40 protein-coding genes and 1 riboswitch are annotated in these 43585 nt (G+C 67.2%); of the genes, 15 read left to right on the forward strand and 25 right to left on the reverse strand.

The genetic code is table 11. The features are described 5' to 3' along the window. Window positions 1-67 precede the first annotated feature (67 nt). Window positions 68-1330 carry an MFS transporter gene (locus LQV16_RS11745; protein ID WP_229994068.1) on the forward strand — a complete coding sequence of 421 codons (1263 nt, stop codon included), beginning with the start codon at window positions 68-70 and terminating at the stop codon, window positions 1328-1330. A 111-nt stretch (window positions 1331-1441) separates the two neighbouring features. On the opposite strand, the gene LQV16_RS11750 is transcribed toward LQV16_RS11745, so the two are convergent. Together LQV16_RS11750 and LQV16_RS11755 are read right to left on the reverse strand one after the other, a co-directional pair. Then, entirely contained in the window at window positions 1442-2731 is a 1290-nt protein-coding gene (locus tag LQV16_RS11750; protein ID WP_229994069.1) for an MFS transporter, read from the reverse strand. Between the two features lie 23 nt (window positions 2732-2754). Further along, entirely contained in the window at window positions 2755-4020 is a 1266-nt protein-coding gene (locus LQV16_RS11755; protein WP_229994070.1) for a M20 family metallopeptidase, read from the reverse strand. A 212-nt stretch (window positions 4021-4232) separates the two neighbouring features. On the opposite strand from LQV16_RS11755, the gene LQV16_RS11760 reads away from it, so the two are divergent. Together LQV16_RS11760 and LQV16_RS11765 are read left to right on the forward strand one after the other, a co-directional pair. Continuing rightward, window positions 4233-5264: an Lrp/AsnC family transcriptional regulator gene (locus tag LQV16_RS11760; RefSeq protein ID WP_229994105.1), complete on the forward strand. Its 1032-nt coding sequence runs from the start codon at window positions 4233-4235 to the stop codon at window positions 5262-5264. A gap of 302 nt (window positions 5265-5566) precedes the next feature. Beyond that, a complete protein-coding gene (locus LQV16_RS11765; RefSeq protein WP_229994106.1) occupies window positions 5567-6922 on the forward strand; it encodes an MFS transporter in 1356 nt (451 codons plus the stop codon). Window positions 6923-7025: 103 nt separating this feature from the next. Here LQV16_RS11765 and cycA read toward each other — a convergent pair whose 3' ends face one another. The 4 genes from cycA to LQV16_RS11785 all read right to left on the reverse strand — a co-directional run bounded on the left by cycA (window position 7026) and on the right by LQV16_RS11785 (window position 11209). Beyond that, complete coding sequence (gene cycA, locus LQV16_RS11770) at window positions 7026-8531, reverse strand: D-serine/D-alanine/glycine transporter (protein ID WP_229994071.1); 1506 nt, start codon at window positions 8529-8531, stop codon at window positions 7026-7028. 497 nt (window positions 8532-9028) lie between these two features. Next, window positions 9029-9235: a CsbD family protein gene (locus LQV16_RS11775; protein WP_229994072.1), complete on the reverse strand. Its 207-nt coding sequence runs from the start codon at window positions 9233-9235 to the stop codon at window positions 9029-9031. Between the two features lie 202 nt (window positions 9236-9437). Next, a complete protein-coding gene (locus LQV16_RS11780; protein WP_229994073.1) occupies window positions 9438-10151 on the reverse strand; it encodes a class I SAM-dependent methyltransferase in 714 nt (237 codons plus the stop codon). Window positions 10152-10168: 17 nt separating this feature from the next. Then, entirely contained in the window at window positions 10169-11209 is a 1041-nt protein-coding gene (locus LQV16_RS11785) for an SAM-dependent methyltransferase (protein WP_229994074.1), read from the reverse strand. Window positions 11210-11407: 198 nt separating this feature from the next. Between LQV16_RS11785 and LQV16_RS11790 the strand changes: the two genes are divergently transcribed. Both LQV16_RS11790 and LQV16_RS11795 read left to right on the forward strand, forming a co-directional pair. After that, window positions 11408-11725, forward strand: coding sequence for a hypothetical protein (locus LQV16_RS11790; protein WP_229994075.1), 318 nt, complete (start codon window positions 11408-11410; stop codon window positions 11723-11725). Between the two features lie 343 nt (window positions 11726-12068). Further along, window positions 12069-13973 (forward strand): DEAD/DEAH box helicase, encoded by a 1905-nt coding sequence (locus tag LQV16_RS11795; protein WP_229994076.1) that lies wholly within the window; start codon window positions 12069-12071, stop codon window positions 13971-13973. 123 nt (window positions 13974-14096) lie between these two features. On the opposite strand, the gene LQV16_RS11800 is transcribed toward LQV16_RS11795, so the two are convergent. The 5 genes from LQV16_RS11800 to LQV16_RS11820 all read right to left on the reverse strand — a co-directional run bounded on the left by LQV16_RS11800 (window position 14097) and on the right by LQV16_RS11820 (window position 17696). After that, window positions 14097-14747, reverse strand: a complete 651-nt coding sequence (locus tag LQV16_RS11800; RefSeq protein WP_229994077.1) for an MBL fold metallo-hydrolase — start codon at window positions 14745-14747, stop codon at window positions 14097-14099. A gap of 21 nt (window positions 14748-14768) precedes the next feature. Next, window positions 14769-15779, reverse strand: coding sequence for an aldo/keto reductase (locus LQV16_RS11805; RefSeq protein WP_229994078.1), 1011 nt, complete (start codon window positions 15777-15779; stop codon window positions 14769-14771). A gap of 178 nt (window positions 15780-15957) precedes the next feature. Further along, on the reverse strand, window positions 15958-16380 hold the full coding sequence (locus tag LQV16_RS11810) for a multidrug efflux SMR transporter (RefSeq protein ID WP_229994107.1): 423 nt from the start codon (window positions 16378-16380) through the stop codon (window positions 15958-15960). After that, window positions 16380-16703, reverse strand: coding sequence for an SMR family transporter (locus LQV16_RS11815; protein ID WP_229994079.1), 324 nt, complete (start codon window positions 16701-16703; stop codon window positions 16380-16382). Before LQV16_RS11815 ends, LQV16_RS11810 begins: the two co-directional genes overlap by 1 nt. Window positions 16704-16712: 9 nt before the next feature. Then, window positions 16713-16780: riboswitch (guanidine-III (ykkC-III) riboswitch) on the reverse strand. Window positions 16781-16955: 175 nt separating this feature from the next. Continuing rightward, a complete protein-coding gene (locus LQV16_RS11820) occupies window positions 16956-17696 on the reverse strand; it encodes a GntR family transcriptional regulator (RefSeq protein ID WP_229994080.1) in 741 nt (246 codons plus the stop codon). A gap of 244 nt (window positions 17697-17940) precedes the next feature. Between LQV16_RS11820 and LQV16_RS11825 the strand changes: the two genes are divergently transcribed. From LQV16_RS11825 to LQV16_RS11840, 4 genes are all read left to right on the forward strand, one after another. Continuing rightward, window positions 17941-19056: an ABC transporter ATP-binding protein gene (locus LQV16_RS11825; protein WP_229994081.1), complete on the forward strand. Its 1116-nt coding sequence runs from the start codon at window positions 17941-17943 to the stop codon at window positions 19054-19056. 5 nt (window positions 19057-19061) lie between these two features. Then, window positions 19062-20249, forward strand: a complete 1188-nt coding sequence (locus LQV16_RS11830) for an ABC transporter substrate-binding protein (protein ID WP_229994082.1) — start codon at window positions 19062-19064, stop codon at window positions 20247-20249. A gap of 70 nt (window positions 20250-20319) precedes the next feature. Then, window positions 20320-21249, forward strand: a complete 930-nt coding sequence (locus LQV16_RS11835) for an ABC transporter permease (protein WP_229994083.1) — start codon at window positions 20320-20322, stop codon at window positions 21247-21249. Window positions 21250-21262: 13 nt separating this feature from the next. Then, window positions 21263-22090: an ABC transporter permease gene (locus tag LQV16_RS11840; RefSeq protein WP_229994084.1), complete on the forward strand. Its 828-nt coding sequence runs from the start codon at window positions 21263-21265 to the stop codon at window positions 22088-22090. On the opposite strand, the gene LQV16_RS11845 is transcribed toward LQV16_RS11840, so the two are convergent. After that, complete coding sequence (locus LQV16_RS11845) at window positions 22087-22779, reverse strand: HutD family protein (protein WP_229994085.1); 693 nt, start codon at window positions 22777-22779, stop codon at window positions 22087-22089. The two genes, LQV16_RS11840 and LQV16_RS11845, sit on opposite strands and share 4 nt — an antisense overlap. Window positions 22780-22949: 170 nt before the next feature. Here LQV16_RS11845 and LQV16_RS11850 point away from each other — a divergent pair, with 170 nt between their 5' ends. After that, on the forward strand, window positions 22950-23552 hold the full coding sequence (locus LQV16_RS11850; RefSeq protein ID WP_229994086.1) for a phosphoribosylanthranilate isomerase: 603 nt from the start codon (window positions 22950-22952) through the stop codon (window positions 23550-23552). Between the two features lie 32 nt (window positions 23553-23584). On the opposite strand, the gene LQV16_RS11855 is transcribed toward LQV16_RS11850, so the two are convergent. From LQV16_RS11855 to LQV16_RS11890, 8 genes are all read right to left on the reverse strand, one after another. Continuing rightward, a complete protein-coding gene (locus tag LQV16_RS11855; protein WP_229994087.1) occupies window positions 23585-24313 on the reverse strand; it encodes a LamG domain-containing protein in 729 nt (242 codons plus the stop codon). A gap of 71 nt (window positions 24314-24384) precedes the next feature. Continuing rightward, window positions 24385-24564 carry a hypothetical protein gene (locus LQV16_RS11860; RefSeq protein ID WP_229994088.1) on the reverse strand — a complete coding sequence of 60 codons (180 nt, stop codon included), beginning with the start codon at window positions 24562-24564 and terminating at the stop codon, window positions 24385-24387. Beyond that, window positions 24561-24938, reverse strand: coding sequence for a hypothetical protein (locus LQV16_RS11865; RefSeq protein WP_229994089.1), 378 nt, complete (start codon window positions 24936-24938; stop codon window positions 24561-24563). The genes LQV16_RS11860 and LQV16_RS11865 overlap by 4 nt, the downstream gene beginning before the upstream one ends. Next, entirely contained in the window at window positions 24928-26823 is a 1896-nt protein-coding gene (locus tag LQV16_RS11870) for a hypothetical protein (protein ID WP_229994090.1), read from the reverse strand. Before LQV16_RS11870 ends, LQV16_RS11865 begins: the two co-directional genes overlap by 11 nt. An 8-nt stretch (window positions 26824-26831) precedes the next feature. Then, complete coding sequence (locus LQV16_RS11875) at window positions 26832-28922, reverse strand: glycosyltransferase (protein ID WP_229994091.1); 2091 nt, start codon at window positions 28920-28922, stop codon at window positions 26832-26834. A gap of 11 nt (window positions 28923-28933) precedes the next feature. Beyond that, entirely contained in the window at window positions 28934-30034 is a 1101-nt protein-coding gene (locus LQV16_RS11880) for a hypothetical protein (RefSeq protein ID WP_229994092.1), read from the reverse strand. Between the two features lie 99 nt (window positions 30035-30133). Then, window positions 30134-31132 carry a glycosyltransferase gene (locus LQV16_RS11885; protein WP_229994093.1) on the reverse strand — a complete coding sequence of 333 codons (999 nt, stop codon included), beginning with the start codon at window positions 31130-31132 and terminating at the stop codon, window positions 30134-30136. Between the two features lies 1 nt (window position 31133). Continuing rightward, entirely contained in the window at window positions 31134-31985 is an 852-nt protein-coding gene (locus LQV16_RS11890; RefSeq protein WP_229994094.1) for a glycosyltransferase family 2 protein, read from the reverse strand. A 593-nt stretch (window positions 31986-32578) separates the two neighbouring features. On the opposite strand from LQV16_RS11890, the gene LQV16_RS11895 reads away from it, so the two are divergent. After that, window positions 32579-33304 (forward strand): glycoside hydrolase family 16 protein, encoded by a 726-nt coding sequence (locus tag LQV16_RS11895; RefSeq protein ID WP_229994095.1) that lies wholly within the window; start codon window positions 32579-32581, stop codon window positions 33302-33304. A gap of 58 nt (window positions 33305-33362) precedes the next feature. Here the strand turns inward: LQV16_RS11895 and LQV16_RS11900 are convergent, their stop codons facing one another. After that, window positions 33363-34499, reverse strand: coding sequence for a metallophosphoesterase (locus LQV16_RS11900; RefSeq protein WP_229994096.1), 1137 nt, complete (start codon window positions 34497-34499; stop codon window positions 33363-33365). A 323-nt stretch (window positions 34500-34822) separates the two neighbouring features. On the opposite strand from LQV16_RS11900, the gene LQV16_RS11905 reads away from it, so the two are divergent. The 3 genes from LQV16_RS11905 (at window position 34823) to LQV16_RS11915 (ending at window position 36474) form a co-directional block, all read left to right on the forward strand. Further along, window positions 34823-35374, forward strand: coding sequence for a YceI family protein (locus LQV16_RS11905; protein ID WP_229994097.1), 552 nt, complete (start codon window positions 34823-34825; stop codon window positions 35372-35374). A 143-nt stretch (window positions 35375-35517) separates the two neighbouring features. Continuing rightward, complete coding sequence (locus LQV16_RS11910) at window positions 35518-35931, forward strand: YccF domain-containing protein (RefSeq protein WP_229994098.1); 414 nt, start codon at window positions 35518-35520, stop codon at window positions 35929-35931. A gap of 69 nt (window positions 35932-36000) precedes the next feature. Continuing rightward, a complete protein-coding gene (locus tag LQV16_RS11915) occupies window positions 36001-36474 on the forward strand; it encodes an SRPBCC domain-containing protein (protein ID WP_229994099.1) in 474 nt (157 codons plus the stop codon). A 58-nt stretch (window positions 36475-36532) separates the two neighbouring features. Here LQV16_RS11915 and LQV16_RS11920 read toward each other — a convergent pair whose 3' ends face one another. The 3 genes from LQV16_RS11920 to LQV16_RS11930 all read right to left on the reverse strand — a co-directional run bounded on the left by LQV16_RS11920 (window position 36533) and on the right by LQV16_RS11930 (window position 39588). Beyond that, complete coding sequence (locus tag LQV16_RS11920) at window positions 36533-37402, reverse strand: DUF4031 domain-containing protein (RefSeq protein ID WP_229994100.1); 870 nt, start codon at window positions 37400-37402, stop codon at window positions 36533-36535. Between the two features lie 92 nt (window positions 37403-37494). Beyond that, complete coding sequence (locus tag LQV16_RS11925; RefSeq protein ID WP_229994101.1) at window positions 37495-38832, reverse strand: FAD-binding oxidoreductase; 1338 nt, start codon at window positions 38830-38832, stop codon at window positions 37495-37497. Between the two features lie 264 nt (window positions 38833-39096). Next, window positions 39097-39588 (reverse strand): carboxymuconolactone decarboxylase family protein, encoded by a 492-nt coding sequence (locus tag LQV16_RS11930; protein WP_229994102.1) that lies wholly within the window; start codon window positions 39586-39588, stop codon window positions 39097-39099. An 818-nt stretch (window positions 39589-40406) separates the two neighbouring features. Here LQV16_RS11930 and clpB point away from each other — a divergent pair. Next, a complete protein-coding gene (gene clpB, locus LQV16_RS11935) occupies window positions 40407-43064 on the forward strand; it encodes an ATP-dependent chaperone ClpB (RefSeq protein WP_229994103.1) in 2658 nt (885 codons plus the stop codon). 140 nt (window positions 43065-43204) lie between these two features. Here the strand turns inward: clpB and LQV16_RS11940 are convergent. Further along, on the reverse strand, window positions 43205-43585 hold a 381-nt coding region (locus LQV16_RS11940), incomplete at its 5' end, for a septum formation family protein (RefSeq protein ID WP_229994104.1).

Genomic DNA, 43585 nt, shown 5'->3' on the forward strand with positions numbered 1-43585 from the left:
CCCCCGGGGGGACCCCGCGACCTCCCGGCGAAGGGGCGGCGGGACGGGGCCTGCAAGAATTGGGCGGGTGACCTCAGCTGGGAAAACTGACGAGCAGGACCTTTCGGCCAGCGTTGCTGTCCGGGATGAAACACCCGGAGCGCCCCGCGCCCCCGGCCGCCGCATGCTCGCGTACATGGGCCTCTGCCTTGTCCTGATCGGGCTGAATCTCCGCACCGTGTTTTCGAGCTTCGCGGCGGTACTGCCCGAGGTGACGGCCGACGCCGGGCTTCCGGCCTGGGCGGTCGTGCTGCTGACCACTGTGCCGGTGACGCTGCTGGGTGTGTTCGCCCCGCTGGCCCCGTGGCTGGCGCGCCGGTTCGGCGCCGAGCGTGTGCTGCTGGGTGCCATGGCTGTGCTCACGGCCGGGCTGCTGCTGCGGCCCGTGGAGCTGCCCGCGGCCGGCCATCTGCCGGCCCTGCTCGCCGGAACCGCCGCGTGCGGCGCCGCGATTTCGCTGTGCAACGTGCTGCTTCCCGGGGTCGTCAAGCGTGACTTCCCGCACCGCCTGGGCCTCATGGGCGGCCTGTACACCACGGCCATCTGCGCCTCGGCCGCCCTTGGTGCGGGTTTCACGTTCCCGGTTTTCCGCGCAACAGGGCAGTGGACGGCCGCGCTCTGGTTCTGGGCGCTGCCGGCCGGCGTCGTCCTTCTCTTGTTCCTGCCGCCGGCGCTCCGGGCAGGTCCCGGCGGGCCGCCGCGGCCAGCCGGAGGCGTCAGCGTCTGGCGCTCCGCCGTGGCCTGGAACGTGACTGCGTTCATGGTCCTGCAGGCCATGATGTCCTTCAGTGTCTTTGCCTGGCTGGCCCCGATCCTGCGCGAACGCGGCGTGGACGGCGGCACGGCCGGCCTGATCGTCTCGGCCTCGATTGTGCTGCAGATGCTGGGCTCGCTGTTCGCGCCTGCGCTGGCCACGCGGTTCCGGGACCAGCGCGGCATCAACACGGCCGTGGCGCTCATGACCGGGGGAGGGTTCGCTTTGAGCATCTTCGGCCCCCTGGACTTGATCTGGCTGTGGACCGGGCTGCTCGGCCTGGGCCAGGGGAGCCTGACCGCCGCGGCGCTGACCCTGATCATGGTCCGCACCCGCGACGGGCACACCGCGTCCCAGCTCTCCGGGATGATGCAGGGCGTGGGCTACGGGCTTGGCTCCAGCGGCACCCTCCTGGTGGGCCAACTCCACCAGTCCACCGGGTCCTTCGCCGTAGCGGGCGTGCTGTTCTTACTGGTGGGCTCGCTCGCCGCCGTGTTCGGGTACAGGGCCGGGCGCGACCGTTTTGTCGGCGGTTGACCGCCCTGCTGCCCCCCCAACTGACCCCAAAAACACGTTGAGCTATCAGTTGTTGCTGTCCTGAGCCTTCCAGAACAGCAACAACCGATAGCTCAACCTGGCGGGACAGGATCAGAGGGTGAGGTCCTTGCCCTTCGTTTCCGGGATGGTGAAGACGAACATCGCGGAGATGGCGAGGAGAATCACGGCGTACACGTTGAACAGCTGGGGCATCTGCACGGTGGTGCCGAGCCACTGCTGGAGATAGGGCGCGGTTCCGCCGAACACCGCTACGCAGATGGAGTAGGGGACGCCGACGCCCACCGTGCGGATGCTCGTGGGGAACAGTTCGGCGTACACGGCCGGGACGATCGCCGCGCTGGCGGCGATGAAGATCAGCATGACGGACATGCTGACGGCCAGCTGCCAGGCGGAATCCTTCAGCAGGGCGGTCATCGGAAAGTGCATGACGCCTGCGCCGATTGCACCGGCCCACAGCACTTTCTTGCGTCCGATCCGGTCGGACAGCCTGCCCCAGAACGGCAGCGCCGCGATGAATACGATGTTGCCGATCACCCCGGCCCACAGGGCCTCGCCGCGGTCAATCTTCAGGGCGGTGGTGGCGTAGCTGGGGGCCACGACGCCCCAGATGTAGTAGATGACGGTCAGGCCGACGGTCAGGCCGATCACCTGGAGGGCCTGCTTGCGGTGGCGGACGATCTGCGGCCAGATCGGGGCGCGCTTTTCCGCAGTGGCTTCGCCCTCAAAGACGTCCGTTTCATGCAGCCGTGACCGCATGATCAGCGCGTAGAGACCCATGGCCGCGCCGATCAGGAACGGGATGCGCCAGCCCCACGCGTTCATGACCTCGGTGCTCAGGGTCATGTTCAGCACGGCACCCAGCAGGGTTCCGAACAGGATTCCCACAGTGCCGGACGTGTAGATCAGGGTGGCCCAGAAGCCGCGGTGTTCCTTCGGCGCCATTTCGGACAGGTACGTCTGCGACGACGGCAGCTCGCCGCCATGCGCCAGGCCCTGGATCAGGCGTGCCACCAGGAGCGTGAGCGATGCCCATACGCCGACGGCCGCGAACGTCGGCGCGATGCCGATCATCAGGCTGCCCACCGACGCGAGCCCCACGGCCAGGGTCATGGATGCCTTGCGGCCGATCCGGTCACCGATCCACCCGAACAGGAAGCCGCCGAAAGGGCGGGCAACGAAGCCGACGGCGAAAATTGCCAGCGTGGACAGCACCGCGGACGCAGGATCCGACTTGCTGAAAAGCTGGCTGGCGATGAACGGCGTGAACGTGGCGTAGATGGCCCAGTCGTACCATTCGACAGCGTTGCCGATGCCGGTGCCGATGATCGTCTTACGGGTGGACGTCCGGGTCGCCAGCGGCGTGCTCGCGGTTGTAGTCATGGTCTTCTCCCTCAGGGGGTGGGCTAGGAAAGGGTGGAGGAAGCGGCGGTGTTGGCCGCGGCGGGAGCATCGGCCGCCGCAAGTGCGGCCAGCCTCGAAATGGCGAGTTCCGCATAGAGCGCGGCGCCGTCGGCCAGCACGCCGTCGTCGAACGTGGCGTACGGGGAGTGGTTGAACGCGGATGCGGCGTGGTCGGCGTCCCGGGGGACGGCGCTCAGCCCGATGAACGTGCCGGGGACCTCGGCGAGAACCCTGGAGAAGTCTTCGGAGCCGCTCAGTGGAGTGGCCCAGCGGGCGAGCCGGGAATCGCCGAACAGGCCCTCGATGACGTTTTCCGCGGTGTGCGTTTCGTCCTCGTCCGTGATGGTGAGCGGGTATTCCTGCTGGTAGTCGACGTCGACGTCGAGGCCGTGCGCCGCCGCGATTCCCTTCAGCAGGCGCGGCACGGCGTCCATCATTTTCTGCCGGGATTCCTCGGAGAAGGTCCTGATGGTGGCCTCGATGCGCGCGGTTTCCGGGATGATGTTGCGCTTGGTGCCGGCCTGGAGGACCCCCACGGAGAGGACTACGGGATCGAACATGTTGAACTGGCGGGTGACCATGACCTGGAGGGCGGTGACCATTTCGGCAGCCGCCGTCACGGGGTCCTTGGCAGAGTGCGGGGCAGACCCGTGGCCGCCGGCGCCGAGCACGGTGACCATCAGGCCGTCGGAAGAGCTGAGCATGACGCCGGGCTTGGTGCAGAACGTCCCGTGCGGTTCCAGGGCGGAAAACACGTGCATGCCGTAGGCGGCGTCCACACGCCGGCCGGCGGCATCCAGCACGCCTTCGCGGATCATGTGGCTGGCACCGTCGAAGCCCTCCTCGCCGGGCTGGAACATCAGGACGACGTCGCCGGCCAGCCGGTGCCGGCGTTCGGCCAGGAGCGTGGCGGCCCCTGCCAGCATGGAAGTATGCAGGTCGTGGCCGCAGGCGTGCATGGCGCCGTCGATCCGGGACGTGTAGTCCACGCCTGTTTTCTCCTGGACGGGCAGGCCGTCCATGTCCGCCCGCAGCAGCACGGCCGGGCGGGAGCCGGCGCCGGTTCCGGACGCCTGGCCGCGAAGTACCGCGGTGACCGACGTCGTGTCCTGGCCCAGGGTGATCTCAAAGGGAAGCCCGTCCAGGGCTTTGAGCACCTTTTCCTGGGTGCGGGGCAGCGTCAGGCCGATCTCGGGTTCCCGGTGCAGTTCATGGCGGAGCCGGGCAAGGTCCGCCTGCATTTCCCGGGCATCTGCGGTGATCGGCACGTGTTCTCCTTGTTTGTCGAAATCTTGTTTGTCGAAGTCGCTGGGTTGTGGCACTGGCTTGGGATTTAGATTGTGATTTGGCTTGGTTCGCGTCCGGTGAGGACGTCCTGCGTCTATTCTCAAGTGACATGGTTCACATGCGGTTCAAGGCCAGAAAAAATGCAAAAAAGTGCCGCCACCGCAGGTTTCGTGCACGAATAAAGGGAAGAATGATGGAACTCAGCGAGGACGACCTCGCCCTGATCAACGTCCTGCAGATTGCCCCGCGCCTGAGCTGGGCGGATGCAGCCCAGGTGCTGGGCGTTCACGCCACCACGCTCGCCGCCCGCTGGGAGCGGCTGCTGGCATCTGGCGTTTCCTGGGTCACGGCCCACCTGATCGGCGACCCTCAGCAGATGTGCCTGGCATTCGTCGCCGTGGACTGTGAAATGCACCGGCGCGAGGAAGTCACCGCCAGGCTCGCCGAGATGCCGGAAATCGTCACGGTGGAGGAGGCGGCCAGCAACCGGGATCTCATGCTGACCGTCATTACGCCCTCCCTGGACGATTTCAGCCTGAAGGTCATCTCGCGGCTGAAGGAGATCGACGGCCTCCTCAAATATCAGACCGCCCTGTGCACCAGGTTGCACGCGAGCGGCGGCTCCTGGCGGCTCAATGTGTTGAGCCGCGCACAGCAGGCTGCCGTGCGGGCATTGGCCGGCCACGAGGCCACCGGGGTTGCCCGGGCTGCCGCCCGGGAAGCGCTGCCGGACAGCCACCTGGCGCTCCTGCCGTTCCTGGCCAGGGACGGACGGGCCACGGCGGCGGACATTGCCCGCGGGCTGGGCAGGCACCCCGCCACCGTCCAGCGCCAGCTCAACCGCGTGCTCGCCAGCGGCATCCTGTCCTTCCGGTGCGAGGTGGCCCAGAAGTTCTCGGCCTTCCCCGTGACCTGCCAATGGTTCGTCAATGTCCCCGCGGGGCGGCACGAGGCAGCCGCAGCCGAGCTGAGGACCATGCGGAACGTACGGCTCAGCGCCTCCACCACGGGGCCCACGAACTTCGTGATCATCATGTGGCTGCAGTCCCTGGCGGACGTCATGAACATCGAGGTGGCGCTGCAGCAGAAAGTGCCCGGGATCGTGCTCGTGGAAAGCGTCGTCATGCTGAGCACCGTCAAGCGCGTGGGCTGGATGCTGAACCCGGACTCAAGGGCAAGTGGCGCCGTCGTGGTTCCGGCCCAGGGGTCCGACGCGGCAGGCTGACCGCGGCGTACCCACCGGGGCTGACTGACAGCTGAGAACCGGGGCACGGCGTGCCGCGGTTCCAAGTTGTGGCATGCTTCCCGTAGGCGCCCTGCACCTGCTTCACTTGCTGCGTCAGGAGCCGCGCCGCCAGCCCCGTTCCCGCCCGGACTGGCCTTGACCTCAAGCCGAGTTGAGGTTTTAGGGCTGCGTCCATGTCTACCGATCAGGTCCCGCCCGTGTCCCGAACCGACCCACCATTTCAGAAATCCAGTCCGAAACCCGTCCCGGAATCGGCCGGAATTTTCCACCGCAGCTACCTGATGGTGACACTCGGCGCCTGCGCGCTGGTGTTCCTGGCGGCCTTCGAATCCCTGGCGGTGACCACCATCATGCCGCTCGTCAGCCGGGAACTGGACGGCGCGAGCCTCTACGCATTGGCCTTCGCCGGACCGCTGGCCACCGGGGTGATCGGCATGGTGGCCGCAGGAAGCTGGTCGGACCGCAAGGGGCCGGTGGCGCCGCTCCTGGCCGCGGTGGGCATGTTCGTGCTCGGCCTGCTCATCGCCGGTACCGCCGGAACCATGCCGGTCCTTGTGTCCGGGCGGCTCGTGCAGGGACTCGGCGGGGGCGGGCTCACCGTGGCCCTGTACGTTGTCATTGCCCGGGTCTACCCGCCGGTCCTGCATCCGAAAATCTTCGCCGCCTTCTCCGCGGCCTGGGTCATCCCGTCCCTCGTGGGTCCGTTCGCGGCCGGCGCCGTGGCGCAACTGGCGGGCTGGCCGTGGGTCTTTCTCGGCGTGGTCGGACTCGTGGTCCCTGCCCTGCTCCTGACGGCCCCGGCCCTTCGCGGTCTGAACGGAAGCTCCGGCGCCGCCGCCGAAGATTCCCCGGGAAGCGTGGAGACCGCAGCCGGCGGCCCGCCGGGCGGCCTTGCAAAGCTGGGGCTGGCGGCGCTGGCAGCGCTCGCCGTGCTGGGCCTGAACCTGTCCGCCGCGGTACCGGGGGCCGGCGCGGTGCTGGCGGCGGCCGCCGTCGCCGTCGCACTCCTGGCCGTCCGTCCCCTCATGCCGCGCGGAACGCTGACCGCCCGGCGCGGCCTCCCGAGCGTGATCCTCACCCGCGGGCTCGCGTCCGCCGCCTTCTTCGGCGCCGAGGTGTACCTGCCGTACCTGCTCATGGAACGCTACGCCTTCGCCCCGACGTTTGCAGGCCTCACGCTCACCGGCGGCGCCATCGCCTGGGCGGCGGCCTCGGCCATCCAGGGCAGGCTGGGGACCCGCCTGGAGCACCGGAGGGCGGTGCGGATCGGCTCGGCCCTCGTCCTTGGCGCCGTCGTCCTGGCCCTCGTGACAACGGTGCTGGCCTGGCCGGCCTCCGTCGCGATCGGGGGCTGGATCTTCGCCGGGGGCGGGATGGGCCTGATGTATCCGCGCCTTAGCGTCATGACCCTGGCCCTCTCCACCAAGGACACCGAGGGCTTCAACAGTTCGGCCATGTCCATTTCGGATTCCCTCGGCGGCGCCCTGGCCCTCGCCGGCACTGGGATCGTGTTCGCCGCATTCGCGACGGCGACTCCGTCGGCCTCGTTTGCCGGAGTCTTCGCGCTCACTGCGGTGATCGGCGTCGCCGCCGTGGCCGTCGCCCCGCGCGTGGCCGCCGTCAGGACAACCATGTAACGGGCACGGCACCATAACGGCACGGCACCGTAACGGCACGGCACGGCAAAGGAGCCCCGGCCGGATGATCCGGCCGGGGCTCCTTGTGTATCAGAAGTAAGGGTCAGGCAGCCGCGCGGGCTTCCTCCTGTGAGCGGACGGCCTTCCATTCCACAATCCGGGCCTGCTGCAACGGGGTTTTCCGGTTGAAGTGCCAGGCCGCACCCAGCAGCAGGAACCACACGGGTGTCACGAAGAGTGCCAGGCGGGTGTCATCGGCCTGCGCCAGCGCCACCAGCATGAAGACGAAGAACGCGAGCACCACGTACGGCATGAAGGCGGAGCCGGGCATCTTGAAGGCCGAAGCCTCGTGCAGTTCCGGCCGCCGGCGGCGGAAGGCGATGTAGCTGATCAGGATCATGGACCACACAAACATGGTCAGCACGGAGGCCACGGAAGTGACGATCGTGAACGCGCCGATTACGGAGTCGCCGGCATAGAGCAGGACCAGACCGGCCAGCAGGAAGATGCAGGAGAACAGCAGCGCGTTCTGCGGTACCTTGCGGATGCTGAGCTTTCCGAATGCCTTGGGCGCGTTCCCGTCCTGGGCCAGGCCGTAGACCATCCGGGACGTTGAGTAGATGCCGGAGTTGGCGCTGGAGGCGGCGGAGGTCAGGACCACAAGGTTGATGACCACTGCGGCGATCCCCAGTCCGGCCAGGGTGAACATGCCGATGAACGGGCTGCTTGCGGGGTCGATGGTGCGCCACGGATTAACAGCCATGATGACCACCAGGGCGCCCACGTAGAAGAGGAGGACGCGGACCGGGATGGAGTTGATGGCCCGCGGCAGGTTCTTCTCCGGGTCCTTGGTTTCGGCGGCGGCTGTGCCCACCAGTTCGATCCCGGCGAAGGCGAAGATGGCGATCTGGAAGCCGAGGACGAAGCCGAACATGCCGTGCGGGAACATGCCGCCGTCGTTCCACATGTTGGCGAGGTTGGCTTCGGCCCCGTTCGGGGACGTGAAATGGGTGGCGATCATGACCGCGCCGGTGATGATCAGGGCCACGATGGCGACCACTTTGATGATGGCAAACCAGAACTCCGCCTCACCGAACGCCTTCACGGTGGGGAGGTTCAGGAGGATTAATACCACGGGCGTGAGCAGCGCCGGGATCCACAGGGGCGTGCCGGGCGCGAGCTTGTCCACGTATCCGGCAATGGCGACGATGTCCGCCACCCCGGTGACTACCCAGAAGAACCAGTAGGACCAGCCGGTGAAGAAGCTGGCCCAGGGGCCGAGCAGGTCGCCGGCGAAGTCACTGAAGGATTTGTAGTTCAGGTTGGAGAGCAGGATCTCGCCCATCGCGCGCATCACGAAAAACAGCATGAAGCCGATGATCATGTAGACGAAGATGACGGACGGCCCGGCGAGCGAGATGGTCTTTCCGGAACCCATGAACAGGCCGGTGCCAATTGCGCCGCCGATGGCGAGCAACTGGATGTGGCGGTTGCCGAGGGCGCGGGCGAGGTGCGGCTCGCGGCTCCCGGCGCCGGAGTCACCGTTGGCGGAGGCGGCAGTGTCAGATTCTGAAATGGCCGGAGCGGCCGAGGTGGTGCGTTCAGACATGAGGCTTCTTCCTTGTCACAGGCGGTCGCCCCGGGCGGGGGTTCCGCAGTGCGGGCCGCACAGATCCGTCAGTGTGTGACGGAGGTAACAGTTTTGGCGGGTAAATCAAGGTTAGGGCCGGTATTTCGCGGTCCGTGTTGTCGCGACGGCCCGCGCAGGTGGCCCGGCCGGCCGGTGATCTGCCGTGGCGCTCCCGGCGGAACGGACCTCCCGGAAGGCGCCGGAGCAGGTCCGGAGTCCACATCCTTCGCGGGCTCTAGGGGAATATGCGGCGCCGGCACGGGCCGCCGCCTGCCGGCTCCGGTTTCGCGTTTCCGCAAATCAGCCGCCGTGGGCAGGTTCGACAACTGTCGATCATCTTAGCTTCAGTTGTCGTCCGCTGTCCTTTGTCACATTTTTGCGCGGCGACAACTGCGACGACGGCGGAAACGGGACGGCCCCGCCTTGGGCGGGGCCATCCCGTTGCGGGGGTCAGCTGCGGGTTTCAGTAACGCGGCTCAGCTGCGGGTTTCAGTAGCGCGGCTCAGTAGCGCGGTTAAGTAGCGCGGCTCAGCAGGGCAGTTCAGTTGCGCCCGCTTGGGCCGGGCCTGCTCATGCTGGCCATCGCGCTTGAGGTCCTCATTGCCAGTCATCGTGCCGGTACCTTCTTTGGCTGCACCGATGTGGTGGATGACCGTGAGTTTGGCCTTGCCGTCGATTCCCATGATGTTCCCTTCCCCTGATTGCTAGGTCATGCGGTGTTGCTGTACGTCCACAGGGCCAACGGGCGCGGTCAGTTCCAGCCACATTGGGGATTCGGAACAGAACCCGAAGTGGATGGCCCGGCAGTGTATCGATTTCGAGGGTGGGTTCAGCGACGGCGTCCGCGATCCCGGGGGATGCTCCCTCGACCGATTGCCCGGCAGCCTACTGGGCCGCCAGGCGGGTGGCCCGCAGCACGGCATCCGTGAGGGACACTGCCTCGCCCTCGGGCCCGATGGCGCTGCGTTGCCGGCTGTCCAGGGCCGCGACGCGCCACAGCGGCTCCTCGATCCGGAGCTCCCGGGCAAGGTCCTCGGCGGTGAAGAACTTCTCCGGCGTATGGTGCGCGCCCCACGGAGGCAGCCCGTCGGGGTGATGGCCGACGATCAGCAGCGTCCCGCCGGTCCGCACCGCGGCCGCGGCGAGCTGCAGTGCCTGTTGCCACGGCATCTGGGTGGAATGCAGGAACTGTGCCGTGACGAGGTCGAACAGCCGGTCCGGGACCCACGTGGCAAGATCCTGCTGCACCCACTCGATGGAAGCATCCTGGCCGTGTTCCCGGGCGTGGACGGCCGCACGCTCCAGGGCGACGGCGGAAACGTCCAGGCCCGTCACGGTCCAGCCGCGGGCAGCGAGCCAAATGGCGTCCGCACCTTCGCCGCACCCCAGATCCAGGGCGTCGCCGGGAGGCAGGTCCGCCACCTCCGCGACGAGTTGCGGGTTCGGATCCCCGCTCCACATCTTGGGGCGGCTGCTGTACTTTTCATCCCATATCCTGGCCGCGGTGCCGGGCGCCGCATGCTCGGCGGCGTCGTGCTCGTGGCTGGGGGTGTGGCTGTTTCCTTGCCTGTGGCTCTGGCTCTGGCTGCGTTTTGTCATGGTTTCCCCTCATCTCGTTAGTCCGACGGGTTTGGCTGGCGGTCTTCCTGCGGGCCGTGGCCGGCACCGGGCGCCACGGCGGGCGCCACGACGGCGGTGACGAACCCGGCCGGCGCGGACCGCCGTCGGGTCTCCCGGCCGAAATTCCGGTGCTCCTCCAGGACCAGCCCGAAGGACCCAACAAAGTCCGCGGCGCTTTTCCTCGCCGGGGGAGTGTTGTCGATGCCAAAGGTCAGCGGCTCGCCGACGAATCTCGCCGCAGCCCGGGCGTACCGCATGTAGGGCGAACGCGAGGCGATGGTTTCCCTGGAGAAGTAGTCAAAGGCCACGACGCTGCCCGGGCCGGTGCCGGCGATCCTGCGCAGTGTTGCCTCGACCGAGTCGCGGTCCAAATACATGGTCACCGCTTCCCACAGGAACAGTGCTGGCCTGCCGGGGTCGAAACCCGACGCCACGAGCTTGTCCATCCAGTCCTCGGTCTCGAAATCGGCGGACACGTAGGTGGCCAGGCGTGCCGACAGGCCCGCTTTCTCGAGCATCGCGAGTTTGTAGGCCTGCGTCCTTGGCAGGTCGATTTCAAAGCAGCGCACACGGTCCTTTGATGACAGCCTGAACGCCCGGGTGTCGAATCCCGCACCGAGGACCACCAGTTGGTCAACTTCGGCCAGATGCCGCTGGAGGGCAGCATCGTAGTAGCTGGTCCGTGCTGTCGACTGATGGCGCATCGGTGCCCGCCCTTGGTACGGATATCGGTAGATCCTGGGAACGAATCCCGTCAGCAGGTGTCCCACGAGCGTGGGGGCCGTCTCCAGCCGGAACCCTTCCTGGGACACATTCGGCATGACCGCCATGAGCCGGGCCGCAGGCTCATCCGCCCTCGTCCCCAGCCGGTGCTGCATGTAGCGCGTGTAGAGGGAGGCGAACAGTGTGGCCGAAACGCCCGCACGCCGGCTGTAGTTAAGCAGTCGGGGGACTGATGCGGCATAGCCGGCCGCCCCTAGGGGCAGCAGCGCCACTTGGATGACTCGAAAGAAGCCAGCGGCGAGAATTCCCGGCATCGTGCCCCGTCTCCTCTCGTCGCCTTGCCCGCCCACCATGCTCCTCCGGGACGCAATGGTGGTCAATACACGCTCTGGGCTTGCCTTAGAACGACATGAAGGCGGAGGGACACGTAGAAATCACCCCCCGGAAACGAATCCGAAACCTGTGTCGTGAATGCTGGGCACAAGACATTGAACACTGGGGAGGCAATGATCATGGACGTTGATGAAGCACGGAAAATCCGCAGCTCCGCTGAATTGAACGTAGGGGACCAGATCGAGGCTTGGCACAACGGGAAGCTCTTCCACCGGGGCGCGGTAACCCAGACCGTCACGGGCGTGGACCTGTTTTGGATCCTGGATGCCCGGACGGGATCCCGCCGGCTCATCGACGCCGAGGCGCTCGTGATCCTGCGGCCCGCCGGACCCGGCTCGGCCGAGGCGCCGTCACGGGCACCCGCCCACACTTCCGCCCGCACGCCCACCGAGACGTCCCACATGCCGCTGTTCCAAGCCCCCAGCCTGGCCGGCTAGGAGCCGAGCCGATGGCCCCGGATACGGGACCCTGCCCCGCCAGATGGTAGACTACTAAAACTTGATGTGCAGTGATGCCCACTTTGATTCGGTTGACCGACTTCGGTCCGTCAACGGGATCCCTGCCGGTTTCCTTCGGGAATCCACACGCAGGCAGTGGGATTTTTTCATGTGAGAGGCACATCCTGCGTCGATGAACGCGTTCCATTTGGTCCCGGCGGCCGCTTGCTGAAGTTTGGCAACAGCCCGGTTGATCACCTGACTTTTCTTCGGCGAACCCTTGAGCCAACCGGCATCGGGGGCCGATATCCGCACGGATACCGCCTGAAAGACTTTGAAACACATGACTACATTTGCTGCCCTCGGCACGCCCAAAGCACTTGCCGACACCCTGACCGCCCAGGGGATCGTGGAGCCCTTCCCGATCCAGGTCAAGACCCTCCCTGACACCCTGTCCGGACGCGACGTCCTGGGCCGCGGCCGCACCGGCTCCGGCAAGACCATCGCATTCGCCATCCCGCTTGTGGCACGCCTCGCCGAGCGGGAAGCCAAGCACTTCCGCAAGCCCGGCCGCCCGATGGGCCTGGTCCTGGCCCCGACCCGCGAGCTGGCCACGCAGATCAACGCGACCATCGAGCCGATGGCCAAGGCCATGGGCCTGACCACCACCGTGATCTACGGCGGCATCTCCCAGGCCCGCCAGGAAAAGGCCCTGCGCGCCGGCGTCGACATCGTCATCGCCTGCCCGGGCCGCCTGGAGGACCTGATCCGCCAGCGCATCCTGACCCTCGAAGCAGTCGAAATCACCGTGCTGGACGAGGCCGACCACATGGCCGACCTTGGCTTCCTCCCGGTGGTCAAGAAGCTCATGGACATGACCCCCACCCAGGGCCAGCGCCTGCTGTTCTCCGCCACCTTGGACAACGGTGTGGACAAGATCGTCCAGCGCTACCTGTCCAACCCGCTGACCCACTCCGTGGACGACCCGCAGGCCGCGGTGACCACCATGGAACACCACGTGCTGGTGGTCAACGACCAGACCGTCAAGAAGCAGCTGATCGTCGAGCTCGCCTCCGGTGCAGGCCGCCGCGTGCTCTTCATGCGCACCAAGCACCACGCCCGGAAGCTGGCCAAGACCCTGACCGACGCCGGCATCCCCGCCGTCGATCTCCACGGCAACCTCTCGCAGAACGCCCGTGACCGCAACCTGGCCGAGTTCTCCTCCGGCGACGTCCGCGTCCTGGTGGCCACCGACGTCGCGGCCCGCGGCGTCCACGTCGACGACGTCGAGCTGGTCATCCACGTGGATCCGCCCACGGAGCACAAGGCGTACCTGCACCGCTCAGGCCGTACTGCCCGCGCCGGTTCCGACGGCACCGTGGTCACGCTGACCCTGCCCGAGCAGCAGTCCGACGTCAAGAAGCTGATGAAGGCTGCCGGCGTCGAGGTCAACTTCGAGCGCGTCACGGCCAACTCCCCGCTGGTTGCTGAACTGGTCGGCGAAATGGCCGACAAGATCGATCCGCGTACCCGCGCCGCGCTGCTGGCCGCCAAGGCCGCGCAGCACGGCGGCGGCACCTCCACCGGTGCCAACGCCGAGCGCAAGCGCGCCCGCCGCACCACCCAGGCAGCACCCACCGCGGGTGGCCGGGGCGGCCGTGGCGGACGTGGACGCGTCGGAGCCGAGGCTCCCCGGACCGATCTGCCGCGCGCCGAGCGCCGCGCCGTCGCCTACGAAGGCAAGGCCGCTGCCCGCAACGCCGCCGACCGTGTCGCCGAGCAGAACCAGGACCGTGCCGATGCCGAGCGCGCCGAGCGCCGGAATGCGCGCGGCCGTGGCCGCGTGACCGCCTACGGGCACCACAACGATGTCCCGGCTGCCGGCGGCCGTGCCGCGGCCGGCCGCGGTTCGGACGGACGCGCCGCCGAGGGACGCAGCGACGCCCGGGGCGCTTCGGCTCCCCGCAGCGGAGCACCCCGCACGGGAGGCGCTCCCCGCACGGGCGCTTCGGCCGGCGGCCAGCGCGGCGGACGTCCGGCAACCGGGCAGCGTGCAGCTGCTGGCGCCAAGTCGGCTGGGAGCAAATCCGGAGGCAGCGCGGCTGTCTGGTCCTCCAACACCGGTGGCACCTCCGGCGGATCCTACGCCGGCGGCGGCAACGGCCGCTCCGGTGAGGGACGTCCGGCCCGCGGCGCCGGCCCGCGCCGCGCGTCGGCTCCGGCCTCGAACGAACGCCGCAGCCGCTAAGGTTCCGGGTTTCCGCCGGCCACAATAGCCGGCGCTACGCAAACGGAAGGCCGCTACGGGGATGCCTATAGCGGCCTTCCGAAAGCGCGGCGGCCGTCCGAAAGCGCGGCGCAAAGCTGAGACTTACCAGCCGCGGGCGCGCCACTCTTCCAGATGCGGGCGTTCCGCACCCAGGGTGGTTGGCTTGCCGTGGCCCGGGTGCACCACGGTGTCATCCGGATACACGTCGAACAACCGCTCGCTGACATCGGTGATCAGCTGGGCAAACCGCGCCGGGTCCTTCTGCGTGTTGCCTACTCCTCCCGGGAACAGCGAATCGCCGGAAAAGATGTGCGCAGGGCCCGCGGGGTCCTGGTACACAAGGGCGATCGAACCCGGTGTGTGGCCGCGCAGATGCACAGCCGTCACGTCGAAGCCGTCGAAGTTGCCGACGTCCCCGTGATCCAGCAGTACATCCACCGGCACCGGAAGCTCCGGGGCATCCTCTGTCCCGGCCGCCGTTTTCACACCCGTGGCTTCCACCAGGGACGGCAGCGCCCGCACGTGGTCCCAGTGCTGGTGGGTGGTGGCAATCAGCGCCAGCTTCGGCGTCGCGGAAGTATCCGCGGCGGCGTCCGTGAGCAGCGCCTGGATGGCGGCCAGATCATCGGCCGCATCGATCAGGAGCTGCGCGCCGGACGCCTTGGCCGTGAGCAGGTACACGTTGTTGTCCATCTCGCTGACCGAAATCCGGCGGATGGTGATGTCGCGTAAAGAGTGAATAAGCGAGTCCATGGGCTTCAGTCTACGGAGGGGCTATTCACGGCCCTGGGACACCCAGTTGGGATCCGCGGAGCGGGAGCCGACGACGGCGTCCGCGGCGGCGTCGAGCGTCTTCAGTTGCGCTGCGGTGAAGACGAGTGCCAGGGCGCCCAGGTTTTCGTCGATCCGGTCCGCCTTGCGCGTGCCGGGGATGGGGACCACGGGGAGCCCCAGTTTCCGGCCCTGCGCGAGCAGCCAGGCCAGTGCCACCTGGGCGGGAGTTGCAGCCCGCCCGGCAACGCTCAGTTCCGCAGCGACCGCCCGCACGGCGTCCACCACACCCTGGTTGGCGACGGCAGCGTCCGCGGCGAAACGCGGGATATTGCGGCGGAAGTCGTTGCTGCCCAGCGTCGAGGCGTCCACGGTGCCGGTGAGGAATCCCCGGCCCAGCGGCGAATAGGGCACAAAACCCACCCCGAGTTCGGCGGCGGTGGGAACCACGTTGCGTTCCACGTCGCGGCTCCAGATGGACCATTCGCTCTGGACCGCGGCGATCGGGTGGACGCTGCTGGCCTCGCGCAGCTCCTCGGCCGTCACCTCTGACAGGCCCAGATGCCGCACCTTGCCGGCCTGCACCAGCCCCGCCATGGCCTCCACGGTTTCCACTATCGGAACGCGGAGGTCACGGCGGTGCATGTAGTACAGGTCGATCGAGTCGGTGCCCAGCCGTTGCAGGCTGCGGTCCACCGCCTGTTTCACGTAGGCGGCGTCGCCGCGGATGTCGGTGTAGCCCGCCGAGGGGGTGCCCACAAGGCCGAACTTGGTGGCCAGCTGGACTTCGCCGCGGCGTTCCTTGAGCAGCCGGGCGATCAGCTCCTCGTTGCTGCCGCCGCCGTAGATGTCCGCTGTGTCGATGAAGCTGACGCCTGCGTCCACCGCGTGATGCAGGGTACGCAGGGCCTCGGCCGGGTCCACCTCGCCGTACACAGGGGTCAGGGCCATGCCGCCGAACCCCAGGGGGCTGACCGTGAGGCCGTCGCCGAGCTGGACTGTTGCTGCCGTCATCTGTTTCTCCATTCGCGCACTGAGTGGTTCCGTCCCTGCCAAGAACCCCGGGGCGCGCGCGGCTATTCCGGCTCACGCTTGTTGACCGGTCGGTTGGCCGGGCCGACGATTCTCCCCACCTTTGACCGTGGCGTGGCCAGTACGACGGCGCGTCGTGGGGACGCGCCGTCGTACTGGCTCATACGTGGGGAGATTGCGCGGGGGACGGTGACTGCTCTGCCTCTTTCGCCGCCCGTTTCTCGGCCGGCAGGAGCTTCAGGCCTGCGGCGCAGCCGACGATCCCGGCGATGAACAGCAGCTTGAGCGGGCTGGCCGGTTCGACGCCGGTGGCCATCGCCCAGCCCACCGTCAGTGCCGCGCCGATCCCCACCCAGACGGCGTAGGCGGTGCCGAGCGGGATGCGCGTTACTGCCATGCCGAGCCCAACCATGCTCAGGGTGAACGTCACCGCGAACACGAGGGTGGACAGCGGGCGGGTGAACCCGTCAGACAGGCCCAGCGCCGTGGCCCAGACCGCCTCCAGCACGGCGGAGGCGAGCAGGATGATCCACGCGAGGGCCGGAGTTGAACGGTTTTCCTGGGGGTAGTTGGCGGCCATCATCACGCCACCAGCTTCAGGCCGACGACACTCGCGGCAATCCCGCCAAGCAGCAGGATGCGGGCCGCCGTCGCGCGCTCAACTTTGGCGATCATCGCGTAGCCGGAGGTCAGGACGACGCCGACCCCCACCCACACGGCGTAGGCCGTTCCGGTGGGGATGGACTGCATGGCGACGGCGAGCCCGCCTGTGCTCGCAATGACGGAGACGAGGAAGACCAAGCCCGGGACCAGCCGGCGCCGGCCGGTGGCCTGCGACGTGCGGTGCAGGGCGGCGGCCCAGACGGCCTCCAGCGCTCCGGAAAGAATGAGAATTAACCACGACATGACGGCTCCTGTGGCCAGTCTTGTCGCGTGCCGGGTACTGAACCGTCGTCCGGAGGCCCGGAAGAAGGGGCCTTGGCCTCCAAGTCTAGCAAAACCGCGTCGCAGCCGGTCGACTTACAGGCCGACGGCGTCGCTCCAGAGCATGAATGTGCGCCCCACAGGGTAGTGCACGCACGGCTCGTCCGGCGAGATAAGGTCTCCGGGCGGTCAAAGGTAGGCAGTCAAGATCGTGGCTCAAAGGTGCGGTGTCGGTCAATAGCGTTTGGCCTGCTCGGTCAGCAGCCAGTCGGTGGTGGCCGAGATGAGGGCCTTGACCCCCGTTTCGGCGGCGCCTGGATCGTGGGCCTCAATGGCGGCTGCCACGTCCTCGAGGATTACCGTGGTGCATCCGCGGTACCCGTCGTCCGTGCAGGGCAGCAGCGTGAGGGTGCCAAGATCGGCCTGTAGCCGGATGAGCTCGCGGGCGAGCCGGGCGGAACGTGCAATGGCCGCGACTTCCAGCAGGAACTCCGAGAGGGCCAGACGCCAGCTCAGGGAGTCATCGTCGGCTGAGGGGATGAACGAGCGCAGCGTGGCGATGTCGGCGGCGTCGGAGCGCCGGGCCGCCACCCCCGCGCAGGCCGCGGCGATCGCCTGGTAGTGCAGCGCGAGGTCCCTGATCTGCAGCCGGCTCAACTCGTGCAGTTGCGCCAGTGCCCGTTCCCGGGAGGGCAGCACGTTGTCGGCGATGAAGCTTCCGCCGCTGCGGCCGCGTGCGGTCCGGATGATTCCCGAGGCACGCAGTTGGGAAAGGGCCTCCCGCGCCGTTACTGCGGACACTCCGAGAGCCGCGGCAAGCTCGGTTTCGTTCGGCAGCCGCTGGCCGCTGGTCAGCAGCCCGGTTTCCACCGCCTGTTCGATCCGGCCGCACACTTCATCGACGAGCCCGCGTGATTTGATCGGAGTGAAGACCGCAGCCAGGCTCCGGGAGGCGCCATTCGGCGACAACAACATCCGGGCCTCCCTTCCCTTCGGCGGTATCCGCCCCCGCCCCGTCCGGGGCGTCCGTGCAGCTTCCGCGGGCGGCGCCGCCGCGCGTCGCCGGGGCTGATGTCATCCTAATGCGGGCTTTGCCGGAGGGTCTATGCATAAAACCTATGAAGTAATAGCATTTGGCCAAGCAGCCCGTGTGGACTGGCTCACATTGCGCTGTGTGGCTCTCTGGTGGACGATCCGGCAACGGAGTAAGGCGCACCCCATGACCGAAACACTGGCCGCCGGCAGCTCGACCGGAACCGAAGAGGTTCCGGCGATTCGCCTGCGTAAGCTCACCAAGGTCTTCGGGGATACGGTCGCGGTAAATGGCGTGGACCTGGACATCCGCCACGGGGAGTTCTTCTCCATGCTTGGCCCGTCCGGCTCCGGCAAGACCACGGTCCTGCGCTTGATCGCCGGCTTCGAGCTGCCCACCTCCGGCAGCATTGAACTCGACGGCAAGGACGTCACGGCGATGGCACCGTTCCAGCGGGACGTCAACACCGTTTTTCAGGACTACGCCCTGTTCCCGCACATGTCGCTCGTGGACAACGTCGCCTATGGGCTGCGGGTGCGCGGCATGCCCGGAAGCCAGCGCCGGCAGCGGGCCAGGGAGGCCCTGGACCGCGTTCAGCTCGGGAAGTTCCTCGGCCGCAAACCCGCCCAGCTCTCCGGCGGCCAGCGGCAGCGGGTTGCCCTGGCCCGGGCGCTCGTGGTCGAGCCGAAGGTCCTCCTGCTGGACGAGCCACTCGGCGCCCTGGACCTCAAGCTCCGGCAACAGATGCAGGTCGAACTCAAGGAATTGCAGCGCTCGCTGGGCATCACCTTCATCTTTGTCACCCACGACCAGGAGGAAGCCCTGACCATGAGCGACAGGATCGGCGTCTTCAACAACGGCAGCATCGAACAGATCGGTACCGCGCACGAAATCTACGAGCGGCCCGGTGGCATCTTTGTGGCCACCTTCGTCGGCACCTCCAACATTTTCGACGCCGCCCAGGCCCAGGCGGTCTATGGCCGGCCAGATCCCTTTTGCATCCGTCCCGAGCGGCTGCGCGTCGCCTGGACCGGGAAACCCGAGCACCGTTCCGGCACCACCTCCCGGCCCGGGACGGTGACGTCGTTCGTCTACGTCGGGCACGCCACCCAGGTGCGGGTGCAGCTCGACGGCGGGCCCGCCGTCGTCGCCCTTGTGCCGGAAAAGCTGCCCGGCAGCGACGCGGAACTGGTAAACGGGCCTGTCACGGTCAGCTGGGACGACGACGCCGTCGTTTGGCTTCCGGCCAGCGGTTCCCACACCGATTCACCGCAGACCGATTCACCACAGATCGAAAGGTAAGGATCATGGCTCCTGGAACAAAGGCCTCCCTCGTGGTCGGGGTGGTCGCGGCGGCAACCCTCGCGCTGTCAGCCTGCGGAACGAGCGGCGGATCGGGTACCTCAGCGTCGGCGCAAGCTACCAAGACTGAGATCGGCACCGGTGAGGGCCAGCTGTCCATCCTCGGGTGGCCCGGGTATGCCGAGGACGGCAGCAACGATCCGGCGGTGGACTGGGTGCATCCGTTCGAACAAGAGACCGGGTGCAAGGTCAGTTTTAAGCCGTTCGGCACCTCGGACGAGGCCGTGACGCTCATGCGCACGGGTCAGTACGACGTCGTCTCGGCCTCCGGGGATGCCTCGCTGCGCCTGATCGCTGGCCAGGATGTGCAGCCGGTCAACATGAGCCTGCTGAAGAACTATCCGGACATCTATCCGTTCCTGAAGGACAAGGCCTGGAACACCGTCAACGGTGTGAACTACGGGATGCCCCACGGCTGGGGCGCCAACCTGCTGATGTACACCACGGACAAGGTCACCCCGGCGCCCACCTCCTGGAGCGCGGTGTTTGACGATGCTGCCCAGAACACCGGCAAGGTCACGGCCTACGATTCGCCGATCTACATCGCCGACGCCGCCGTCTACCTCATGGCGCACAAGCCGGACCTGGGCATCAAGAACCCTTATGCCCTCGACAAGGACCAGCTGGCCGCCGCCGTCGACCTGCTCAAGCAGCAGCGCGCGCACATCGGCGAGTACTGGAGCGACGTCCTCAAGGAAGTCCAGGCCTTCACGTCCGGGAGTACCGTGGTCGGCACCACCTGGCAGGTGGGGGCCAACATCGCCACGGCCGACGGCGCCAAGGTCGCAACCCTTGTCCCTGACGAGGGTGCCACCGGCTGGTCGGACACCTGGATGATCGGGTCCAAGACCAAGAACGTGAACTGCGCCTACAAATGGCTTGACTACATCGCCAGCCCCAAGCCGAATGCCCAGGTGGCCGAGTACTTTGGCGAATCCCCGGCCAACGCGAAAAGCTGCGAGCTGACCACTGACCCTAAGCACTGCGAGACGTACCACTCCGGTGATACGGCCTACGCCGAGAAGATCTGGTACTGGACCACCCCGGTCGCCCAGTGCCTCGATGGCCGCAAGGACGTCAAGTGCACCGACTATTCGGAATGGACCAAATCCTGGACGGAAATCAAGGGCTGATTCCGGACATCGGGCCGCAAGGGATCCGGAAGAAACGGCCGGCCCGAGGGTCGGCAGAAACAAAGGCGAGATGGCACAACAATTGCAGCAGCTTCCGCCCGGCTCACCGCAGAGTGCCGGGGCTGTACCCCGGGCGAAAGCCAATTCCTTCTCGGCGCTGCTGCACCGCTCGCCCAGGCTGCGGCTTGCCGGGCTGCTCACGGCCCCGGCGCTCTGGCTGGTCCTTGTCTATGTCGCGGCCCTGGCGGCACTGCTGATCACGGCGTTCTGGACCGTGGACACCTTCACCGGAGAGGTGTCCACGGAGTGGACCACTGAAAACATCGTCACGGTCCTGACGGATCCGGTGTACCAGCGGATCACTCTGCGGACAGTGTGGATTGCCGTGGCGGTCACCGTGATCGACATGATCCTTGCCCTGCCCATCGCGTTCTTCATCGCCAAGGTGGCTCCGGCCCGCTGGGAGAAACTGCTCGTGGTGGCCGTGCTGATGCCGCTGTGGGCAAGCTACCTGGTCAAGGCCTACGCCTGGCGGAATGTCCTTTCCGAGGGTGGCCTGCTGGAGTGGCTGGGGGCGCCGATCGGCCTGTCGTCGCCGGGCTACGGCGAGACCGCCGTCATCGTGACCCTGTCCTACATCTGGCTGCCGTACATGATCCTGCCGATCTACGCGGGCTTTGACCGGGTGCCCGACTCCCTGCTTGAGGCCTCCGGGGATCTTGGCGCGAAGCCGCTGACCACCATGCGCCTTGTCATGCTTCCGCTGCTGGTCCCTTCGATCATCGCGGGCACGATCTTCACGTTCTCCCTGTCCCTGGGTGACTACATCACCGCGCAGATCGTCGGCGGGACCACCCAGATGCTGGGCACCGTGGTTTACGCAAACGTCGGGGCGGCGAACAACCTGCCGTTCGCCGCCGCGGTCTCGCTGGTTCCGATCGCCATCATCATGTTCTATCTCTTCATCGTCCGGCGTACCGGCGCCCTGAACAGCCTGTAGCGAAAGGCGCCTCATGAGACTTTCCCGTAGCGCCAAAGTGGTCCTGGGCGTCATAACCGGGCTGGTGCTGTTGTTCATCTACACGCCGCTGCTGCTGGTGGTGGTGAACTCGTTCAACGCGGACCGGACGTTCGGCTGGCCGCCCAAGGGCTTCACGCTGGAATGGTGGGGCAAGGCTTTCGACTCTCCCGGCGTACGGGATGCCGTCGTGTCCTCCGTGTGGGTGGCATTGGTCTCGACCATCGTCTCGCTGGTGCTGGGAACGCTGCTGGCGATCTCACTGCAGCGCTATGAGTTCTTCGGCCGCGACGTCATCAGCCTCCTGGTGATCTTGCCCATCGCATTGCCCGGCGTTGTCACGGGCATCGCCCTGAACAACATGTTCACCACCATCCTGGGCGTCCCGCTGAGCCTGTGGACAGTGGTGATCGCCCACGCGACCTTCTGCATGGTGACCGTGTTCAACAACGCGATTGCACGGCTCCGCCGCACCAGCGCCGGCCTGGAGGAAGCGTCGTCCGATCTCGGCGCCGGCGTCTTCACCACCTTCGGCTTGGTGACCTTCCCGCAATTGCGCTCTGCCCTGCTGGCCGGCGGCCTGCTGGCCTTCGCGCTGAGCTTCGACGAAATCATCGTCACGACGTTCACGATCGGGGCCGGGGAGACCACGCTGCCGATCTGGATCCTGCAGAACCTCTTCCGCCCGAATCAGGCGCCCGTGGTCAATGTCGTGGCCGTCGTGCTGATCGTGGTCTCGATCGTCCCCATCTGGCTCGCCCAGCGCTTGTCGGGGGACTCGGTGGGAGTCAGCGAGGCCAGGGTGAAGGCGGACGGGCGCTAGTCCGAGCCGGCCTCCGCCGCCGGATCGATGGAAACGACCGCCAGGAAGCCACGGCCCAGGATTTCCGGCGTGGCGGTATCAGCGCCGACGACGGCGTCATAACGGTTCAGCTCGACGCGCTCCGGCTCAGCAGCGACGGCGCCCGTCGGCGCTGTGGGGATCGGCGCCGTGGGGACCGGCTCTGTGCCCGTGTCGGCTGCGGGCGCGGGGCGGCCCGCAGTCCCGGGGCTGACGGTCCCTTGGCCCTGCAGGAGGATGCCGAACTGGCCTTCGAACACCGGATGGGCGCGTTTCTTGGACAGCTCGATGATTGACGTGTAGCCCTTGAAGGCGCCGTTGCGGGTGATGACGTTCAGATCCCGGATGTCGCCCGTGGGCAGTGCCCCGGCCGAGGCCGCGTCGCCGGAGAACCGGAATGGCCGGTACTTCTCCAGCGGGTGCTCGGCGCCGTCTACGCTCAGGAGCAACAACTCGCCGTCAATGACCGTCAACACGCGGTCCATTCCGGCGAAAGCGGAGAAGGGGCCGGCCTTGGATACCTCGGCAATGCTGACTCGCCAGTCCCATGCGTTTTCCTGCGCGGCGGTTTGCGCGGACGAGGCCCGCGGATGGCGTGCCACTTCGCGCGTCACCCCGCCGCCGTTGCGCCAGGGGTGGGCTTTGAGCTCGGCATAGCGGATGATCTCCATGGCCCCAGCCTATCGGCCCGGCTCTGGGCCCCGGCCGCCAGCCGGCTCGGCCGGCGCCGCCGCCGATGCCGATGCCGACGGCGACGCTCCTGCCGGCGCCGACGCGAAGTCGGCGGCGGCGGTCCTGTCTTGCTAACGTCAGAGGCAGGAAGCGTGCGGAAGGAGCCTGAATGTTTGTCAAAGTGTGCGGCCTTAGCACCGCGGATGCGGTCCGCGTCGCGGCAGGTGCCGGCGCGGACGCTGTCGGCTTCGTCCTGACCCGCAGCCCCCGGGAGGTCACGCCGGAACAGGTCAGGAACCTCCTCGCCCACGTCCCGAACGGGTTGCCCGCGGTGGGCGTGTTCCGGCACGAACCGGCCGCTGACGCCGTCGCCGTCGCCCGTGAGGCGGGCCTGGTCTGGGTCCAGCTCCACGGCGACCGTTCACCGGCGGACGTCCGGACGGTGCACGACGCCGGGATGAAGCTGATCCGGGCCGTCACCATGGCTGCCCCTGCGGAAGCCTTCGACCATTGGGGTGAGGAACTGCTCCTGATCGACGCCGCTGTCCCCGGCTCCGGGGAAGCCTGGGACTACGGCTCCGTCCGGGCCAAGGCACTGGCCGGACGCAAGTGGCTGCTCGCCGGTGGCCTGGATCCCGCCAACGTGGCCCGGGCAGCGGCGGAGGCCGGGGCGTGGGGCGTCGATGTGTCTTCCGGTGTCGAGTCGGCGCGCGGCATCAAGGACCTTGCCAAAATTGGGGACTTCGTGCGGGCGGCCAAGGAGTCCGGATGAGTCCGGAACCGCCCGCCCACTATCGGAGGGAGCTAGGAGCGTTTGATGATGACGTCATCGATGTATTCGTCGCCCTTTTGCCGGTTGTGCTCGGCCCCGAGCTGAACTTTGCTCAGGCTGCTCCCCAGCATTTTGACGCTCGAGCTGCTGTATCGCTGCACGCCGTCGAACCATACCTGGATTGTTGAGGCGCTGCCGTTGGCGGTCACCCGCATGCTGACATGGTGCCAGGCGCCAAGGGAGATGCTGCTGGAGATCAGCTTCGTGTAGACAAAGGTGCCGCTCGGTGAGGTGACCCGGAGCCACAGCTGCCCGTTGCTGTTGTAGCGGTAGATGTCCGCGACGCGGGTGGAGCCGGAGAAGAAGCGGAAGTACGGGACGTCATTGCCGGAAACGCCGGCCACAGTGATGTTGAACCAGCCGTCTGCGTACGAGGTCTTGGTCCCCGAGGTGAAAGCCGGGGCGGAAAGGTTTGCGAGCGAACCGGAATCCGTGGTCACGTGGAGCTTGGCTGAATGCGTCCCGGTATGCCCCCGCGAACTGGAAATCGTTGCCGTGCCGGTGCCCGACACTTTGGGGATGAGGCCGCAAAAGCCGCCCGCTTCAAAACTCGTGGCGAGCACAATGGTGCCGGGATAGGAGTTTTTCGGCGCGGGGCTGCACGTTGCGGCGGTAGCAGCCTGGGCGGAACCGAAGACAAGGGAACCGGCTACGAGCAATCCGAGCGTCCCAACCATGCTGAGGGTTCTTAGTTTTCTCATTGAAGATACTTTCCGTGATTGGTTCGACTTGTTGTGCCCTTGTGCCGCGGCACCGGGAGGGCGGCTTTCTGTCATGCAAGCTGCGCCAGATGCACCAACTGCACGACCGCCGCGACGCCGACTATGGCCAGCAGGGCTGCGGTGATGATCACCACGGCGCGCGGCAGTGCCTTGTCCGGCTTCAACACGCGCAGCACGTCGCAACTCACGAGTGCCGTCACTGTGGCCAGCCCTGTCAGGAAAATAATCATTTCGCACGCACCAGGGCCCGCTTTGGCCTCTTGAGCTCAAGGCCCAGGAAGGCGAGCGTTACCAACGACAGGACGCAGACGCCTGCCGGCGGTGACCAGAGCCGTGCATAGATCATCGCCGTCGCCACGAGGGTGGACATCGCGAGGCTGAAAGCAATTGCGATGGCGATGCTGAGGGGCAGCGCTCCAGTGGCCTGGGCTGAGCGCGGGGGGTCGAAGCGGAGGAGCAGCACCAGCGCGGTTCCAGGCCCGGCCAGCATCAAGAGGCCGATCACCGCCAGGCGCAGGCCCTCGGGACCGACAAACGAGAGCGGTACGGCGGCTAGGGCGACGGCTGCCGTCGCATAGCTCACGTAGCTGCGTTCAGTTGCCATTGCTAACTCCTTCGATGTGAAAAATCACGCCGCCGGCGTTTTCATAAACCTTCGTCCAGCCAGGACTGGTGGCGCATGTGGCGGTAAAACGTTGAAGATCGCCGATGGGAGTCGAGCCGCGAAGTTCGGCTGCCTCCTTCTGGCTTTCGGTCACGATGAGGTACGCGCCCGCTTTGTGGGCGATCTGGTTGACCGCGTCACAGCTGAGCGGCGCGGCGTTAGGAATGGGCTCGGCAGCAACGAGCGCCCGGTAGTCATAGTCCGCGTAGTGCTGGTATCTCCACGGGGTGTTGCGAACTGCCTCAATGAGGACGGCGCCGGTGGGCGCAGTCGAGTAGAGGCGGTTCACGACGGCGATTTCGTCGTCGTTGAAGCTCTCCATGCCGTCGTTTCCGTAGCGGGAAACGACCGTGGCCGTGGCCAGTACCGCGCCCATCAGCAGCAGCCCAAGGGCTCGGCGCAGGCTCAGCCCGGCAGTGTTTTCTGACATCAGCGGCAGCACCGCCAGGCACACGGCAAACGGGAGGCTGAACAGGTACAGGCGCAGGAGCAGTTCGCCGCCATATGGCTGGAGGGGAATCAGGACCAGCGGCGCAAGCGCTGCGGCCGCGGCCGCCAGCCACGGTGCCTTCCGGCGGTAGCCCACGATGGCACCGGCAACGGCGAGGATCCAGACCAGCGCCACCTCGGCCATGCGCGTGTAGACGACGAACACGTGGGCATCGCTGCCTGAGACCCTGGTGCTCAGCGCACCGAGGCTGTTCGCGCCGATGTCACCGAGCGAGCCGAGCAGCTGGCCGAAGTGCCCCTCCAGGAATGTTGAAGCCGCAAAGAGCAGCCAGCCCATGGGCAGGACCACGGCCAGGACTGGCAAGAAGCGCAGCCGGAGACGGCCGGTCAGCAGCAGTACGGCGAGGATGGGGATCACGGCGAAGGGGCTGAGCTGATGCGAAGCCGTCATGGCCAGCAGGAGCAGCGCGCAGACCACGACGAGCACCGCCGTGTCCGCCCGGAGCGGCTCCACGGCGCCGTACCGCGGGACTGAGCTGTCCAGCTTGCTGACATTCCGGGCCAGCCACCGGGAGAACTTGGTGCGCTCCGTGGGCCAGGCCCAGCCGCCGAAGACGCTGAGCAGGCAGGCAATTAGGGTGAGCAGGAGGACGAACGAATATGCCTGCGGCGACAGATAGTCCTGCCCAATCCAGCTGGCCAGGTAGAAGATCCAGACAGCCGCCCACGCCTGGCGCGGATTTGCCGTCAACCGCCGTGCCAGGGCCAGCAGCGGGGCGAGCAGGAGGATGTTGATTCCCACCGGCGCCCACGTTGCGATGCCGAAAAGGTCCTTGGCGCCCGTTGCGCCGGAGAGCATTCCCAGCAGGTTGAAGAATCCGGGCCAGTTGAAGTACGCGTCCAGGGTCGGATCCAGCTGGCCCGATTGGCTAATGGTGTCGGCAATGCCCATATGCCGGAAACTCGCCTCGAGCCGGGGCAAGCCATGGATGATCGGGTCAGCGCCATCGAGGAGAACCACCGTGACTATGAGCTGCCAGGTCAGAAGTGCCGGAACCAGGCGGCGGAGGCTCAACGAGGCGACAAATCCGGCCAGGCTGAGCGCGAGCGCAACGAAATAGGCGGGCGGGAGGGCGCCAATGAGCCCGGCACCGCCGATCCGAAGGGGATCGACCTGGGTCATGCTCCAGACGCCGAGGGCGAGGGCAGCCGCGGCCGCCGCGGCCAGGGCACCGATGTGCCACGACGGCGTCAGTCCGAGGTTGCGGTGGGTGGGCGGTTTGGCGCCGCCGACATGTGCATGCGCATGCGCCTGCGCCTCGTGCCGGTGGGCGGTGCGCACCGGGAGACTTGTTGCCGTTTCGTGTGTCATCATTTCTCGATTCAGGTCGGCTGGTGGCGCGCCGCTGAAGGAATCTCGCCTGCGGTGGTGGCGGGCTTCACTCGGGTCAGGGTGATCAGTCGCCAAGCGGCAGCCAGCGCAGCCGTCGCTTGGGCAATGGCCCAGAGGACGGAGACGCCGGTGAGGCCAAATTGCTGCGCCACGGCCGCGGCGGGTGCCACGACCAGGATGGCGGCAAGGATGGCGACTGCCGTGGATTCGAAAAGCCGCCCTTGGGCCCGGCACAACCCGTAGTAGACCTGGGTCACGCAACTCAGGAGGAGTGCCGGAACGAGTACAGGAAGAAGGACCCAAGCGGACGCGTACTGCGGCCCGAGGAAGCCCAGAAGCAGTGGCCCGGCCAGCATCAGTATCAGCCCGGCCAGGAGAGTCAACAGGAAGCTGGCCCGCAGCGCGGAGGCGAGGAGGCCCGGCCGTGCCCGCGTCCCCGCGAGGGCCGTTTGCAGGGTAAATCCGGCCGACTGCGGCACGAAGAACACCGCCGAGGCCATCATCCACACCACGTACCAGGCGGCAGTCGGGGCGGGGCCCAACGTAGCTGCAACGATGAGCGGAAGCAGGTAGCCGGGCGCGCGGTCGGCGAGCGTGAGGGCGTGGTTGGGGAGTCCCGGCTTCAGGAGTTTTAGGGCCGGGCGCGGCCGGAGGCCATGCCTCCAGTCCGGGGACACATGGGCCCGGCCAAGCTGGCGCAGGCCTACGAGGACGCTGGCCAGCGCGCCGGCGGCAACGGCGCCCACAATCACCGCCAGGTCACGGAGTCCGACGGCGAGCGCGGCGGCCAGGAAGACGAGCTGCACGAGGCTCTGCGCGAGGCTTCTGACCAGCGTACGGTCGGCCCGTTCCTGGGCTACGCCCACGTGGTCAAGCTGGTAGGCGGTGGCGGCGAGCAGGGCAGTGGCCAGGAATAGGACCGTGACCAGGGGGTCGACCCAGGCTTCGCCCACACCTGTGCCGAGCCAATAAGTGATGGCAACCAGCAGGCCAGCGCCCAGCAGGGAGAACGTGGCGACGGTAAGCAGACTGGTGGCGATGAGGCGCCGGCCGCCATCAGTTTCCGCGGGAAGAAGCGTAAGGGTGGCGGGCCCGACGCCGAGCATCCCCAGCTGCACGGTCAAGAGCGCGGCCGAGACCACCGCGGAGCCAAGACCTATTTGCTCCGGCGGGAGCGCGATGGCCGCGAGGGCCCAGAACAGGAAGCCCGCCACCATGGGGGCGATCCTCGCAGCAGCCAGCCATGCGGCGTTCCCTCCAACCGAGATGGGTTTGTGGGCCGGCCGCAGGAGCTCGCCGGCCATGGCGCGGTAGTTGTAGAGCAGGAAGCCCATCCAATACGGCAGGAAGCGGGGTGCGCGGACCAGGGACAGGCCCACGCCCCGCACAGTGGCCAGCAGGGGTAGGATCACCAGCCAGATGTGGCCCGTGTGCTTGCGGACGGTCCGGGCCATCCCGGCCCCGTCCTGGAGCCACTGGTCGCGGGCGTAATCGAACGTGTCGTCGAACCGGTGCCTGACCACTACGGAGTCGGAGACGCCGAGCCGGTACCCTGCCTGCTCCAGCCTGATCCTGAGCTCCACATCTTCCCCGGAGCGGAACTCGTCGTCGAACCCGACATCGAGCAGCACGTCGCGGCGCATCAGCGTGGCGCTGACGCCGAACCACTTGCGCACCCGGCTGTGGTTGTGGTGCCAGGCCAGCGCGGCCCCCCAGTACCCGGGCCCGTCGGCTTCGCTGGCGAGCCCGAATTGCAGGCCGTCGTAACCGCCGGCCTCGAATTCGGTCAGCAGCCGGGGCAGGCTCTTCGACGGAAGGACGACGTCGGCGTCGATCAGGGCGACTACCTCCCCGGTGGCGCTTCGGGCGCCGAGCATCCTTGCGGCGGGCAGGCCGCGTCCCTCATCGGAGATGACAGTTGCCCCGCAGTCGCGGGCGATTGCGGCCGTGTCATCCGTCGAGCAGCCATCGACCACGATCATCTCGTGTGGCTGTTGGCTGCGGATCGACTCCAGGCACTCGCCCAGCCAGGCTGCGGCATTGCGTGCCGGAACGACAACCGACACCTTCAGATCGCTCACGTGGCCTCGCCTCACTCATCCAGTTTTGAACGAACCAGATTCGCGATGAAGTCAGAGGCCTGGTCCGCTGACCAGGCGGCGGGCAGCCGGAGCAGCCAGCAGGGAACGTCCTCCAGCGCCCGGCGCACCACGGCCGCCTTCTGCCCAAAATGCTCCTCCAGGGGGACCAGGCTGGTGGCGCCGAGGGCCTCGACGAGCCGCCGCGAGACCATGGGTAGTTCCGAATGGAAGTTGCCGACGATCCGGGACGTCATCCACTCCGCACTTCGTGCCTCCAACCGCGCGTCCGCGCCGTCGAAACGTTCAAGGAAGATGGCCAGCTGTGCCGGCGCCGCGGACGAAATCCGCTGCGCCCCGAAGACATGCTCCGGCTGCACCATGCGGTGCTCGGGGGACCAGCGCCGGGTGAAGGCGGCTGTTTTCGGATAGCGGACAATCACCGGATGGACCGCCGTGGCCAGGTGGGCGACGGGCGTCGTCAGCCATCCAGGGGCTAAGGGCTTGCGCGTCCCGCGGAACATGTCCGGGTAGATGGCGCGGTGGTGGGGCTTGATGAACATCGGTTTGGCGTAGCCCATGAGCATTCCGCCTGCGCCCATGAAGGCCCAGTCGTCCGCCATGAACCGCACGTCGCGCATGGCCACCAGCTTCGCCACCGTGCTGGTTTTTCCGACCCCGCCCCAGGCCGGGAGGAGAACCCCGGAGCCGCGGAAGTCCACAACCGCTGCATGGATCATCGCCGTCTCCTCCTGGACGCACAGCCGGTCCAGCAACGGAATCACAGAGGTCAGGAGCTCGCCGGCGCCTTCGATCCGGTACCCGTCCTTCGTCTCGATAATCTGGACGCGGTCAGCCGGAATATAGAGGGACTCCCCGGTGAACCGGTAGGCATCCTCCGCATGCGACTGGCTGGAAATGGGCGATATCGTGGCGCCGATGGTGATCCGCCGTGGCGCGCCGGAGTTCCCCAGGAACGGGGCGAGCATGTCCCTCAGTTGCGGTTCCCCCGGCGTCCCGGCCTCGACATCGATGCCCACGATCCCGTGGACATCGAAGGAGGCTCCGGCAGAGGCGCCAATCGGCTGTTTCACGTCGCGTTCAGGTTGGCTCATGATCCAAGCTTTCTGGGGTCGGGTTCCTGCGGTCAGGTGGTTCCGCGTGCAGGGGCTGCACGGGGCGGTGTACGGGGACGGGCACGTAAATTGCGCGGTTCACTGGACTTCCCTCCAAGGCTCTTCCGTCGACACCGCGGCAGCTTTCAGCGGCGAGGGCGCGGCGGGCAGGCGGCGGCCGCGTACATAGCCGGTCGCGGTGGCCGCGAGAACGGCGAGGATGGTTGCCGCCCGGGCGAGACCGGCGCGGTCCCCGCCGCTGAGCCAGCCGCGGATTCCGGCAAACACTGCACGTGGCAGGACCTGCCGGACATAGCGCCGTTCGGGGCCGAGCGCCCGTTTGTGGCCGACCACCCTGCTGACCTGCGCCTTGGAAATCCCTTCGCCCCAGGAGCGTGCAAGGATGTAGCGCAGGGTGCCGCGTTCGACCGGAACGTGATGGTGCACCAGGGCCGCGGGCTCATAAACCACCCGGGATCCGGGAGCTCCGATCACCGCGCGGATGCACAGTTCGGTCTCTTCGCAGCCCAGCGGGAGGGCGTCCTGGCGTCCAAGGGCTGTGTTGAAACCGCCGACCCGGTCCAGGACCTCGGCGCGGAAGGACATGTTCGCGCCAATGACATTGCGGACCTCGGCGGCGACTTTGGGCATCCCCCGGTACGTGCAGCCGACAATCCAGTCGAGCTCCTTGGCGAAGTGGCCCGGGCGCCCGGCTTCCCAGAGCGGCTCTACCCGGCCGCCAACAGCCAGAACATCGGGATCGTCGTACAGGGCCGCGAGCCGCTCGAGCCAATCCGGCTCGGCTTCGGCGTCGTCATCGAGGAAGGCCACGATCTCCGCCTTGGCGATGCCCGCTCCGGTGTTGCGGGCGCCGGAGAGGCCCTTGGGCCCGGTGTTCTCGACAATTACGGCGTCCGGGACGGTGAAGATGAGGCGCTTGTACAAGTCGACGTTGTAGTCGACGACGACGATCGTCTGCTTGGGTGGGACGGTCTGGGTGCGGACCGAGTCCAAGGCGCCCATCAGCCTGTCCCACCGGTCCTCCGAGTAGGAGCAGATGACCACGGATACTGCCGGGAAGCTGGAGTCTTCGGACATCCTATTCGCCTGCCCGTACGCCCAGAACGCTGCTGGGATCGGTGGGAACGTGCGGGAACATTTCGCTGGGGTACTTGTACTTGACTCGACGCAGGGCTTCGGGACGGGCTCCGGCGGTCGGGGCCTCCCAACTCACGCGCTCGCGGGCAAGGGTGCGCAGGACCCGCCAGCCGTCCCGGAACGTGTGAAGATTCGACTGGCCCGAGATGCGGGACAGTTCATGGCTGGGAACCTCGGCGATGCGGAGTCCGGCCCTTGAGGCCCGCACAATCAGTTCAGTTTCGATCTCGAACCCGTCCGACTCCAGCTCCAGAATGTCAACGCATTCGCGTCGCAGGGCGATGTAGCCGTAGCAAAGGTCTGAGTAGTCGCTGTGGAGAACGGCGTTGGCGAGCCCGGTGAGCATCTTGTTTCCCCCGCTGCGCAGCCACGTGAGATCGTCCGAGCCGCCGCCAGTCACATAGCGGGAGCCTTTGACGAAGTCGTATTCATGCTGGAGCGGAGTCACCAGCCAACCGATCTCCTGGGGGTCCATGCTGCCGTCACCGTCCAGCATGACGATGATGTCGCCGGAGGCCGCGGCAAATCCGGCCCGCACGGCGTTTCCTTTCCCGGGGCGGGGTTCTGCCACCACCACGACGTCCAGGCGCAAGGCCCGGGCCACATCGACTGTGCCGTCCAAGGAACGGCCATCAACAATTACCACCTCATCTACGTAGGAGGGCATGCGCCGCAGCACCCACGGCAGGTTCATTGCCTCGTTCAAGGTGGGGATCACCACACTGACTGAGGGATTTGCCGGCGGGGGCGTCGTTTGGGGGCGCACGTTTGGCTTGAGATTCGGGATGGACACTGGCCTCACCACTCAATAACGTATTCTGCTCGTCTCAACTGCAGCGCTTTTCCGACTCCTCCAACCGGAAAATAGACCCATCGCTGACGCTGAACAGTTGTGGACAACTTAGTGATATACCCCAGGGTTAAAGTCTGCTCACGGCACCTTGCATTAACCTTGGATTAACTTGATGATTCAAGTAAAAATGTAGGAATTCTGTTGATGGAGGGTTACCTCCATGCGACACTGGGCGGATGCGGACGCGCGTTATAAGGGGGCGCGTACCGGCAAGCCGCCGGCGTCTCCTCACCTTCCGGTTCATGGCGGTTCCCGCCATGGTCCTGGGCCCAGTCCTGGCCCTGGCGGCCTGCGTCGCGGATGGTGCTCCACGGAGCGAGCGGCCGCTCTTCACGTCCATTTCGGCGTCGCCGGCCGGACCGTCAGGCGCCACGGACACTGGCTCCACGGGCACAGGCGTCACGCCGGGGGCGCCGACGGGAGCTCCGGAAAGTGGTGCCGTGACTGGGCCCGCCCCGTCGCCGGGAAGTCCGCCCGCGCCCCAATCCGCACCCGGCCCGGCACAGCTTCCGGTCCCGACCACGGATGTGACAATGACAGGTGACCTGCCCGGCTGGAAGCAGGTCTTTGTCGAGGATTTCTCCGCCGGCGACGTCCCGCTGGGCCGCTTCCCCGGCCCGCTCTACAACGCACGGTGGAGCGCCGGGTACAAGGACGGGACGCCGGATACTGCCGGACAACGCAGCGGTGGAACTTCCGGCTACTACCCGTCCAAGGTGCTTAGTGTCCGCAATGGCTCGCTGGACTGGTACCTGCACTCGGAGAACGGGATCTCGATGGGGGCGGCGCCGACGCCCAAAATCCCCAACGCCAGCTCCAACCCGCCGCGCGCCAACAGTCTCCTCCATGGCCGGTACTCGGTCCGCTACCGGGCTGATGCGCTGCCCGGATTCAAGACGGCATGGCTGCTGTGGCCGGACAGCGGCGTCTGGCCCCGGGACGGCGAAGTGGACTTCCCCGAAGGGGACCTGGCCGCAATCATTTACGGCGCTGTCCACTATGACCGGAACGGCGCGGACGCCTTCGAGAAATTCGATTCGGACCAGTCCGTGACATCGTGGCATATAGCCACGATGGAATGGAGTCCCGGGCGGGTCGAGTTCTTCCTCGACGGGCGTTCTCTGGGCGTCAGCACCAAGGCGCCGACATCGCCCATGCACCTGATCCTGCAGACCGAGTCCTGCCTGACCGGCTGCCCGGCCCCGGCAACCCAAGGCCATGTCTCGCTCGACTGGATCAGCGTCTGGGTGCCGGCTTGAGACTCAGTCCCCGGCGGATTACACGGCAGATTACCGGTGGCCGAATGCTTGTGGCGGATCACTTGCGCCGGAGCGTGAAGGAATCCGAGAAGGTGTAGCCGTCCGCAGGAACGAACCGGGCGGCAAGTTGATCCACGGTGGCCTTGACGTCCAGGGTCCCAAAGGCCGGTTCCCGGTTCTTGCCGGATGTGCTGGCGAAATAGCGCATTTCCGGGTCATCGGATCTGACGTTGTAGAGTCCCACGCCGCCAACGCCAACGGTGGCGAACACGGTCCCCGAGCCCTGGACCATAGTGCCATCGGTATCGGCCAGGCATCCGGAGGTGAAGCTGGCGGGAACGAGTTCCGCGCAGCTTCCGCCCGTGGCCAGCTGATGCGTCCGCTGATAGACGTGGTCGTGGCCGGACAGGACCAAATCCACGTCCTTTTCGATCAGCATGTTGGTGAAGTCCTGCCCCGCCTGGCAGTCATAGTTGCCGACGCTCAGGCACGGGGTATGCATGCCCACCACGGTCCAGGGGATGTTCTGCGATTTGGCCTCGTCGATGGCGTTCGCGGTCCAGCGCCAGCGCTCGCTGCCCCTTGAGTAGTCCAGCGGCTCCCCGCCCCGGAACTCGATGCCGGGGGAGACAAGAATGAAGCGGACAACGGGATTCTGCTCGGGGACATCGACGCGCCACTGGGTGCCGTATTCGCCCTGCAGGCCGGGCAGCTTGTTGGGCAGGCACTGGACAAATTTCTCGATGTCGCCGTCATGGCCGTCACTCTCGTGGTTGCCGGTCACCAGCTGGTAGGGGAATTCGTTGCCGAGGCGGTCAGTGACCATGTCGCAGAACTGCTGTTCGAGCCCGGCTTTGTAGGTGAAGTCACCGAGGGCGAGGTTCAGGTGGGGATCGAGGCCGGCAACGACGTCGAGCACCTTTTTAGCGCCCGCGCCCACGCCGATGTCCCCCTGGGCGGTGAAGTGCACGGGCTCGCCAGCTGGTGGCGCGGCAGGCGACGACGGCGGCGGTGCGGACGACGGCGGTGCGGACGACGGCGGTGCGGACGACGGCGGTGCGGACGACGGCGTGCCCGGGCTCGGGCGCGGTGCGGGTTCCGGCGGGCCGGGCAGGCAGGCCGGAAGCAGCAGGCCCAGGCTCAGCAAGCAAGCGCCGATGCCCGCCTTGCCACGTTTCCCCAGGGACCCGGCCACGATTCCTCACATCACTTGGTTGATCAGGACTGTGCGAATAGTTCTGCGAAATTCGGTGATTGCCCGGCATTTATAGGCCAGAGTAACCCGGCCGCGGAGCGAAGGCCAGAGAACGCGTCGGTCCCGGAAAGCGGAATCCGCCGTCGGAAATCCGGAAGTCCCAAGGCAGCGTGCCCGCTGGCGTGTCGCGAGTCGCGTGTCCCGCATCTAAGGCCGGTCGGACCCTAGCCCGGGGCGGGCTTCCTCGTTAGCATGCAAAGTGGGGAAACCCCTCCCATCACCCCCGGCGGGACAGACCCCGCCACCGCTCGAAGGAGACCGTTGTGACTCTGCCCGAAGGTTTGACCCCCGGTGTGTGGACGCTGGACATGTCCCACAGCGAAATCGGCTTCAGCGTCCGCCATGCGGGCATCAGCAAGGTCCGCGGCCGGTTCAACGAGGCCTCCGCCGAGGCGCGGGTGCGCGAGTCGCTGGCGGACGCCAGCCTGCACGCCACAGTCAAGACCGCCAGTTTCGATTCGGGGGACGCCAACCGTGATGGCCACGTCCGCGGCCCCGACTTCTTCGATGTCGAGACGTACCCCGACATGACGTTTCGGGCCACAGGGATCCGGGGCGACGGGGATGACTACGTGCTGACCGGCGAGCTCACCATCCGCGGTGTTACCAAGCTCGTGGAACTCGAAGTCGAGTACACCGGCGTGGCGGTGGACCCCTTCGGCGCCACCCGGGCCGGATTCAGTGCTGAGGCGGACATCAGCCGGAAGGAATTCGGCCTGACCTGGAATGCCGCCCTCGAAGCGGGCGGGCTGCTGGTCAGCGACAAGGTCAAGATCAACGTTGAGGCCGCCATGGTCAAGCAGGCCGAGACGTAAGCGCCAAAGAGGCCGGGCGCAACCAGGAGCCGGGAGATGGAAGCCGGTTGCCAGGTGCCGGACACGGGCCGGGCGCGAAAGTCAGGGATTTTTCCGGGTGAACCACTAATCCGAATGTCACTCCTACGGGCGAGAATGAATCCATGAAGACACTCCTGAACATCATCTGGCTGTTCTTTGGCGGCTTGTGGCTGGCCCTTGGATATTTCCTGGCGGGCGTCGTCTGCTGCGTGCTGGTGGTCACCATTCCGTGGGGGGTCGCCTCGTTCCGCATCGCGTCCTATGCCCTGTGGCCCTTCGGCCGCATGGTGGTGGACAAGCCGGGCGGAAACGGCGTGTTTGCCCTGCTGGGAAACGTCATCTGGCTGTTGGTGGCAGGCATCTGGATCGCGATCGCGCACGTCGTCACGGCCTTCGCCATGGCCATCACGATTGTCGGCATCCCGCTGGCGATCGCGAACCTCAAGCTCATCCCTGTCTCGCTGATGCCGCTCGGCAAACAGATCGTTCCGAGCAATTCGCGCTATGTGGTCGCCTACAGCCCCAGCCGACGCTAGGGCGGCAGCGCAGCCAGGGGGCCGAGGGGCACTTCCCCTGTCAGTCCAAGCAATCCGAGGGAGAAGACCATGAGCGAACCGGCGTCCGGGGACACGGACCTCATGCTTGTCATTGTCCGCGAGTTCAGGGCCCCGATCCGGGGCGTGTGGTCCGCGTTGACGGACCCGGACCAGGCTCCGCAGTGGTGGGGTCCGCGCGGCTTCCATGTCCCGCGTGAGAGCGTCGACGCGGACCTCGAAGTCGGCGGCCTGCACCGCGCCTGCATGATCCAGGACAGTACCGGGCAGCAATTCTGGTGGAGCGGGGTGCATACGGATGTTGAGCCGCCGCACCTGTTCGTGTTCACCCATGCCTGGGACAGGCCGGACGGCACCCGCGGCTTCGAGACCGAGGTGACCATCCGGTTGGAGGAGATCGACGGCGGCACGCAGATGACATTCACCCAGGGTCCGTTTGACTCCGCGGCCAGCCGCGACCGCCACGGCGAAGGGTGGCGCGAGTCGTTCGACCGGCTGGCGAATCACCTCAGCGTTGCCGCCTGAGCCTCACCGGCTGCGGTTGGGCTGCCGGGTGCCTGCCGGTGGCCCGCCGGTGACACCGTCAAGCGAGCTCGCCCTGCAGGTTACGGCGGGCTGGCTCCAGCCACAGACCGCGGGCGCGGTCAGTGTGGAAGAGCGGATCAAGCTGCAGCAACCGGCGGACGACGGCGGCGCGGCCGGCGGCGAAGTCGGCGTCGCCGATATGCGCGAAGTCTTCCCGAACGGCGGCGAGGTACCGGGCGTAGGCCTCCGGTTCCCCGCCGAGGACGGAGAGATCGGCGTCGCTGAGCAAGGCGCCGCCGTCGTCCCCGGGCTCCGGACGGTGGTCTGCCGTCATCAGCACCAGGCGCACCACTTCGTCCACCTCGGCGGCCGGGAGACCGGCATGCCGGAGCCGGTCTTCGGCCAGCCGCGCCGATTCTTCCTCGTCCTGTCCCGCCACGCCGCGGTAGACGGCGTCGTGGAACCAGGCGGCCAGCACCACGGTCCGGGGCGGATCGGCCGGATCGCACAGCAGGTCCAAGGCCTCCAGCACCGCCAGCAGATGGGTGCGGCCGTGGTACTTCCGGTGCTCCTCGCCCCAGCGATCCAGCAGGTCCAGGAAGAGGGCGTCGTGGCCCGGCAGCGCCTGATTCCAGCGGTTCAGGAGCGGGACCCGGAGGGCCTTGCCGCGCCGGCGGGCCGGGATCCGCAGCCCGCTGTCGATCAGTTTGCGGACCAGGACCCGGCCCTCCACTGGAATGGCACCGGCTGAGACCAGGTCCTTGTACCGGTCCTCGGCGACGTCGTAGTGGTCGCCGTCGAACGCGCGCCCGGAGATGCCGGCAGCCGCGGCGAACGTGTGCAGCTCCTCGAGCGAGGTGTCCGAAACGAGGTGGGAAAAGTGGGTTCCGTGGGCAGGCCAGAGGGGCGGATCGACGTAGACGGCCATGGTGGCATTCTAGCCCCGTCCGCGGGCACGAACTCGGCGCCGGCGCGGGCGGGGACGAGCCCCGGCCGGCGTCGGACGGGCGCGGGCCGGGGTCACACCGCGACGGCGGGGCGAATGTTCTGGTTGCCGCGGAAAACGTTCCCGGGGTCAAACTCGCGTTTTACTTCTGCCAGCCGGTTGTAGTTTTCGTCGCCGTAGGCCGCGCGGATCCGGGCTTGTCCTTCGTCGCCGATGAAGTTCAGCCAGACGCCTCCGGTGGCGTAGGGGGATATGTCCCGCCGGAAGCGTTTGACCCATGCCTTCGCTTCCTGCCCGCCCTGCGGGGTGTCGCCCAGGCCGAACGGGTGGCTCACCCAGCTGGCACTCCGGTTCAGGAGCGGCGTCGCCGATGCTGCAGGCCCGCTCACCGCCCCGCCCCAATGGGCTATCAGTTGCTGGGAACTTGGCCCGGGGAGGTTCCGCGCCGATTCGATGATGACATCCAAGGCGTCGTCGGAGAGTTCGTCGTGATAGTCAGCGCTCCAGTAGTTGTACTTGCCCGGCGGGTCGTCGAGGGAGCACTGGAAATCTGCGTAGCCAGTATCCTCCACCAGGTCCACAACAGGGCCAAGCTCCCGGTAGGCCTTGGCATGTTCTTTGCCTTCCTCGGCGTCCCCGGCGAAGACATACACGACATACACCGCCATCTTGCCCACCATGTTCGGGGGCACGAAGGGTTCCGCCGGCGCAATCCCGTAGATGAGGGTGGCGGACTCTTCGTTGGGGGCCGCGACGGCCAAGTCCCGGTAGCCCCGGCTGAGTTCCGGCGCCGCGTCCCCCGGCCACATCAGCACTCCGGCATGTACTTTTGGCCCGAGCTGGTGCAGGCCGAAGGTGAACGACGTGGCGACGCCGAAGTTCCCACCGCCTCCGTGCAGGGCCCAGAACAACTCGGGATTCTCCCGGGCGCTGGCCGTCACGTGCTCACCGGCGGCCGTGACCAGATCCACGGAGACGAGGTCGTCGCACGCGAAGCCGAAGGCACGCTCGAGCCAGCCTGACCCGCCCCCAAGCGTGAAACCGGCGAGACCTGTCGTGGAGACCCGCCCGCCGGTGAGTGCCAGGCCATATTCCTGAGTGGCGCGGTCAAACTCGCCGCAGGTGAGCCCTGCACCCACCGTGGCAGTGCGGGCCTCCGGGTCCACCCGGGCGGATTTCATCGGACGAACATCGATCACAAGGCCGCCGTCGTTCATCGACACGCCGGCCACGGAATGGCCGCCGGCGCGGACGGCGACATCGAGGCCGTGCGTCCGCGCATACGCCAACGCGTCGGCCACCCCTTCCGCGTCGGCACATGGGGCAATGACGGCCGGATGACGGTCGATCATGGCGTTGAAGAGTCGTCGTGTTTCGTCGTATTCCGGGTGACCCGGCCTGACCCACCTCATGGCAGTGCTCCCTCGGTGACCGCGGCTCCGCCCCACTTTCCGAGCTTACGACCGTGCGCCAGCTGTGGCTACCGCCAGTTGTTTGGCCAGCCGCACCTCGTTGATGACCATGGCATCTCGGACGCTCGGATGCGCGCCGACCGGGCGTCCTGCAGGGGTGTTCTGGCGGTTAGCCGCGGGCGGGTCAGCCTGCTGGCGGGTTCGAAACGGCGGCGCGGAGCCGGTCAGTCGCGGGCGGGTCAGTCGCGGGCGGCGCGGACCGGGTCAGTCGCGGGCGGCGCGGACCGGGTGCTGGCTGACAATCGAGACGCGGTTGAACGCGTTCATCGTGATCGCCAGCCAACTGACGGCGGAAAACTCTTCGGCCGTCAGGTGCCGTCGGGCCTGTGCGCCTTCGTGGTCGCGGGTTTGGGCGTCAGAGATGGTGGTGATGGCCTCGGCCAGCGTCAGGGCTGCGCGTTCCTTTTCGGAGAAAAGAGTGGTGTCGCGCCATGCGGAGAGCACGGCCAGGCGCTGGGCCGACTCACCGTTCTTGATGGCATCGCCCACGTGCATGTCAAGGCAGTAGGCGCAGCCGTTGATCTGCGAAATGCGGACATTGAGCAACTCGATCAGCGTCCCGTCCAGCCCGGCTTCCCCGGCGGCTTCCTTGACTTTCAAGCCCAGCCCGTTGAGTGCGCGCCAGGCAGCAGGGTGCGCTTTGTCGAGGAATACACTCCGCTGATCGGGATTCTGCGGTGCCGCCGTCTCATTCATGGATTCCACAATACCGATGAGCTTGGGTACGGCCGGGAGCGGCGTGTGACAATCCTGTCAAACATGTGACAAGCTTTGGGGGTGGGGGTGTTTGGTTCGGTGGCCGGCTCCTTGGGGGACCCAGCCACCGGACCGCCCGTTCCGACCTGGCCTTGTCACGGCGGCCAGGCTGCGCCCCGCTGAGCCGCGCCAGGCCGAGCCGAGCCTCGCTGAACTCCGCCGGGCTGAGCCTCGCCCCTCTGAACTCCGCCAGATCTAACTGGGGACATGTCCAGCTGTGCGTGCCAGCAGAGGGCATGTCCCGTGGCCACATCCAGCAGCGTGGGACATGTCCAGTCGTCGGGCCTAAGAGTGGGCATATGGGGAGTATGCCCACCGGTGCGTGCCAACGGAGGGCATGTCCGGCGGTCGCTTCTGGCGGCGGGGGGCATGTCCTGCTGTGTGTGCCAGCAGAGGGCATGTCCAGTGGTCGCGCCCAGGTCGAGGGGACACGCCCATCGTTCGCGACCAGGTCGAGGGGACATGCCCATCGTTCGAGACCAGGTCGAGGGGACATGCCCAGCCCTGGACCCGGGCTGTGGACATATTGGGACTATGTCCAGTCCTTGGGCCGACAGGAGGGCATGTCCCTTCCGGGCCGGGGCCTTCCGGGCCGGAGCGGGCCGAGGAGGGATGCCCGCGGACCGCCCCGGCCCGCGGGCATTCGGCCCCTAGACAGGCGTTTCGCTCTCGGCAAACATGGAGCCAGCGTCCCTCATGGCAAAGTTGAGCGATGTAGACTCAACTTTGACACAGGACCATTCCGGAAGGAGCCCTCTTTGGACGCCAAATTCACCACCAAGAGCCAGGAGGCTCTCGCTGCCGCCGCCATGAACGCCTCGACCGCGGGTAATCCGCAGCTCGAGCCCGCCCACCTGCTCAAAGCGCTCATGGACCAGCGGGAGGGCGTCGCCGTCGCACTGCTCCGGGCCACCGGCGCAGATCCGGACGCCGTCAGCGTCCAGGCGAGCACCGCCATCAAGGCGCTTCCGTCGTCGTCCGGGAGCAGCGTGCAGCAGGCGCAGTTGTCCCGGGCCGGGCTGCAGACGATCAAGAATGCCCAGAACGAGGCCGAGCGCCTCGGGGACACTTTCGTCTCCACCGAACATTTGCTGCTGGGCCTTGCTGCCGGGAGCGACGGCGTCGGGAAGCTCCTGCGCGAGGCCGGCGCCTCCCATGAGGCGCTGCTGGCCGCCCTGCCGGGCGTCCGTGGCGACCGCAAAGTGGACAACGCGGACCCGGAGAACGCGTTCCAGGCGCTGGAGAAGTACGGCACGGACCTCACGGCGGTGGCCCGCTCGGGCAAGCTGGACCCGGTGATTGGCCGCGATGCCGAGATCCGGCGCATCATCCAGGTCCTGAGCCGCCGCACCAAGAACAACCCCGTTATTATCGGCGAGCCCGGCGTCGGCAAGACCGCCGTCGTCGAGGGCCTCGCCCAGCGGATCGTGGAAGGCGACGTGCCCGAAAGCCTGCGCGGCAAGACCCTGATCGCGCTGGACCTCGCCTCGATGGTGGCCGGGGCGAAGTACCGCGGCGAATTCGAGGAGCGGCTCAAGGCTGTCCTGGAGGAAATCAAGGGCTCCGAGGGGCAGATCGTCACGTTCATCGACGAACTCCACACGGTGGTGGGCGCCGGAGCCACGGGGGACAGCTCCATGGACGCCGGCAACATGCTCAAACCCATGCTGGCCCGCGGCGAGCTGCGGCTGATCGGGGCGACCACGCTGGACGAGTACCGCGAGAACATCGAAAAGGACCCCGCCCTGGAGCGCCGGTTCCAGCAGGTCTACGTGGGCGAGCCCAGCGTTGAGGACACCATCGGCATTCTGCGTGGCCTCAAGGAACGCTACGAGGCCCACCACAAGGTGTCCATCTCCGACTCCGCCCTCGTGGCGGCCGCGACCCTCTCCAACCGGTACATCTCCGGCCGGCAGCTGCCGGATAAGGCCATCGACCTCGTGGACGAGGCCGCGTCCCGGCTGCGCATGGAAATCGATTCCGCCCCGGAGGAGATCGACCAGCTGCGCCGACAGGTGGACCGCCTGACCATGGAGGAACTGGCCCTTGCCGGCGAGACCGACCCCGCCTCGGTGGAACGCCTTGCGGCCCTGCGCGCGGACATGGCGGACAAGAAGGAGGAGCTCGCGGGCCTGAACGCCCGCTGGGAGGCCGAGAAAGCGGGCCTGAACCGGGTGGGCGACCTGCGGGCCAAGCTCGACGAGTTCCGCTCCGCCGCCGACAAAGCCCAGCGCGAGGGGGACCTGGAGACGGCGTCCAGAATCCTCTACGGCGAGATCCCGTCCCTGGAGCGGGAACTGAACGCCGCCGCCGAGGCCGAGGCGGCCGTGCCCGATAAATCGAGGCAGATGGTGGCCGATGAGGTCACCGCCGATGACATCGCGGAGGTTATTTCGGCCTGGACCGGCATCCCCGCGGGGCGCATGCTGCAGGGCGAGAGCCAGAAGCTGCTGAACATGGAGCACGTCCTGGGTGAGCGGCTGATCGGCCAGCAGAAGGCCGTCGCCGCGGTCTCCGACGCCGTACGCCGCGCCCGCGCCGGGATCAGCGACCCCAACCGGCCCACCGGCTCGTTCCTGTTCCTCGGCCCCACCGGCGTCGGCAAGACCGAGCTCGCCAAGTCCCTCGCGGACTTCCTCTTCGACGACGAGCGCGCAATGGTGCGGATCGACATGTCCGAATATTCGGAGAAGCACTCCGTGGCCCGGCTCGTCGGGGCGCCCCCCGGGTACGTCGGCTACGAGGAGGGCGGCCAGCTCACCGAGGCCGTGCGGCGGCGCCCGTACTCGGTCCTGCTGCTGGATGAGGTGGAAAAGGCGCACCCGGAGGTCTTCGACATCCTCCTTCAGGTGCTCGACGATGGACGGCTCACCGACGGTCAGGGCCGCACCGTCGACTTCCGCAACGTGATCCTGGTGCTCACCTCGAACCTGGGCAGCCAGTTCCTGGTGGACCCCGGCCTCGACGCCGCGGCCAAGAAGAACGCCGTCATGGCCATGGTGAACGCCTCCTTCAAACCGGAATTCCTGAACCGGCTCGATGAGGTGGTGCTGTTCGATCCCCTGACCGTGGAGGAACTGTCCCAGATCGTGGAACTGCAGGTCAAGGAGCTCGGCGAGCGGCTCAAGGGCCGCCGGCTGAACCTCGAAGTGACCGAGGGCGCCCGCGCCTGGCTGGCCGTGTCCGGCTTCGATCCCGCGTACGGCGCCCGGCCGCTGCGCCGCTTGGTGCAGCGCGAGATCGGCGACCGGCTGGCAAAGGCCATCCTGGCCGGCGAAATCACCGACGGCGACACCGTCCTGGTGGACACCGCGCCGGACCTGATGGAACTCACCATGGGCGGGCTGGAGGGCAGTGGTCTGCCCGACGGCGGCGCGGCCACCGGCACCGGGCTCTCGGTCCGGCGCAAGGAATAGGCGCCGGCGGCTAGAGCGCGCTAAGTGCCGCCGGCAGCCGGGCCCGTCCCGGCTGCCGGCGGGCTAACTGGTCTAAAGCCGTGCGCCATGCCGGCGGGCTACGGCCATGCGCTAATCCAGTGCAGTAAAGCCGGGCAAGGTTAGGGCAGCAGGGACTCCATGATGACGTTTCCGGTGTCCGTCACGGCGTAGCAGTCGACCCGGCGGTCGCCCTTGTCCCAGCTGCGCGAGCTCGGGTAGGCCAGCTTGTAGCTCAGGTCGTAATCTCCCGCCTTGTCCGTCAGCGGTGCTTCCTTGCAGGCATTGCGCGCTTTCTGCTTGAGCTGTTCCCGGCCGGGGTAGGACTCATCTGCCCCGTACTTCTCCACGGCGACCAGCTGCGCCGAGTGACCTGTGGCGCAGTCCACGACGGTGGACTGTTGCGCATCCGGATCGAAGTCCTTGAAGCAATCCCGCAACTGGAAATCCATGGGGCTGACGCCTTCCAGCGGCAAGGCACCGCGGCTGGCCGGGGCCGGGGC

The organism is Arthrobacter sp. Bi26, assembly GCF_918697925.1.
Classification (GTDB): Bacteria; Actinomycetota; Actinomycetes; order Actinomycetales; family Micrococcaceae; genus Arthrobacter.

Excerpts from the sequence above, each read along its gene's own strand:
- LQV16_RS11785 (WP_229994074.1), bottom strand. The coding sequence starts at position 11,209 with ATGCCGGGAATTCTCGCCGCTGGCTTCTTTCGAGTCATCCAAGTGGCG.
- LQV16_RS11870 (WP_229994090.1), bottom strand. The coding sequence starts at position 26,823 with ATGATGACACACGAAACGGCAACAAGTCTCCCGGTGCGCACCGCCCAC.
- LQV16_RS11925 (WP_229994101.1), bottom strand. The coding sequence starts at position 38,832 with ATGAGGTGGGTCAGGCCGGGTCACCCGGAATACGACGAAACACGACGA.
- LQV16_RS11765 (WP_229994106.1), top strand. The coding sequence starts at position 5,567 with ATGGTGACACTCGGCGCCTGCGCGCTGGTGTTCCTGGCGGCCTTCGAA.
- LQV16_RS11865 (WP_229994089.1), bottom strand. The coding sequence starts at position 24,938 with ATGGCAACTGAACGCAGCTACGTGAGCTATGCGACGGCAGCCGTCGCC.
- LQV16_RS11810 (WP_229994107.1), bottom strand. The coding sequence starts at position 16,380 with ATGATGGCCGCCAACTACCCCCAGGAAAACCGTTCAACTCCGGCCCTC.
- LQV16_RS11885 (WP_229994093.1), bottom strand. The coding sequence starts at position 31,132 with ATGTCCGAAGACTCCAGCTTCCCGGCAGTATCCGTGGTCATCTGCTCC.
- LQV16_RS11825 (WP_229994081.1), top strand. The coding sequence starts at position 17,941 with ATGACCGAAACACTGGCCGCCGGCAGCTCGACCGGAACCGAAGAGGTT.
- LQV16_RS11805 (WP_229994078.1), bottom strand. The coding sequence starts at position 15,779 with ATGACGGCAGCAACAGTCCAGCTCGGCGACGGCCTCACGGTCAGCCCC.
- LQV16_RS11790 (WP_229994075.1), top strand. The coding sequence starts at position 11,408 with ATGGACGTTGATGAAGCACGGAAAATCCGCAGCTCCGCTGAATTGAAC.
- LQV16_RS11915 (WP_229994099.1), top strand. The coding sequence starts at position 36,001 with ATGAGCGAACCGGCGTCCGGGGACACGGACCTCATGCTTGTCATTGTC.
- LQV16_RS11795 (WP_229994076.1), top strand. The coding sequence starts at position 12,069 with ATGACTACATTTGCTGCCCTCGGCACGCCCAAAGCACTTGCCGACACC.
- LQV16_RS11860 (WP_229994088.1), bottom strand. The coding sequence starts at position 24,564 with ATGATTATTTTCCTGACAGGGCTGGCCACAGTGACGGCACTCGTGAGT.
- LQV16_RS11800 (WP_229994077.1), bottom strand. The coding sequence starts at position 14,747 with ATGGACTCGCTTATTCACTCTTTACGCGACATCACCATCCGCCGGATT.
- LQV16_RS11835 (WP_229994083.1), top strand. The coding sequence starts at position 20,320 with ATGGCACAACAATTGCAGCAGCTTCCGCCCGGCTCACCGCAGAGTGCC.
- LQV16_RS11855 (WP_229994087.1), bottom strand. The coding sequence starts at position 24,313 with ATGAGAAAACTAAGAACCCTCAGCATGGTTGGGACGCTCGGATTGCTC.
- LQV16_RS11920 (WP_229994100.1), bottom strand. The coding sequence starts at position 37,402 with ATGGCCGTCTACGTCGATCCGCCCCTCTGGCCTGCCCACGGAACCCAC.
- LQV16_RS11750 (WP_229994069.1), bottom strand. The coding sequence starts at position 2,731 with ATGACTACAACCGCGAGCACGCCGCTGGCGACCCGGACGTCCACCCGT.
- LQV16_RS11910 (WP_229994098.1), top strand. The coding sequence starts at position 35,518 with ATGAAGACACTCCTGAACATCATCTGGCTGTTCTTTGGCGGCTTGTGG.
- cycA (WP_229994071.1), bottom strand. The coding sequence starts at position 8,531 with ATGTCTGAACGCACCACCTCGGCCGCTCCGGCCATTTCAGAATCTGAC.
- LQV16_RS11840 (WP_229994084.1), top strand. The coding sequence starts at position 21,263 with ATGAGACTTTCCCGTAGCGCCAAAGTGGTCCTGGGCGTCATAACCGGG.
- LQV16_RS11820 (WP_229994080.1), bottom strand. The coding sequence starts at position 17,696 with ATGTTGTTGTCGCCGAATGGCGCCTCCCGGAGCCTGGCTGCGGTCTTC.
- LQV16_RS11815 (WP_229994079.1), bottom strand. The coding sequence starts at position 16,703 with ATGTCGTGGTTAATTCTCATTCTTTCCGGAGCGCTGGAGGCCGTCTGG.
- LQV16_RS11830 (WP_229994082.1), top strand. The coding sequence starts at position 19,062 with ATGGCTCCTGGAACAAAGGCCTCCCTCGTGGTCGGGGTGGTCGCGGCG.
- LQV16_RS11850 (WP_229994086.1), top strand. The coding sequence starts at position 22,950 with ATGTTTGTCAAAGTGTGCGGCCTTAGCACCGCGGATGCGGTCCGCGTC.
- LQV16_RS11780 (WP_229994073.1), bottom strand. The coding sequence starts at position 10,151 with ATGACAAAACGCAGCCAGAGCCAGAGCCACAGGCAAGGAAACAGCCAC.
- LQV16_RS11895 (WP_229994095.1), top strand. The coding sequence starts at position 32,579 with ATGACAGGTGACCTGCCCGGCTGGAAGCAGGTCTTTGTCGAGGATTTC.
- LQV16_RS11760 (WP_229994105.1), top strand. The coding sequence starts at position 4,233 with ATGGAACTCAGCGAGGACGACCTCGCCCTGATCAACGTCCTGCAGATT.
- LQV16_RS11845 (WP_229994085.1), bottom strand. The coding sequence starts at position 22,779 with ATGGAGATCATCCGCTATGCCGAGCTCAAAGCCCACCCCTGGCGCAAC.
- LQV16_RS11775 (WP_229994072.1), bottom strand. The coding sequence starts at position 9,235 with ATGGGAATCGACGGCAAGGCCAAACTCACGGTCATCCACCACATCGGT.
- LQV16_RS11880 (WP_229994092.1), bottom strand. The coding sequence starts at position 30,034 with ATGAGCCAACCTGAACGCGACGTGAAACAGCCGATTGGCGCCTCTGCC.
- LQV16_RS11930 (WP_229994102.1), bottom strand. The coding sequence starts at position 39,588 with ATGAATGAGACGGCGGCACCGCAGAATCCCGATCAGCGGAGTGTATTC.